The sequence below is a fragment of the Neotabrizicola sp. VNH66 genome, assembly GCF_049445895.1.
Lineage (GTDB): Bacteria > Pseudomonadota > Alphaproteobacteria > Rhodobacterales > Rhodobacteraceae > Pseudogemmobacter.
This window is the reverse complement of record NZ_JBMSDW010000005.1, coordinates 55383-105650: the sequence shown is the minus strand read 5'-3', so window position 1 is coordinate 105650 and position 50268 is coordinate 55383. Positions and strand designations below refer to the sequence as shown.

The window sequence follows — 50268 nt, the reverse complement described above, 5'->3', positions numbered from 1 at the left end:
GGGCTTATATGGGGCGATCACCCACCCCAATCCTTATTGGGACCGATCATGCAGGACGCCTTGCCGAACCATATTCTTCCCGGACATCCCGAGCCCGAAGCCTTTACCTCTGCCGAAGCCGCCGTGGACCGGCTGGATCAGCTTTACACCGAAGCGGTGTCCCATCTGACCGCGGCCTTCAACACCGCCCTGCGCGACGGCCGCCCGCAGGCACGGGTCCGGGCCTATTACCCGGAAATCCGCCTGACGGTCAGCAGCTTCGGCAAGATCGACAGCCGGCTGTCCTTCGGCCATGTGGCGCAGCCCGGCAGCTATTCGACCACGGTGACCCGGCCGGATCTGTTCCGCAACTATCTGGTTCAGCAACTGGGCCTGCTGCTGGAAAACCACGGTGTGCCGATCATGGTCGGTCCGTCCTCCACGCCGATGCCGGTGCATTTCGCGGTGGCCGGCAATCCCGCCATCTCGATCCCGCAAGAGGGGGCGCTGGATTTCCCGCTGCGCGACGTGTTCGACGTGCCGGATCTGGCCACCACCAACGATGACATCGTGAATGGCACGCTGGCCCATTTCGCCGACGGGTCGATGCCGCTGGCCCCCTTTACCGCGCAGCGGGTGGATTATTCGCTGGCCCGGCTGTCGCATTACACCGCGACCGATGCCAGCCATTTCCAGAACCACGTCCTGTTCACCAACTATCAGTTCTATGTCGATGAGTTCGAAGCCTATGCCCGCGCGGCACTGGGCGATCCGGCCTCGGGCTATACCGCCTTTGTCGCCACCGGAAACCAGACGATCACCACGGCGGACGGGCTGATCCAGCCCAGCCCGAAAATGCCGCAGATGCCGACCTATCACCTGAAGCGCGCTGACGGACAGGGCATCACACTGGTGAACATCGGCGTCGGCCCGTCGAATGCGAAGACGGCAACCGACCATATCGCCGTCCTGCGTCCGCATGCCTGGCTGATGGTGGGGCATTGCGCGGGGCTGCGGAACACGCAGGCGCTTGGCGATTTCGTCCTCGCCCATGCCTATCTGCGCGAAGACCATGTGCTGGACGATGACCTGCCGGTCTGGGTGCCGATCCCGGCGCTGGCGGAAATCCAGATCGCGCTGGAAGATGCGGTCGAGGCTGTGACCCAGCTGGAAGGCTATGAGCTGAAGCGGATCATGCGCACCGGTACCGTCGCCACCATTGACAACAGGAACTGGGAGTTGCGTGACCAGTCCGGCCCGGTGCGCCGCCTGTCACAATCCCGCGCCGTGGCGCTGGATATGGAATCGGCAACCATCGCGGCCAACGGATTCCGCTTTCGGGTGCCTTATGGCACGCTCCTCTGCGTCAGTGACAAGCCGCTGCATGGCGAGCTGAAGCTGCCCGGTATGGCGTCCGATTTCTACAAGACTCAGGTCAGCCGCCATCTGCAGATCGGCATTCGCGCGATGGAGCTTCTGCGCGAAATGCCCGTGGCCCGAATCCACAGCCGCAAGCTGCGCAGCTTTGAGGAGACGGCTTTCCTCTAGGTCAGCCATTCTGACCTGCATTCGCAGGCGATTTCCGACCCAATTCCGGCGTTCCGTCTCTTCCGGGGCTTGATTTCGCGGCGGAAACACGGTGTCTGTCCCGCAGCCTCGCCCGCCGGGAGTTGAGGAGAGCGGGTCAGGAACCACATCAGACAAGAACAGGAGACATCAATGTCCAAACCGATCACCAAGACCCAGCTGGTTGCTGCCGTTGCAGAAGCCATGGGCGCCGACAAGAAGACCGCCACCGCCGCGCTGGACGCGATCGCTTCGGTCGTCGCCAAGGAAGTCGCCTCGGGCGGCGCCGTCACGCTGCCGGGTCTGGGCAAGGTTGCCTGCAAGGCCCGCCCCGAGCGTCAGGTCCGCAACCCCGCCACCGGCGAAACCATGACCAAACCGGCCGACAAGCAGGTGAAATTCGCCATCGCCAAGTCGCTGAAAGACGTGGTGAACGCCTGATTTCAGGCTTTCTGTGGACTTGATCGGTTTGGGCCGCCCCCTTGGGACGGCCCTTTTTCTTTGCGCTTACGCCGCGGGAGAGACTGCCTTGTCCTGATCCCGCACCTGCGCGCTGGCCTTGCGCGCCACGCAGCGCGCCACCCAGTCTTCAAAGACCGGATCGGCGGGCGTGATATTGCCGAACCAGGCATAGGGCGAATGGACCAGCAGATCGGCGGCCGAATAGCGGTCCCCCATCAGCCAAGGCCCATGGTCCAGCGCCGCGCGGATGCGGGCATTGGCCTCGTCCACGCCACGGAAGGTGGCGGTCAGGATCGGATGCGACAGGCCCGCGGCCTGAAAGATCAGCACCGGCTCCAGCACGCCCTGATACCAGTGCATCCAGGTGGCAAAGCGACCCCATTCCGGCGTGCCCGGCAGGGGCGCCAGCCCCGCCTCGGGGAACAGCGCGCAAAGGTGCATGATGATCGCCCCGCGTTCTGTGATCAGTTGGCCGTCATGCAGCAGCGCGGGCACCTTGCGTTCGGGATGCGGGTTCGACGGATCGGGTGCGCCGGTGCCGTCCACCCGCGGGATCGTGACGATCCGGGTCTCGATCCGGTCCTCGGCCCCCAGTTCCCGGATCAATTCGGCAATGGCATTGGACCGGCTGTTCGGCGCGTGGAAAAACGTCAGCATCTTGGCCTCCTTCTGGCTTGCTATGCCTTGGGTATAGGCGCACCCTCCTGCCAGAAAATGACAGGAAGAACATGGCCCGCGCTGACCGTCTGTTCCGCTTGCTGCAGGCCCTGCGCAGCCTGCCCCGCCCCGTGACGGCTGAGCGGCTGGCCGAGGAGACAGGCGTGTCGCTGCGCACCGTCTATCGTGACATCGACGGGCTGCGGGCCGGTGGCGCGCTGATCGACGGGGCGGCGGGCTATGGCTATACCCTGACCGAAGACCCCGCCTTGCCGCCGCAGATGTTGACCCGGCTGGAGGTCGAGGCTCTGGCCCTTGGCCTGGCAGAGATCCGGCTGGCGGGCGATCCGGCGCTGGCCCGGGCCGCGGATTCGGCCCTGTCCAAGATTATCGCCACCCTGCCCGACCGGATGCAGGCGCAGGCGCTGCACAATGCGCATCAGATTTACCGCTATGAAAAGCGCCCGCCGGTGCCCGCCCATATGCCCCTGATCCGGCAGGCGATCTGGGAGGAGCGGGCGCTGGACCTGTCCTATACCGACCAGTCCGGCGGCCAGACCCGGCGGCGCATCCGGCCTTTGTCAGTGGTGTTTCTGGACCGCAGCCTGATGTGTCTGGCCTTCTGCACCCTGCGACAGGATTTCCGCCGTTTCCATCTGGTGCAGATGTCCGAGGTGGCGCTGACGGACGAATCCTTTCGCCCGCACCGCGCCGCCCTTCTGCGGCAGATGATCGAGATCATGCGGAAACGGACGCGGCCCGCTTAGGCGCGGCTTCAGATTCGGCGGATCGTGTCGCCCGGCTGCAAGGTCGGCTGCAGTTCGATCACCTCGCCCCCGATCACGCCGGAGGGGCGCTTGCCCGCGATGATCTCGGCCGCGCAGCGCCCGATCTCCAGCCGGCAGGCGTCCATCGTGGCCAGACGGCGCGGCAGCCCATCCAGAAGTTCCACCCCGTTGAACCCGGCAAGACCGATGCGCCCCGGCACATCCAGCCCCTGCTCAAGGCACCAGAGCAACCCGCCCGCCCCGATCATATCATTGGAGTAATACAGGAAATCCACATCCGGGGTACGACGCAGCACGGCCTCGGTCATCTCGCGCCCCTTGGCCAGCGCCGACCCGCCTGAGTAATATTCGCGGTCGGCGATGGTCAGCCCGGCCTGGGCCAGCGCCTCCTCGAACCCTTCCAGCCGCTTCCGCGCGCGGTGGTCGTTCGTGGGCATGTGGGTGCCCAGAAAGGCGATGCGCCGGTAACCGGCCGCCACAATTGCCTGTGCCATCTTACGCCCGGCCCGGCGGTGCGAAATGCCGACGGCGCTGTCGACCGGCGTGCCGTCGATGTCCATGATCTCGACAATCGGGATACCGGCCTGCTGCAGCATGGCATGCGAGGCTTCGGAATGTTCCAGCCCGGCCAAGATCATGCCCGAAGGCCGCCAGGACAGCATTTCGTAGATCACCTGCTCTTCACGGTCGGGCTGATAATTCGACACGCCGACCACGGGTTGCAGCCCGGTATCCTCCAGCACCTCGGAGATGCCGGTCATCACCTCGGGGAAGACCATGTTCGACAGCGACGGGATGATCACGCCCACAAGGTTGACCCGCTGGCTGGCCAGCGCGCCCGCAATCTTGTTCGGAACATAGCCAAGGCGCCGCGCCGCCTCCAGCACCCGTTCGCGGGTGGAATCGGACACATCGCCGCGGTTCCGCAGCACGCGGCTGACGGTCATCTCGCTGACGCCCGATGCTTCGGAGACATCACGCAGCGTCAGGGTCCGGCGGGGATCGGGATGTGTCGGTTTCGTCACGGTGGGCCTGCAGGATGTTTCCCTGATTGTTAGCGGCAAAGGTCCGGCTTGTCCAAGCCGCAATCGCAGGCTATGTTACCGCTAACGGTCCTGATCGCAAGGTCACAGGCCGACAGCGTCCTGCAAGCGGTCCGCCGCGGCGCGAGGGAACCGGGGGGAGTGGTGGGCCAAAAAGCGCTCCCCCCGCTACCGCCCGAAAACCCGGATTTTCAGCCCCGCCGCGCAGTTCCGGTTGCCTTGGACCAGAGCATTGTGCATTGAAAGGCAACGGCCCCGTAGCTCAACGGATAGAGCGTTCCCCTCCTAAGGGAAAGGTTGCAGGTTCAAGTCCTGCCGGGGTCGCCAATAAAATCAATGTATTAAAATGCGGCAAAAGGTGATCTCCTTGGTTCATCGAACCTTGGACACCGCTTGCAGCTTCACATTAGCACACAGCCGCCCGGGTGCGCGACCAGATCGGCATGGGGAATCATCCACACCCCGCATCCATCAGCCCGATCAGCCGCGCGCCGGTCACGACCGCGCGGTCATCGGCCCCCAGATCGTTGGCCCGCCCTAATAGACAGGCCAACATCCAGGCGATCACGTCGCCCCGCCCTTGGCCTTGGCCACGCGCGACCAGACGATGGTGCCGACATAGACCACCAGACCGGCCAGCAGGTCGGCCAGCGTGTTGACGGTCTGGGCCTCAGCCCCGGCGGCGAGGATGCCGCGGGCAACCAGCGCACCAGCGAGGGGGTAGAGCAGATAGCGGATCATCAGGGCGATTTGTCCGGTCATGGTTGGTCTCTCCTTTGGTCAGGTTACGTTGAGGTTGGTCCAGTCCGCATCGATCACGCGGAATCCGGGGCAGAGCTTGGCGGCCACCTCGTTGTGGCCGGATAGGCGGGTGATGGGCGTCAGCGCGGCGATGCGGGCGATCTGCGAGCGGGCGGCGGCCAGCGTCTCGGGGGTGTAGTAGTCCTCGGGCAGGCCCATCCGCTCGATCGTCACCACCGGCACCATGCAGATGTGGATCCAGCCGCGATTGTGATCGACCGCGCCCGCGCCGATTTCGGTCAGCGGGCGGCCCTCCAGCACCTCGCCATCGGGGAAAGCGACCCGGTGATATCCGATGTCGCGCCAACCCCGGCCGCCTTGCGCCTCGGGCGTGGTGTGCCAGCTGCGGATCTCCTCCAGCATCTGCGCATTGGTCTTGCCGCGCCACCAGGTGGTGGAGGTGGCCGAGGTGTGCAGCATGACGGACTGCACCAGATAGCGCGCGGCGCCCTGATAGAGCCGCGGGCCGCCAGCGGTGACCGGCAACGCAACAGCGGTATCCGCCGGCGGCGGCCCCACCTCGACCTGAGAGGCGGCAGGTGCGCCGCCCGCGGTGATCAGCCGGTGCAGCGCCGCCCGGGTCTGCGCGCCATAGACGCCATCGACCCGGCCCGGCCGATGGCCCAGATCGGCCAGCCCGGATTGCAGCTGTGTGACCGCCCAGACCGTCTGGGCAGCCGGCCCGCCACGATAGAGACGCTGCGCCGCGGTGGCGGTGCGCAGACCCCACCAGCCATCAATGACGCCGGGATCATGCCCGAGCGAGCGCAGCCCCAGCTGCACCGCGCGGATTGCGGGATGGATCGACATGGCAGGCTCCATGAAAAAGCCCGCCATGATGGCGGGCGGGGGTTGAGACGGGGTGTGGGATGCGCGCGGTCAGGGCTTGGTGCTGAGCTTTTCCAGCTGAGCCTCGATACGGCTGATCCCCGACTGGATGGCGCGCAGATCGCTGGACTGCGCGGCCTGTGCGATTTCCACCGCCCTGATCCGGGCCTCGTGCCCCGCCATCTGCTGATCACGGGTCGCGGCGCTGCCCGCAATGGCCGCTTCGATCAGCGCCACCTTTTCCGTCAGCTGCGTCTGGCGGTTGACCACCGTATTCCAGGCGGTCACTGCCCCGATCAGGACCACAGCAATGGTGACGATATTGCCCAAGCTGATTTTGGGGTCGAATTCGAGTTTGGGCATTGCGTCTCCTGCGCATGAAAAAGCCCGCGCGCGGCGGGGTGTGGGTCGTGGTCTGGGGCGAGCTGGCAGATCTGCGGCCGTTAGACCGCGACGGCTCAGCCGTAGTGCTGGGCGAGCCCCTCGAACAGACGAGTACGATAGCCTGCCATGCTGTCGCGGCCGAGGTCAGTGGCGAGAATTCCGGTCAGACCGAGATCAGCGTTGATGCCCCGGAAAAACCGCCACTGGCCCCGTAACATGCCGCGCGTCAACGGCTCTTTTGCCGCAGCGCTATAGGCCTCCCGCACCCCATCGACAAAGATCGCCAGCCCGTTCTGTACCGAGAACGTGAAAAGCAATGCCGCCTCCCGGCCCATAAAGCCGCTGGCGGGCGTGTATGCGAGCCGGCGGTTTGCATCGACGGCGCTGCCGCGAGACCAGATGACCGCAGCCGTGCCGGTAGGGGTGAACCCCATTCGCGGCCCGGTCTCTCCGGCGCTCACCGTATAGTCCGGAGCTGCTGCGATCAGCTCCTGCGTGTCCGCGCTCACAGCGGACAGCCGGATGTATGCAAATACACTCCATTCTTCCGCGGTCAGATCGACGTCAGGCATCAGGCTGCGGCGCGAGGCCTCAGCGAGCTGGATGGACGGCTGACCATTCGCGAACACCCCTCCCCCTGCGAATGGCGCATCGGGATAGGCCGGGGCCGCCGCCGGGGTCGTATTGCGCGGCATTTTCATGGTGCCATCCACCCGGTTCAGCACCGCGCCATCGGCCGCAATCTGCCCGGGGTCCATCAGAAACGCAAATCCGGGGATCGGACCGAGGGCGCGGTCAATCACAGACAGATCAATGGGCGGGCGCGCTGTTCCAGTCCGCAGGCCACTGAGACGCAGATATTGCCGCATTTTTTACTCCATTTTCGAGATGTGATGATTCAGAACTGCAACGACAGACCGCAGCACCATGGCCTCTGCCAGCCTATGCAGCGCGATGATCGACCCGCCGAGCGCAGGATGCGTGGCCAGCGCGGGTTCCTCGACAAAAAAGCTGGGCAGGCCGGTCAGCCCGGCCTCACCCACGAGGTTCCCAGCTACGGCTTTCGAGAGCCAGATGGTCTGTTCGTCGGGCGACATTTCCGGCGCGATGCCGAGCCGGTAAACATCCTCGCGCAGGGCCGCTGCGAGTTGATTGATCACCGGCTGATATGCGGGCGTGCCGCAGGCGATCCAGATCAGCTGCGGTTCCGCGTGATTGTGGTGATCGATCCATGCTATTGCATCGGGGTGGAGCGCGGGCAGACCTGTCAGGATTTGCGTTTCCAGCTCGGACTTCACCGAAGGACCGATATAGGTGTCTGCCGGTGGCGTCGGTGACCCGGCCTCACCCCAGCGGAAATTGGCGTTTCTGTTGACATCCACGCCATTATGGTTCGGTCTGGTTCCCAGATTCACCCCCGACGGCACCGCCGCTGGCACTATCACCAGCTGCGCGGCAAAGCGCAGACGGCGATAGTCAGGGTCATCCCTCCACGCCTTGCACAGGCGCGTGGCAAAAATCAGCGTGCCATGCTGCGCGGTGCGCTCCGAGCCATGCACCCCTGAGGTCACAATGATCTTCGGCAGCGCCGCATCCTGCGGATCGAGCTGGGAGCCGGGCGCAGGCGGCCCGACACGCGGGGCGCGCGGCGTGAAAACATATTGGTAGATATGATTGCCGATCCCATCCTGCCCCAGACTCGACCGCGTGACATAGGCCGGATACTCCGCGACCAGCGCGTCATAGCGCGCGTAGAGCGTGGCCAGATTGGTAAACCACACAGCACGCGGCTGTGTGTAAAGTGCATCCAGCGGGCCTCTCACAGCCAAATGCGCGCAATCCCGCCACAGGGCAGTGTCTCCCGGCACATCGGCCGGCATGTGACGCGGCAGATCCTGAAAGTCCGGGTCCTGCTGTGAGCCGCCGCCCAGATCGACCGGGCGCCCCTCATCATCCACCAGCAGGATATCGCCAGCAGGCAGCTCATCCCCCAGACGCTCAAAAACGGGTGACCAAGAAAATTCAGGATTTCCGAGGCCGTCAAAGCCAGCGATTCGCCGCTCATCCGCATCGACGAGGGTAAGGCCGGGCGGGCTGCCTTCACCGACACGATGAAACATGGACATCGAAGCAAATTCAGGATTGCCGAGGTCGTCAAACTCGGCAGCCGCGCTGCCGGACTCGTCGATGATTGCAAAACCATTCCGGCCATCTTCCAGACGAGCAAATTTCCGCCCGCCGACAACCCCGGACGCCGCCGCAGCAAGAGAGCGCTGTTCTGCGCTAACCACATCCGACTGCCGGGCCGGATTGAGCTGATCCCGCTGCCAGGACGCCCCCGACCAGAACCAAAGCCCCAGATTGGCCTCATTGCCGTCGGCATAGACATAGGCCCGCGCCCCGGATGCCGGGCTGGCGGGCAGATCGGCGCGCAGCGGATAGGCGGTGGCCCCGAGCGTCAGCGCGGCATGTTCGGCCGCCGCCCGGTCCTGCGCGGCCTGTTGAGCAGAGGTGAGTGCTGACGCGGCCTGTGTCGCAGCCGATCCCGCCTGCTCGGCCGCCAGCGCGACCTGCGCAGCACCAGCCTCAGTCGCCGCCTGCACCGCCTCATCAATAGTCCCGGTATCGCCGCCCTGTGCCAGCACAGTCCAGGCATCTGCCACCACGCCCGGCTCCTCGCCCTGCGTCGGGCGCAAAGCCCGCCAGCTGGTGCCGCGGTGCAGGACGGCCGTTCGTTCGGCAAAAAGGTGATCGGGATCCCATTCCGGGTGGTCGGGGTCAAAGTCGATCCCCGGCTTGCCCACGGTATAGTCGGCAAATTCGGCAGGGCTCAGCTCGGGCATCCCAAGGCTTTGGCGATAGGCATTGACCTCCTCGCGCGAGGATGCCCCCCGACGGCCGCCGCCATAGATCGTGTCAGTCACGGGTCACCTCCGGGATGATGGACAGGTAAAAGGTCTCGGTTGCGAAAACCTCGCCGCCCGGCTGGGCCGCCCGCACATCGCAGGTCAGTAGACCGAGCGGCCATTGCGCCGTGGCATCGGCAGTCGCGGAGATCTCCGCCCAACCTGGGGTGTCGTCCAGCAACCTGACGGCGAGGTCATCCGCAAAGGTCCGGCGCCGCACCGTGGCAGCCACAACGGCGCCGGACAGTCCGGCAGGGTCAGGGGTAAGCCTCAGCCGCCACCGGAAGGTGGTGCCGCGCTTGACAGTCATCGTTGGCATGCGCAGTCCATAAAAAAGCCCGCAAGAGGCGGGGTGTGGGTCGGTCAGGATTTCAGGGGTCGATCAGGGCCAGACGATTTCCGGCAGCGCGGCGATCAGTTCGGCGATGGTCGGCGGTACCGCGGGCGGATCAGCCCAGAGCGCATAGACCTGCGCCCAGACGGTGTCGCGCCATGCCACAAAGGCGGCTGCCTCCGCCGCCCAGACGGCATTCGTGCTGCTGACATAGGACGCGAGGGAGGTGCCGTCGCTGTAGAGCCGGGACCGTGCCGCGGCGTCGATATGGGATTGCACCGCTCGCCGGTAATCTTCGACCGTGGGCGGCGAAGGCAGCACTGGCGGCTCATCCGGGATCTGGACCACTGACTGCGCGCCGGTGCGAGTGTTGATGACGATCATATCCATCACAGGGCCTCCCCGATGTAGCGCAGCAGGACGCGGGCAACTGGCCCGCCAGCACCGGTCGTCACAGCCCGGAATCGGATGCTGTCCACATCCTCAATGCCAAATGAAAACGCCCCAATGGCCAGCGTGGACCCGACAGATGTTCCGGCTGCCAGGTCAACCTGCACCGTGCCTGATATCCGGCCATTTTCTCCCCCGATGAGCTCCAGTGATAGCCAGCTGGACCATGACGTGCCGCCGTCATTGGACACCGACAGTTGCAGGGCCAAGCTGGCACTTTCCGTCGTGGTACTTGCAAAGCAATCCACCAGCAGAACGGCCTGCGGGTCCAGATCGACGAAAGCCACGGGCGTCGGGCTGCCCGCGCCCGTGGGCAGATCGGCACGGCCAGCGTAAGTTGCGAGGCTGCGCGGCTGGTTGCGGGGGGCGCCACCGGCACCTTGGGCCTGTGCGACGACATTCCGAAACCAGCGCTCGAAGTGCCCGGACGTTGCAGGGGCCCCAACCTCGTATTCGTCCTCGGTCCAGTCACCCCAGTCAGTCGGTGGAAATGGCATCAGATCGCCTCATAAGGTGGATCGCCGTTCGGCATTTTCTTGGTGATGGGGTCCGCGGCGAACATGCCCGGGTCGCGCTGCGCAGCGCTTGCCGTCAGATAGTCCGGGCTGTCGTTCGGGGTTGCATAGGCAAAACGGCCTGAGAACTGGTAGGATTGCGCGATGATCCTGATGCGCTCGCCCGGCTTTGGCTCGCTGCGGCTGATCACCTGATAAAGCGCGGTTTCCTCAAGGCCAGTTTCATCCTGAAGCCCGGATGTGGTCAGCTCGATCACATCCGTCAGCCGGATCGCAGAGAAGGTATCCGCATCCAGTTCCAGTTCCGCCCGCCTCGGCGTCGTGACGAACCGGCGCAGCAGGCGCTTGGCTGCCACCCGCACGATGCTGTCAGCCCCGGTTTCCAGCCAAGGGCAGAGGTAGCTCTTGATCGCCCCAGAACCGTAGCGCCACGCCTCCAGCGCGGACGGATCGCCCGCGGCCCATGTGCGGGAATAGTTGTCGGAGCTGGTCGCCGACCCGGTCGGGGTTTTCTGGACCGTCCAGAACAGTACCGTCGAGGCCCGCTGCTTGTCGTCCTCGGTGATCGACACGTCCAGAATGCTGTTTCGGTCGCTGATTTTCCAGACCACATCCCCGTCAACCGGCCGGTTGGCTTTGAGCCGGATTTCCTGATCCGCGCTTTCCCACCAGTGGCTGAGACCAAGGGGGACGATGGTGGAAATCAGCGTCTTTACCCCGGTCGGCTCGGTAATGTCGCGTGTCAGTCGTGTCCCGGACAGCCATCGATCAACCTCCGCCTCCCAATCTGCCAGCGGCAGGAAAGCAGCATCAATGCCAGCCTCCCCCAGTAGATCGGCCACCACATCATCAACGCGGGCACTGACGTAGCTTTTGACCCGCTGAAAGGTGTCAAGCGCCCGGTGGCCGGTGGCGCTGGTGCGGTTCACCCCGCGCGCGGTCAGGGTGAAAACATCACCGCTGCGCGTGTAGTCAACCAGCTCTGACCCGATCCGCGCCCGGCCGGATGCCTCATATTCCAGATCGCCGATGCCCGCCGGGGTCAGGGTCAGCGCGGTTTCGTCGGCCGTGATATCTGCCGCCAGCTTGCCGTTCGATGCCTTCGGCACCCGGGTCCGCTTGTCGTCCGCCAGATCAAGCACGTCGCTGCCGCTGATCGTGACCTTGCCGCTTTCGTCGGGCCCGGAGATGTTGGTGATGATGTAGTGCCGGGTTGATACATCGACCGGCGCACCGCCTTCCAGATAGCCGAATTTCACCCGCAGAGGGCGCCCGGCATAGTATGGCCAGCGCTTCTTCAGCTTCCCGAAGTGCGTCCCGCGCGAGAAAGGGTCATAGCCGACACCATCGGCCTGGGCCGCACCGCTGACCCGCTCTGCCTGGTAGGGGTCCATCAGCCGTTCATGGTCCGGGAAGTCGGTCAGCGTCACCGATACGGTTGCCCGCCGCCCGAAGGCAGAAAGATCACTGTCTGACCCGGCAATGTTCACCGTGGCCGAAAACTCGCTCGGCTGGCCCTGCATGACCGGGAACCACGTCGCGCCCTTGGGCGTGCTGGAGCGGGGCTGGCAATAGCGCAGGGTGCGGAAGGTCTTCTGGTGCTGGAATGCCTGCTTCGCCCGGCAGGTATCATAGAGCCGGTAGCACTTGCGCTCGACTTCGCCGCCAAGGCTGGCCGGGCAGGCCCCTACCCCAAAATCCAGCGCGCAGCCGTCAACGTCTATCTCGACCCAGACGAAGGGTTCACGAGACATAGGCGCTCACCTGCATGGACATATCGGCCCACATTGCGCCCGGGCCGAAGCTGGCAGACAGCGTGTTTCCGGCGCGCCAGCAGTAATGGCCGTCCTCGGGCAGCATATCCGGGCAGCTCATCCAGACAAACGGCCGCCCGGCGTTGTAATGGGCAATGAAGGGCACAGCTTCGGTCTGCACCCACTCGCGCTCTTGCGCGGCCAGAGCAATGGGTGTCCCTGCCCCCATCTGCTTGACGTAGGCACCGACATATTGGCCGCGGATCGTGATCGACGGCGAAAGCTCCACATCAAGCGCCAGATTGAGGGGCTCATAGCCCGCCTGCGTTCCGCCCGGGATCAGCAGCCGCGGGCCGATCATTACAATCCCGATCGAGGCCACGGCGCCGATCACGCGGATGCGCCACTGTGCCGCCGAGACCGCACCGAAGATCATCACGATGTCGCGGTCATCGGGCGGAGTAACCGACTGCGCTGTGACCCAGATACCGCCGGTAAAGTGCTGCACCTCGACCGTCGCCCCCGCGCTGCCCAAGGTGTGGGCGATGATCGCCGCGCAGTCGCAGGTGACGGGCGCGCCGAGGGTCACAGAGAGCGTGGCGGGCACCGCGGACGGTGTCCAGGAGTCATAGGTCTGCGGGCCAAGCGCATTCGCGGCATAGCCGTCCGCGGTTTCGCTGGACCATGCCAGCGTGCCCTCGGACAGCACGTTGCGATACAGGACGGATGCCCGCTCCGTGTCTGTTGCGGTCGGGTCAATGTGGATCATACCGGCACCCAAACAATCCCGCGGTTTCCTGCCTCGGCCTGAATGGCATCAAACCACCTCTGCACGGCTTCTCCGGTATAGAGCTGGGATGAGTCGAAGGCGTCGGCGCTCACGCGGAGCGGGGGTTCAGGGGATGAGGCAGTCCCGCCCCCCGCTGCCCCGCCGCCGGTGGAACTGCCGCCACGGCCTCCGCCGCCAAGCCCCTGCGCTACCCCTGCGGCCGCAATCAGCGCCATCTGAACCTTGCCATAGGCCGCGATCTTTGCCGCAGCTGGCGGACCTGCAATCGGACCAAGCTCCGCAATTGCCCGCATGGATGCAGCCGCAGTGTTTTGGGCGGTCTCTGCCAGACGCAGTGCGGTGTTGATCCCGATCTGAGCTATGGCTGCGGCGCGGCTTTCCCCGGCGAACATGCCAAGCAGGCCAGCGAGTTCAGAATACATGCCTCGCTGCGCGGAAAGCTCCATTTGCCGGGCGCTGTCATTGATCTCCCACAGCCGCTGCTTGTGCTCGGCCTCCAGCCGCTCGATGGCGCCATGCCGGCCGCCAAGGGCTTCAAGTTCGAGTTCGGTGTAGCTATTGATGAGCTTCAGCTTATCGTCATACCAGGTCTTGAGCGCCTCGGTCTCTGTCTGCAACTCGGCAATCAGTCCCTCCAGCGCCGTCTTGCGTTCGTTGCCCCCGCCGCCCCCGCGAACACGGGGCGGCGCGGAACTGCCACGAGGATTCATGGGCAGCAGTTCGGAACTCGTGAAGCCGTTCAACCAATCCGAGCTGCCCGAGGTCATGCCGAGCGGTATTACGATGCTGGATGCAATATCACTGGCAGACTGGAGCGCGCCGGCCATTCGCAGGATTTCGCCAGCTGCTGTAGCCGCCTCATTCGCGACCCGCATCATTTCTGGCGGGATCTTTGCGCCCTCGGCGCGAGACTTTGCCAATTGCTCGTTAAAGTCGATGATTGCCATCGCCATCGCGTGCGGACCATCCGTCGTCGCCATAGCATCCACAGTGCGCAGCAATGCCTGTGCTTGCGGTAACGTCATGCCGAATTCGTCTTTGAGTCCCTCGATGCCGAGTTTTGAAATCTCAGATGCGCTGGCAATCCGTTCGAAATCGGGGGCCGCCGACGATATTTCGCGCGACCATACCTGTAGCCCCCTCGTGGCGGTGTCTACTTGGGCTTGAATACTTGAAAAGCCGTCAGAAATGGTGGCCTGCGCCGCTACCACAGTGTCAATCAGATCGAACTCGCGCAGTCTGGCCTGCGCCTCGTAAAGACGCTCCGCCGCCTCTGCCTGCGACCCGAAATCCGCGATCAGTTGCAGCCTGGATTGCTGCGCGTTCTCAATAGCGGTCTGGTAGTCGGATGCCGCCGTCGCCAGGTTGCCCAGCGTTTCGACCAGTTCGTCAGCCTTCCCAGAGGCATCGCCTGCCGACATGGCCCACTGCACCAGCGCGGCGCCACCTGCGATAATCCCGATGGTTGCAAGATTGATCGGATTCAGCATCATCATGAACGACGATCCGATGATGCTGCCGATGTTCTTCAGGTTGCCGCCCATCGTGGCCCAGACCTGATTGAGCTGCATACCTTGCTGCATCGCCAACATCATGGGCGACTGCCCTGACACCGCCATCAGCACGATATCGTTCGCCTGTGCGAAGACATTGGCGGTGTGCATCGTCTTTCCGGACAGGTCCACCTGCGCCTGCCCCTGCGTCATCGCGGCCTTTTCAGCCAGCAGCGCAGCGTTGGCGGCGTCCCGGTGTGCCGCAGCAAGATCGCGCGCGGCCTGCGCGGCCTTGATGTCAGCCGCAGAGGCGGTGCCGCTCGATTTCGCCGCAGACAGCGCGGCTTGCGCCCGTGCAGCCTGCGCACGTGCTTCAGCTGCCGCAGCAACGGTGGACATTTGCAGGCCGTTCGCCAGCTTCACCGTGTCGGCAGCAGCCTTGGATGCCGCGGCAGCAGCCTTCCCTTCCGCCGCAGCTGCTTTGTCTGCACCCTTGGCCAGTCCTTCGGCGGCGGCCTGAGCCTGCTTCGCGGCATCCCGAACCTTTTCCAGCACCGGGATTGCGACTTGCAGCCCCTTGCTGTCAGCCGTCAGGCCAAGGGCGGGTCCAACTTCAACTGCCATTGGGCTTCTTTCCTAACTTGCGGAAGGCGGCGCGGCGCCGGTCCTTGTCTGTCGGGGCGTCAGGCGGTTGCGGAAGGCCATGCTTTTCCTCGCCGTCCTTGGCTGGGACTATCGCATCGAGGAATGCTGCATCCATGGCGCGAATGCAGGTTCGGAAGGCCTCTACCTCATCCTCGGGCCAGCCCGCGGTGTGACGCGCAATGCTGGCGGCGGGAATGGGTCCGGGTCCGTGGTCGGTGATCTGCCGATCAGTCGATAGCTCGTGGAAAGAGTCCAGCCATTCGCCGCCTCCGGCCGGAACCGGCGGTGGGAAATAGTGCTTCGGGATTGGCTGCTTTCTGGCCGTCAGGACCGGGATCATCGCCCCCACCGCCGCGCCGTGCAGGGCGATCCACCTGACCACGGCGCTTAGTTTCCCGCGAGGGTTTCCGTCTTGGCAGCAATGCGGCTGGCAACGATGGATGAGGCGTAGTCTGTGCCCTTGCGGAACTTCTCACCGATCCCATGAGGATCATCTGCGGTCAGCAGGGCCTTGGCCTGATCCGCCGTGAACTCGGCGTCCTTGCCGCCAGACTTGACGCCTTTCCAGCCCAGTAGCAGGTGCTCAGCCATCATGCCGCCCGTGATCTTCCAGAACACATCCAGCCCGTCATCGGTCATCGTGTCCGGCGCGGCCTCACGCAGGGCACGGTCACGGGCGCGGGTGTATGGCTTGAAGTTGGCGCTGCGCACCAGCAGCTCCACACCCGGAAGCGCGGGAATGTCCTTGACCCACTGCCCTTCGGTGAGGTCGACCTTGTCGTTGATGCCTGCGATATCCATAGCTGTCCCTCGGTTCTGGTTCATGGCGGGGCCAGCCGGTGAACCACGCCAGCTGGCCCCTTATCCGTCGCCCATGATGGCGGGCGGCGAATGCTCAGACGCTCACCGCCTGCGCGATGGGCTGAATGTTCATCGGCTTGGTCTGCACGTCGGAGGCCGCGCCACCAGCCTTCCCGGAAGGCATCGGAAGCCCGAAGAACAGGTCCGTCTCACCGATGGGCTGCGCCGTCGCGGTGTGGACGCCGGACTGCGTGCCGGAGGTGACGATTGCAGTCCCGCCCGGGGTGGCTGCGATCTGGAACGAGTTGGTCGCCAAGCCGCTGGACAGGACGTAGTAAGTCGTCCCCGCGACAATTCCCGTGGGAAGCGCGCCCGTGGTCGCGAAGGTAACCGCCGTGCCAGCAGTGAGACCGTGCCCGTTCCAGGTGATCACGCCCGGCGATGCGATGGTCATCGTCACGACCGACGAGCTTTCGCAATCCGTGCTCCATTCGACCTTGAAAGCATACGGGTTGCAGGTGGCTGCGGCGGTGGTGAATGCGATCTGCCCGGCGTCGGCCTTGTCCGGCAGAACCGCGTTTTCCATCATCGGGAACGACTTCACGGTCTTCCGATACTGCGTGATGGCCTGATTGATCACCTCTTGGGTGGCCATGCCTTGCTCGACGCTGACACCGGCCAGAGCGGTAAGCGGGCCGATCTCGGTCCAGATCTGACCCGAAAAGTCGGCAACCGTGACCTTGCTCTTATAGGCCACCTGGCCGCCGATGAAGAGCTTGGACCCGGCAATGACATTGATCGACATTGCATTTCTCCATGCGAAAAGGCCCGCTGGTTGCGGGCAAAAACCGGCCGGGCCGGGATTGCTTCAGGCGAAGGACCGCCACGGGATGTTGACCGGCGTGCGCCAATACCCGCCATCTAGATAGCCATCCACGATGTGGGGGCGACTGCTGACCCGCACCGTTACGCCGCGGTACGGCAGGCAGAGGTCTTCAGGGAACCACGCGGCAATCTGGCCTGCGGTCTCCAGGTATTTCTCATACGGCCATCCAGCGACGGCGGCATGGACGATGGTCAGCACCCCTACCCGATCATGAGCCGCGCGCCTGAGCGCCAACCTTCTCGGGGCCGCGGAGACATTGGTCACGGTCAAAAACGGTGACACCAAGCGGGTATCCGGGTCGGTAGGCGGCCGAAACACCATCCCCGGCCAAGCAACAGGGAGTGGCGGCGAAAGGTCCAGCGCCTCGACGCGACGCTTCAACGCCATCCAGATCAGCGTTTCGGTTGATGGCATGGCATTCCATCCTCATATTATCATGGCTGCCAGTTGCGGCCGTGGATTCTCTGCCAGCCAAAAGGACCTTGAATGCGCCTCACCCTTGCAGCCTTCGCATTGGCCGGACTTTCCGCCTGCGTTGACCCTCTCGCAATCGACCCGACCACAGGCATTGAGCTGATGAAGGGCATGGGGAGCGCTTCCGTATCCGCTGATGGCTCCCGCTCGTTCCGCTATGTTCTGCCGCCGCAAGCTGGGACCGACAAGGCCCACCATCAGGCAATGATCGCCCAATGGGCTGCCAGCGCAGATGGTTGCCCCAAAGGCTACACCATCGCGAAGGTTGAGGTGGTCCAAGGTGCCACCGTTTACTCCGGCCCGTGCCGATAACCACCTTGCCCCGCACCCTCACCAACGCCGACATCCGCGAAATCGGGCGCAAGCTGGATGAGATGATCCGCGATCCCGAGACCGGCCAGCCCTACCACGCCGAGACCACCGAGGGCGGAACCGCAATCGGGGTCTTCGTGAAGCTGTCGCTGATGACCCGCCTTTTCATGGCTGGAGGGATGCAGGCCAAGCTGCCGGAAGACCTTCCACGAGATGACGCGGATCCGCCTAAGCGCTTCTCGCCATGACCTTGTTGCGGATTTCCTCTGCCGCAAGCGCAACGATGGTCGGCCAGACGCTGGCGGCGTATTCCACAAATCCGGCGCCCGGTTCTGACCATGTGGAACCGTCCTTGCGGGTTCCGACAAAGCCATAATTTCGGCGGCGGGCATACACGGCCTGAAAGCCTAGGCTGATGGACTGGCCCATCAGCACGGAAGCGACCACCACCCCCACATCTGACCCGGCGTATTTCTGATCCGGCGCACCTTGGCTTGGCATAGCCCCCACGGCAGCAAGCAGACTACGCATCAAATTTCCGGTCAAATGCGGCAAGCGGCCCCCGTTGGCGCGGGTCGTGGTCAGTTCGTCGGCCAGCAGTTCGACGGCGCGCCTGAACACGGCCAGCAGGCGCGCCTCACTCTCCCTCGTCCAGTCGTCCACCCAATCCGCGAAGGTCTGCGCCATCCGGCTTCTCCTTCAGCCCGATCATCTCGGCCGCGCCCAGAACGACATGCCCGAGGGCTTCTGCGATCTTCCACTCAAGGAAGGCATCGCGGGCAGCCTTCTGCCGGGCTTCGCAGGCTTCACACATCAGGTCAGCCCCCATGAGTGATCCAGCCGGAACGTCGTGTCGCAGGAACAGTTGGCGCACTCAGATGCGCCACCGGCCGGGTCCAGCGCGTGCTGCATCCGCGCGCCATTGGCGAGGATAAATGCCACCTCCAGGCCTTGCACCTGCATGCCATTGGCTTGGATATGCCACCACCGCGGCTCCCGAACGCCGCCGCCGTGCCGCCATGCTTTCGTTACTGCGTCGAGGGGGTATCCCAGCTTCTCGCAGGCCTGCCGCCACTCTTCCTTCCTTGCCGACATGACCGCCTGACCGGTTTCTGTGCGGGCGATGGTCTCGGCGCGCAGGGCCAGCAGCTGGTCTGAGTAACGCTGTACAAGCTTGTCTATGTCCGCCTTGGCCAACCTCTCTCCCGCGATGGCGCGATGGATCAGGCGGTCATACCGCCGGTCCCGTCTGCTCATCTCCAGCACCTTGCGCAGCTCAGCGGCATCGCCGCTTTCAAGCCGGGCACGCATCGCGAGGACATATTCAGTTTGAGGCCCTGAGAGGCCCAACACGCCGCCCTGACGCCGCCCGCCGACCATCCTGCCACCCAGATCGAGCGCAATGCTGTTTGGGTGCCGTCCAGCCTGATAGCCGGCCAGAATGGCAGACCGCGAAGCCTCGATAGCCTCTTCTGCCAGTCGCGTGATGCGCTGGCCCACGTTCAGCGCGATCCACGCTTCAGCCCGCGGGTTCGACATGTCGAAACGGAACGTCACGGTGCTGCCCGGCGGACCGTTAACGGTGGTAGCCGCCAGCATTCCGCCCTGCGAATAGGCCGCGGTGACGGCTTGGCGATACAGCTCGAAGGCTGCGGGTTCGATATTCAGCGCAGCGATGGCCGCTGGCGTGTCTTGCCGGGAAAGGGCATCTCGAAGGGCACCCCAGTCAATCCCTGCCCGGATCTCATCCCATGCCATCATAATGGCGCGTCGGATTTCCGGATCCAGCTTTGCGATTAAAGCCCGAAACAGGCGCGTCTGCTCGTTCGGCCTCGTCATCACCCCCTCGCGATGATTTCGATGGCTGCGGGCGTTCCGGCGGCAGGAATGCCGCGGGTCCGGATCACCTGAAGCGGTCGGCCATCAATCCGCACTGCCAGCACGGCGCCGGGGTGCATCAGGTCTGGCGCCATGTCCTCACCCATTCGCCATTCCATCGCTGGTACGGCGGCCGTAATCCGAAGGTCGGACTGGAGGATCATCTGGCCATCTGCGTACTTCTCTGCCCCCGTGACGGCGGCGCGCAGGGTTTCCAGGATCACGTCTGGCCGGTCTGCAATCCATGGGTCAGAAGCATTCTGGGTGCCTGGAATGGTCCGGATCAGCTCAACGACGCCTTGCCCCAACCCGCCCTCGGCCTCGGGGGCTAGGAGGTTCTGCACCATGTTGGCCAAGCCAGAATACAGACCCATGACTCAGCCTCCCACGGTCCAAATGCCCAGACCATGGGTCGAGGAAACAGGGCAGAGCCACCCCGCCAAGGCACCGTCAATGAGCGGATCAACCCGGAACCCCGGCGCAGCATTTCCCTGAACCGCGCCCTTGCCTGCCTCGAAAAACTCCTGCTCGATCTCGCCAGCCTTCTCCCGCTTGGTGAGCCGCGACGGGTCAAGGCCACTCGTGGCCCACCCCGGGGTGACAGCGGTCAGATAGGCGGCGCGGAAGCTGGCATCCACCCATGGCGGCGGAACCAGATCTTCCGGCACCACCTGCCGGTCTACCGTGTGTCCCGTGCGAGGCCACGCCCGCTCCTGGGCAAACCCGCCCGCCCTATGGCTGCACGACAGACGATACTCATAGGCGCCATCGACATAGGTACTGCCGATCTGGCGCAAGACGGCAGGTGCCGGAGCCGAGGCGGGCAGCGTCAGACCATGCGCAGCAAGCCATGCCGCAAAGTCGTCATCGCTGCCATAACCAGCCATTGCTCAGGCCTTCCCCTTGGCTGTCTTGATCGCCGCAAGCAGATCTTCATCCGAGGTGTCGTCACCGAAGGTGATCGACAGAGCCGCTGCCTGCTTTTCCAGCCCAATCCGCTTGTTCGATTTCGCCGGATTCGTGACCGCCTTTGCGTCTGCGGCGGCCTTGGCTTTGACGATGCGCACCTTGCTCGCCCAGCCATCCGGAACCGCGGCAACCTCAAGCTCCGTGCCAATGGGGTACTCACCGTTGGCGCCATAGATGCCACCGGAGATGATCTCAATCTTCTGCTTCATGGCTCACTCCATGGGCTATTGGCCGGGCCACAACAGCCCGGCCGGTGCGAAGGGTCAGGCCGTCACGGAATAGAAGACGCCGGACTTGCCGTTATAGTCGGCCCGGATCTCCACACCCATCGCGCCCATGACGAGGAAGTTGTAGTCATCGACCGGGTTCACCCGGACCGCCGCCGTCGTGTTGACCGCCATCCCCACCAGCGGGCGGATGTAGTTGGCGTTCGGAACGAAGCCGAAGAAGGCGTTGCCGGTCAGCTTGTAGGTAACCGCGATCTTGGCGATACGGCGGTTGCGCTGGACGAATTCCCAGATCGTGCCCGGCTTGAACCCTTCGGCCGTCGACATCTGACGGTCAAAGTTCCGGCCGATTTCAGGCGAGACATAGAGATTGACCGGCTGCGTGATCAGGTTGGCGTCCAGCATCGCGCCGAACGCGCCCGACAGGAAGGCATCGATGTCGTCAGCATCCGCCGTCGTCAGGTCGATGTTGGCCCCGCCAGCGCCGATGTTGATCGACTTGGACAGGGGGTGATTGCGGATGCCATAACCCACGGTCCCGTTGAAAACGATGTTGGCGTCACCATTCAGGGCATAGTCCGCCATGTCCTCACGGATCGCGGCGGTATGGGCCTCCTGATCGTCGGACAGCGCGTCGAAGTTCTCACTCATGAGCGAGTTCCATTCACGCCAGCTGCGCCCGTAGCCGGTGTTGAAGATCGGGACCAGGGTGTTGCGATAGTCGTACTCGACCTTGCCCAGCACCTCTGGCACCTGACCGCTGACCGAACGGCGAACGGTGCCGGCGTCGGAGGCAACCCGGGTCCCTGCGACGATCTTGCCGATGTGGATCGGACGGGCCAGCGCCATCAGGTCGGCCATGTAGGCCTGCCCTTCGTCATCGCGCATGACGCGACGGGTGATGGTGTCCATCTCCAGCCACGCATCGCGCGGCAGTACTGCCGAGGAGTTTGCCAGAACCGTGGAACCGAGAGCCGCAGCCATGGCCTGCCGGTGATTTGCGATCAGCGCATCTTCAGCAAGGTGAAAGGACTGGCGCTGCATGCCAACCTCACCCCACCACGCAGCATGCGGGCGGGAGTTGGCCACCAGTTGGGTATCGAAATAGCGCATCTGGATGGCCTCCTTACGATGCGGCCGACAGGTAGCTGGCCGATGCCGCCGGGCGGACTCGGATCAGCTGCGAACTGCCGGTGTTGTTGTTGTAGATCTCGTCGGCATAGGCGACGATGAGATCCGAGGTCGATGCGATGGCCAGCGTGCCGTTTGCTCCCGGGGTCAACGCCGTACCGACGGCGGTGATGTTCACGCCGTTCGCGATGCGGGCCGCATAGTGCGTGTCGTCCTGCATTTCGAGACCGAGCACGGTATCGCCGCGCACCACGGGCGGGCCAGCAGCATAGGCGGCATAGGCTGCATCCACGCCCTTCAGGGCGAGATAGTTCTCCTGTGCCAGCCAGACCTTGCCGATGGTGGTCGCCCCGGCATTCACGAAACGTCCCGACGAAAGCACGATCAGCGTGCCGGGCAGGATCGCGGCGCCCGCTTCGGCTTCGCGCACCTGCGGGTCATTCTTCCGGGCCGGGCCCAGATGGATTCGGGAATAGCGTCCCATCATTTCGACTCCGCGGGGGGCAGCTTGAAGCCGCCGGTTTCGGTCTTGTCGCCCAGACCGTTGTGGATCCCGGCGGCCTTGCCGGGTTGCGCCTGCTTGGCCAGATCGCGGGCGGCGTTCAGGGTCAGCTCGCCAGCGACGGCTTCGCTCATGATGTTCGCCTTGATGATCTTGCTCCGCAGATCGGCGAGTTCGGCCTCATCCTTCGCCTTCTGGGCGTTGGTCATGGCCTCGTTCGCTTCAACCAGCGGCTTGACCGCATCCTTGACCGCATTGGCGATGGTTTCGCCGATGCCTTTCACACCATCCGAGAGGGTCTTCACCTCGTCGGAAAGTGCCTTGAACTGCTCGTCGGTGACGGGCATGGCAGTCTCCTGTTTGTTGAGAGAGGTTTCCCGCTCGGTTCCCCGGATCACGTCCAGGATGGCGGTCTTGATGCGTTCAAGCATGGGCACCCGTGCCAGCTTTTCCGCCGCGCGAGCGGCATAGTCTGCCGCCCAGTCGAGTTCACGCTCAGCATCATCCAGAGCCGAGTTGATGACCTCGATTTCCTTGCCATCGGCGCCGATGGCCTTGTTGACCAGCATTCCGACGCCCTGCGCCGGGGTCGCGGCCCCGTCCTCGCCGATCAAAATTGCATCGTGGTCAAACACGAGCTCCGACGCCTCGAAATCGGCGTCAGCATCGTTCTCCAGCGGCTTCATCAGCGCATAAAGCCCGGTCGACGTGTGGATCGGCTCACCCTTGGAAATCGCCTCCAGCACCGACTTTCCGCCGGTGAGCTGGGTCGCGAATTCGACATCGATGACTTTGTCGATCAGCACCCGGCCGTTTTCCCGCCGGACGTTCTCGTTCCAAGCACCGACGAAACCACGCACCATTCCGCGCGGGTCGGAGGCGGAGATGAACTGTCCCTCAATGCTGGGATGTCCAAGGGGTGCCGGGGTGCCTTCCAGTGACCCGAACCCCTTTTCGATGGCCGCGGCGGGATAACGCACGCGGTTCATCACCACATCATCCGGCAGCGTCGCGCTTGGCACGACAATTACGTCACGCCCCGCTCGGCGCTCCCTGCGGATTTTCGACGTGTTGACGGCGGTACGGATGTTGATCCGGGCCTGCTTACTCATCGGTCTGATCCTCATCTTCCGGCAGCAGATCGTCCTCACCGTCATCATCGCCCGTGACGGACATAGCGTCGTAGCCAGCCGCCTCCCGGATTTCGTCCGGGGTGAAGGCGGGCTCGTCTCCGGGCTGCGTCTGCGCATTGATCGCGCTCAGGTCTTTGGCCCGCTGCATCTTTTCGCCCGCGGTTGCCTCGGTCAGGTCTGCCCAGTCGATGTGCCAGTCTCTCTCCGGCAGGACACCAACACGCTCCAGCCGGTTGACCAGTTCGCGCATGAGCGGCAGGCACCGGTTCACCCGGCGCGAGTTGCAGGTTTGATTCCACTCGTTGGCGTCTTCAGTGCTGGCCCGCTCCCCTGTCTGACTGCCGAGCAAGATTTTCGCCGGGATCAGGATCGAGGCTGCGAAGCATTGCACCGGACCGGCGAAGAAGTGCTCCGGGCTGGGAAGCGTGATCTGCAACGGCTTTGCGGTCATGCCGCCCAGCATCAGGCCCTTGTCGAACCCTGCCTGGAAGCTCTCCAGCTGGTTGTTGATCTCGTCCAGCACCTCGCTGACCGACACGCCCATATTCTTGGCCACGTCACCAGGGGTGAGCCCCTCCGCAGCCTCGATCACCGGCGCGCCCCGGCTGGTCTTCCAGAAGCCCTCTGCCCCGCCGCCTTTGACCTTTTCGGCGTCCAGCAGGTCGTTGTATCCCGCCTCCAGCGCTGATCGGCAATTGACCGATCCGTCATCCGACCAGATCAAAACCCGATCCGGATGCACCATGAATTGTCGAGGATTCGTGCTCTCGTTCCCGAGGGCGGACTCGCTGAACCGAAACATCTTCGGCTGTCCGTATTCCTCGCCGTGGGGGTCATTGTGCCATTCCGCAACCGTCAGCTGGCTTTCCCATGCCGGGATAAGGCCAGCGAGGCCTTTCAGCCCGCCACCCACGCGGGCGACCGGCTGGTCAAAGGATCGGCTGTCGCGAAACCTCAGGATCACGCCGGCGTACTTGCCAACCATCGACCTCTTGTCGGCTTCGGCCAGCATCTGCCAGACCCGCAGATCATCGAAACACTGCCGGATCTCGCTCTCCAGCGCGCTCTCCGATGGCTCTTCGCTTTCCCAAAGATTCGGCGCGTCTTGCCATGTCTTGGCGATGGTCTTGTCAACACCCGACGCAGCGAGGCCATTGCGCGTATACATGCGGAAAAGCTGTTCGAATGTCAGTGTGTCGGGCCAGCCGAAGTCCTTGTAATGGTCGTGCTTGGTCGAGGTCGCAAAGAAGCCCGGGAACATGCGGTCGAGGCGCCGGGTCACATTGGCGATCATGTTCATCGGGAATTCCTTGTCAGCATCCAGGCTTGCGGCTTCGCCTCTACCAGCGCATTGAACGCCCGGCTGGTGCTGTCCGCGTCATCGTCGTGCGCTGCCTCGGGGAAGCCCTCCAGCGCGGAAAACCAGCCCTCGTTCCACGCCCCCCGCAAAACCTTCACATTCCCGGCTTCGGCCTGCGCCGAGAACGGCGAGAACCGCGTGGGCTTGTCGCCCGTCTCCGGCGAGAAACGGACGTTGAACCCGTTCAGGTGCTTGGCGAGGCTTTCCTTCTGGTCCTTGCCCGCCTGCCCCGGGTCCTGCGGCAGGCTGATCAGGGTGTCGCGTCCGTCCTGCGTCGCCGTGTTCCGGATCAGCGTCCGGACCCCGTTCGGCGACAGCCAGTCCTTCACGTGATCGCCGACCACAAAGCTGCCGTCCGGCGCCTGCCCGATCTTCGTCCCGCTGGTGCCGTCCGGGTCCGGGTTCGCGTCCGTCTTCGGCGTGGCAGCAAGGTCCCACCCCCGGGTCCACCGGACACCCGCCGGCACGGTGTCGATCACCTCGCACCATTGCCGCTTGAACAGCAGCCCGGCGGCGGGCCTGATCTTCCAGTTGCCCCCCAGCAGACGCTCCCGCTCAACCGAGGACAGGGCCATCAGGTTGGCCATATAGCCGGGGTCCGCGGCCATCAGGGCCTTGTTGTCGGTCAGCTTTGCCGGGATGAACGTCACCGATTTCGGCGGCACGGGCACCCGGTTGCCGCCCTCGTCCAGCATCGTGTGCCCGGCCAGATCCTGCGGCCGGTCGGCCCAATGGATCGCATCGCCGATCCGGACGAAGTAGCGCAGCACCCCTGCCCGCTCGTTGATCGGCAATCCCGTGTCTTGGTCGATCCACCACGCGATGAACCGCGCCACCCAGCTGTCCGCATCCGGGTTGCAGGTCGCGCGCACATAGGGCCGGACGCCGCACATCGAACGGTTGCGGCTGAGCATGTAGAAGAACTGCTTCTCGCTGAAATGCGTCAGTTCATCGAACAGCAGGAGGGCGATCTGCGAGCCCTGCCAGTTGGCGACGGTCTTCTCGTGCTCCAGATGCGCCATCGACAGCGACGCGCCGGAAGGGAACTTCCATTCCAGCGTGACCTCTTTTGGCGCCGCCCCAAGGAGCGGATAAAGCTTGACGCTCTCGTCCCAAAGACCGCCCTCGTTGCGGATCTGCACCGTCGTCCGGCGGAAGAACACCGCGCCGAAGTCCGCATTGCCAGCGTGGCGCAGCGGCTCCATCAGCAGCGCCCAGGTCTTCCCTCCGCCAGCCCCGCCCCCGTAGATCGCGATATCTGCCGGGCTGGCGAGGAACGCGGTCTGCGGCCCCTCCTGCGGCCTGATCGTGTTACCCGCGCCCATTGTCCGGCAGGGCGAAGATCGTGACCTGCTGGGCGGGCAGCGGGTTCTCCGGATCGTTCCCAAGCTGCTTCTTGTCGATCAGCCCCAGTTCGCGTGCAATGATGCCCGGGTTCAGCAGATCAGCCGATGCACCTTCGAACTTCTGCGTCCAGATCACCGCCTCAGCCTTTGCAATGGCCTCTACGAGATCGGGCCGGTAACGGGCATGCCCCTCGGTGCGCCACCCGCGCCAGCACTCATCCGAGATGTCGAGGAACAGGCACAGGCCCGTGATCGTCATGGCCCGCATCTTGGCAACCGGCTCATGCGTGGCGCTACCCTGAAAGGTCACCAGCTGGTCGGCGTAGAGCGGGTTGTCATGCGCCCATTCGAAGTATTCGAGGCAGGCGGCATAGAGCTCGTCGCCATTCGCAAACTTGGGGGCCGGGCCGAACGAGCTGCGCTGTGCCCAGAACTTGTTGCCAGGCGCGAATTGGCCGGTGATGGGGTCACGCTCACTCATGTCACAGATCCTTGTCCCGCCTCCCCCGAATTCCACCCTATAAAATGAGCGCCTGAGCACCCCGGCCAGCGGATGGTTGACGCCGGGCACCCCGCTGTCCTCGGGCTGTCCGGCGCATTGGGGAGATTGCCAGCGGGCGGGAGGGCGCCGGGCGAAAGGTGCTGGCCGGAAGATGGAGTGAAATGCAAAAACGCCCGCAGGTTTCCCCCGGGCGCCATTCGATCCGATGATGCCAAAATGGCAAATTCTGGACTCACCGTCAAGCACCTTCAGCGCCGCGGGAATTTTTTGCCCCTCATCCCCCACACGACATTGCGCAGCGTTTCGATGAGTCCAGCCGGATCGGTGCAGATCACGTCATCCCAGACAACCCTCTTGGTCATGCCGGCGGCGAACTTGTCGCCCTCCCCCAGCCACCTTTCCAGATCCGAGAGCGCAGCCGTCGCCTGACGCTGCTTGGTGGCGGGATCGCGCTCGTCCGGTGCGGGCGTGCTGGCGTCGGCGTGCAGCACCTCGGATGGCGCGAGGAGGCGCAGGCAGACGGCATGGCGGCGCGGCGCACCAATCGCGGCGTCAAACACCGTGACGACCTTCCGCATGTGGGTGATGGCGGCCCAAAGCTCCTGGCGCTCGTGTTCGGCGATCATCGCATCCCCGATCACCCGCCCGGCATAGCACCCCCACCACGGCGCGCGTTGGTCGCGCAGGTTGGCATTCGTGATCGGCTTGCCCATGTGTCTGCACCTCGTCTTGAGCGTTTCGGTTGCCGGGTCTCGGTGTTCGCGCGGCCGATAGGCCCGGCCGGACTTTTCCCGAGGCGGGATCTTGGCAAGGGCAAACTGGTCAGCACCGGCCTTGCCATTGTCCCGCTTTCTTTTTCGCTTGCTGCTCATTCGTCCTCCTGCCCAATCGCATGTCCGAGCCCATACCGGCCCCTGGTCATCCGTTCCGCCACAGCCGCCTGATCCGCGGCAACGGTGGCGCCAAGCCCCTCGCGCGGAAGGATACCAACACCAGCGGATTGCGGGATGCTGTCCAGCTCGCGCTGGCTGTGCGGGGCGGACAGGGCGTCGTGGTCAAAGCGGGTCATGCTGCGCCCTTCGCTGCTTTGGGCTTTGCGGCCAGCGCCGCCTGCACAAGAGGGTTCGAGGCGCGGGATGCCCGCAGCGCCTGCCACTCCGGCCCGTCAGGATCGGCCGTTTCCGTCCAGTGGCGAAAATCCGTTTCGGTCTGGCGTTGCTCGGCTTCCGCAAAGCTGCCGGCCATCGGTGCTTGCCGCATGGCCTCGATGCGCTGTGGCGTAAAACCGGCACGGGCGCAGATCTCCGCGGCGGCCTCCGGCGTCACCCTGCAAAACGCGGCCTGGGCGCGCTCTTCTTCCTGCCGCTCATGATCGCGGCGACGTCGTGCCAGCTCGTCTCCGATCGGCTTGATCTCGCGCTCAGCCAGAATGACGATTTCGCCCGGCGATGGGCGGCGCGTCATCGACTTCTCCCATTGGTCAAAGCCGCGGTGCACAGCCCACATCGGCAGATGCCGAAGGGCCCGGACGAAACTTTCTCGAACGCCGGCCTTCGTCTCAGGGTCGAGGTCGGGATCGTAATAGCTGGCCAGACAGACATTCGCGCGCTTCAGGATCTCACCCTCATCCCCGCCTTGCGAACGGATCGCGGCTTGCAGTGTCGAGGTGGATTGTTCCCGCAGAGAGGCCGTCGGCAACGGCGTTGATGGTCTGATCGAAGGAACGGCGTTCGGAGTGTCGGTCATGATGCGGTCCATTCTGGTGGGGGCGGATGGTGATCTGGTCTGGAGTCAACGGCGGGGCGGACTTCGCAGCGGCAAAGGCCTGCATGTGGCGGGTCAGGATTTTCGGGCCCTGCGCCGGGGCACCGAACTGGATCGAGTTCTGCCGGGCCACCTCGCAAATCTCAGCCTCGGTCAGGCCAAGATCGGTGCGCCAACGGGCAACGATCAGAGGGGCATCGGCCCCCATCCAGTATCTCGGGATGGTCTGGCCCCGGTCGAACCCGAGGGCATGGAGGATCGTCCAGATGAGGTCCTCGGATTGGTCGGCCTCGCGTGCGTGTGTGCGCCCGTCCGCCGCCTCCGTGACGGTTCCTATGGTGGTTCCTGACGGTTCGGGTGCATCTGGTGCGGGGTTTGGGCGAACGTCGTGCGGGGTTTGGGGTGAATCTGATGCGGGGGTGCATTTCGTGCGGGGTGCATCTGGTGCGGGGTTTGGGGCCTCAAAAGGCGCACCACATGCGGGGTTTGCGCTGACAAAATAGAGGTTCGCGTTGCCCTTCCCGCCGCCCGCGACGACCCGGATATACCCCTGCTCGACCAGCTTTCGGGTGTTGATCTGGACCGCTCTTTCGCTCAGGCCGGTGCGCTGGCTCAGGCGCTGGATCGAGGGGTAGCAGCGCCCTTCATCATCGGCATGGTCCGCCAGCGCGAGCATGATCAGCCGCTCGGTGGGGCCGAGGGTGGTGCTCTCGAAAATGGCGGACATGAGACGGATGCTCACAACAGCACCGCCTCATAGTCCGCGGCCCGCTCCAGCCGCTTGCGGCACGGCGGGATCCACGCGAAGCGGGTGTCGTGCTCTCCGGGCGTCCAGACGATCCAGCAGTAGGCCGTGGCGGTACTGCCGGTCGCCGACAGCCTGCCCTTGTGCATGACCACGCGCTCAGTGAACTGCAGCACGAACCGCGGCGGATGCGGCTGGAAGAGCCGCCGGTGACGACCGACGCCCTCCAGAAAAGCGCTCCGCACGATGACCGCGACGCCGTGCCGGCTGGTGCGCAGAGCCCTTTGGATAAACTGCTCCGCCAGCCTGAAAGGCGGGTTGGTAATCGTCCAATCGACAGGATCGGGATCCGGGCCAAACAGATAATCCGCCTGCGGGAATCCTGCCCCGTAATCGAAGATGTCGGCCGCCTCGACTGAAGTGAATACCTCGCGCAGCGGGCGGACCATATGGCCCCGGTTTGCCGCGGGCTCCCGGCATGTCGCAAAGCCATGCAAGGACGCCCAGAACGGCAGATCGAGGCATTCCAGCAGCGCGCGGGTGGCCCAAGGCGGTGTCGGGAAATCGTCGAGGCTGTCGTGCGGCTCGGAGCGCTGCTGCATGACGGCGCTCGAAATGTTCTGTGTCATGTGCCACCTCCTGGCTGCCCATCGTGCCAGATGGACGCCATAGGCGCGGAGGCGCAGGGAGGCGCAGGAAGAGCGATGCTCACGCCGCCCTCCAATGCTCAGCCACGGCCGCCCGCTCCAGCGCAGCGGTCTGGGCCATGCGATGCGCAAGGATGGCCTCTTCGGCATCCCGGGGCCGCACCGGCGCCGGGGTTCGGATCGGACGCATGCCAATGCTGTTCTTGCGAAGCGTGTGCCGAACGGTTGCTATGGTGCAGCCCATGCGGCGCGCAATCTGGTTCGCAGACAGGCCGATCCCGAACAGTTCGAGGATTTCCGCCTCGGAATGCACGCGCTGCCACGGGCGCACGTCGGGCCGGGGCGGCAATCCGCGCGCAGCTGCACGCTGGCTGACTGCGGCAATACCGATGCCCAGGCGGCGCCCGATCTCAGCCTTGGAGATCGTCATATCCTCCCAGAGCCGCCGAAATTCGGCGTTGGAGATTTGCTTTCCGCGATGCGCGCCGCTCATACCAGCGCCTCCACCTGCACCACGACAGCACCACCCCTGACCGGATCAGCGAAGGTCTCGGGCCAAGCGCAGCGGAAGTGCTTGTCATCGCATCCCATGGCATCGGCGATGCCGTCGATCAGCGCCTTGCAGCGGCCCGGGACGTTGTGCGGATCACCGGCGCGCCGCGGCGGATGGAAGGTGAAGACGAGGCGCGCTGTTGGGCACCGAGGGATGCGCGCTGCCCGTGCCAAGAGAAAGGCATCGTTGCGATACCGCTTCGTGGCCCTGACCTTGCCCCAACGTCCGCCTTTGGCGTGCGGCGTCAGGGCAGCTGGCGGCCATGGGAAGGTGATGGTGGTCATGTCTCACCGCCCCAGACGAAGGTCTGCGACGGCTCGTCCGCGAACAGACCATCGCCCACCGGCACGAGGTCCGGCACCAGCTTTGCGAAGGTGGCCGAGGTCAGCCCCCCCCCGGCGCCGATCAGATGAAACCGGCGGATATCGCCTGCCTTCGACGGATCAGGGTTCGTGACCATGATCCGGTCGCCGGATTTCAGCGCGGCGACTGCGCTTGCGTAGGAGAAGCGCGCCATGTCACGCCATCCCGAGCGCGGACTTGTACATCTCCAGCACCGCCTCTTCCTCGGCGATATCGTCGGGCTTCTGCTTGCGCAGGGCCACGATCTTCTTCATCACCTTGGTGTCGTAGCCACGGCCTTTGGCCTCGGCCATCAGCTCTTTCTGCTGTTCGGCGATGTCTTTCTTTTCCGATTCCAGTTGCTCGAACCGTTCGATGAACTGCAGCAGCTCATCCGCCGCGATCCCGTAGCTGTCGCTCGAATCCTTCATGCCGGAGCCTCCTGAAAACTGCCGCTGGTCGCCGCGGCCGCGTCGTCATGTCGAAAGCGATTGCGTGGTCACGCGCCGAAGCTCGGCCTCAATCAAAGAGACTTGCCTGTGCCCCTTCCGGGCGTGGCGCAGATCCGCGATCAGCAGCTCGCGCCGGATGAGCAGCTGGAGCCGCATATGTGCGCCGATGCCATTCCTCGGCTTCGACCCGGTGCTCGCCGCAGTAGCTGACGGTCCCGCGGTCTGGGTGCCGATAGGGTGGCCCCAGTGCCTCGGCGCAGGGCTGGCCGCAGCGGCCGCATTTCCTGGGTCGGGCATGGGTCACGCTGCCTCCCCATAGGGCGCGCAGGCGAACGTCACCGTGAGCCCCGGGTTGGCGGCCGTCAGATCGGCCACCAGCAGGCGCCCGGTGACGGCGCAGAACTCCGGCCCGTTCATCAGCCCCGCGACGATCTGCACCTGCGGCTGGTCGGGATAGGCCATCGTCAGGGTCAGCACGACCGGCGGATCGGCGAATGCGGGCAACGCCGCAAGGGCTGCGGCACAAAGGACGGCACCGATGATGCAGAGGCGGGTCATGCAAACCCTCCCCCATCCATCACGCCGGTCTCGATCTCCTGCACCCACCCGCCGACGCGCCGGACGCGGGGCCCGGCACTGCGGTTGCGGATCAGGGGCTGTCGGGGCCGGGTTTCCTCGCGCGGATCGGGCGGGACGTGGTCCGGCTCCCACGGCTCACGCGGCAGGCTGACCAGATCGGGGGCGCCCTGTGCGCCGGGGGTGTGGACGATGGCGGTGCGGCGGTCGGCCCGGTTCACTCCTGCCTCCCTTGGGCGCTAGCAAAGGAGGGATCGACCGACACCGTCTTGCGGCACGAATCCTTGCCCTTGCCGACTTCCATGGTCAGGCTGAAACCTCGGTCAGTTTGGTCAGCCAGACGGGCTGCATCCTGAATGAGGCTTGCGAAGGGGGTAACGGTCTTGCTGTCCATTTCAGACATTCTGAAAGTCCTTGATCAGGTGCCGGTCTGGAAAACGCTCAAAGCCCTCCCTGCGCGGATCGAGGCGCTGGAGAGACGCATTGCAGATCTTGAAGGGGCGAATGCCGATCCCAAGCCGCTTCCCGGTCAGCCTTGCCCTGCCTGTGGGCAGCACGCGCTTCGGAGAACCTCGCGGGTCCAGACACCGGGATGGGAGGGTATGGGTGTGCACGATGAGGTCTGGACCTGCGGAAGCTGCGGTCAGACCGAAGAACGAAGCCACGTTCGGTAGGGTCATGAGCGATCCCCTTGATTTGATGGGATCGCGTGGTCATGTGCAGGGGGATGATCCCACGATTGCACAGGAACGGCGCCGAAAGTGGCGCGCTCGATCTTCACGGCAAGCTCTCGGCCGGGAGATTTATCTCCGCTGACGAGCTCGCTCATATACCCCTTGGATATGCCGAGCGCGCCAGCCAAAGCGGCCTGCCTGATGCCGGTTTTGTCGATGTAGGAACGAAGCTGGGTCATGCCGCAGAAGTTGGCACAGAGCGAACATTTGTGCAAGCAGAAGTTCGCTCTGTGCGATTAGGCAATGTTCGCAAAAGGTGGCACCATGCGAACATGGGACTTCGGATCAGATACCTCCGGAAGAAGCGCGGCATCACCGGCGAGCAGCTCGGTGAGATGGTTGGCGTATCGAAGGGCTATATCTCTGAACTTGAAACCGGGAAGAAGACCCCGGGCGCTGGCTTGGTGCTCCGGTTGGCCGACGCTCTCAAGGTCGAGGTTTTTGAGCTTTACGAGGGCACGCTGACGGAACAAAAAGCGGCAGCTTTGCACGCACACATGGAAGTTATGTCGCAGCTGGAGGACGCTGATCGGCTTGCGATCCAGAAAGCCGCCCTTGGCTTGCTCGCCAAGCAGTCCTGATCTGGCGCAAGACATCCTCCTGCTGTTCTTGGGTCAGCCGCTTCATTACTTCCAAGAATAGCTGATCATCCATCCTCTTCCCCCATCACTGTCACCGCTGGCAGGCGGCTGTCTCAATTCTTAGGCAGGGGCTTCGAGGCGCGGGGCCGAGCTTCCGATCAGTGCCTGGCAGCTCACATTTACCACGAACGAAACGTGAACACTAGCCGCATAGGTTGAGGCGACGGGGCGCGGCGGTCCGAAGCCTCGGACGGTGGGCCAGATGTTGTGGTGAATCGGGATGCGCTGGCCAGAGCGGGGTGCGCGCGGTGGTTGCAGAATCGCGGTCAGGTGGGGAACAATCTGGCATGAGCGCCCCGCCCCACATCACCACTGAAGCCGCCCTCGATGCCGCGGCCCGCATGATCGCGGAGCTGGTGCAGGGGTTGGTCAAGACGCCCGAGGGGCGGGAAGAGGTGGTGTTGGAGATGATCGCGCAGCTGTCCCGGTCGAAAGCGAAGGATGAGGCCGAGGTGGAGATCCTGCGGCGCGTGGTGGAGAGGATGAGGGTGCAGGGATGACGATGGGGCTTAGTTTCGTTCGGGACGATCTGATCGTTAGGAAGCAGATCGTGCGAGATACCGGATGGAAAGCTGAAGACTTACCCCCTCGATACAGCGCCTACCCCAACACTCGACCCGCCGCCGCGAGGTGGGAGTGGCGATGCTTTGTCCTCTCTTGTGAGGACGGAAGAAAGTTCAGGCTCCTGATCGAAGCCTCTCCAGCCTACGGGAGGTGGAAAGCGTTTCTTATCAAGGTGCCAGCGTCAGGGCTGCCGGTAGCCATTATGCGCTTCGAGGACCAGCCAGGAAAGAACGGCGGGGGCGTTCACATCCATGCGCACTGCGATCAACTTTCTGATCAATGCGGTGCAGATTCCTTAAAAATGCCCTATACTCTGCCAGACCATAGGCGATATCGACGTCGGAGATCTGGCTGGACCAAAGCTCTGTTCTGCAAGGCCGCCGGTTCCTTTTTCCGCACCGATCCGATTATTGACCAAGAGGAGATGGCGCTGTGAGCGCGATCCAAGGGCTGAATGCTGCACTCAAAAGTGTGATGTGCGGCTCTCTGGAAATAACACCCGTGCCGATCGGTTACGCCGTCAGCACGGGCTTTGTCATGCCTGATGGAGACCTCCTCTCTTTCTACCTGGTTGACCAAGGAAACGGAACTTTCACGCTGGAAGACGACGGGATGACGTTGCCGGCGGCAATTGCAAGCGGGCTGGATCTGAAGTCTCCCGTTCGGGAGGGGCTCCTCAGGGGGATGCTGACCGACGAGGGCGTCCGCTACGATGAGGACCTGACGATCAGGTCAGAGCCTGTCGCTGAAGGTGAGATTGGGTCGGCCGCTCTTCACTTTATTTCCGCAATGATCAGAACACGTGACCTGGCTCTGCTCAGTAGGGAGAATGTCGCGGCGTCTTTTGCTGACGATGTGAGGCGCGAACTCTGTGCTAAGCTCCCTCCGGGCCTCGCAATCACTGACGACGGCAGACCAGCAGACCTGAGTGGCCCCGACATTGTCATCCGCGACACTCAGACCGGGATCAAGGTTGCGAGAATTTTTGCAGCCGGTGGAGATTTGCGTCTCATGGATGCCCTGGTTGATTATCAGGCGTCCGACGAAAGCGACTCCCCAATCATCGCGGTTGTGGATCGACGCAAAGGAAGGGTGACGGATCGTCGCCTAAACACCGCAACCAATCGCGGACTTCCGATGGCCGTCCTGGATGGGGCAAGTGACGAGTGGACAGGCCGCGTCCTCGGGCTGATAGGAAAATCGTCTGCCGATATAAACGCCCGCACCCACTGAACTTTACGCAGATGGGACGCCTAGCCAGCCCGCCCCCCCCCCGGCGGGCTCTCCCACACCGGCTCGGCACCATGCACCACCGCCCCACTGGGTCGGAACAGACAGCACCGACCGTGCGCGCCGGAGGCTGGACTCAACCCCCGGCGCCGCCCCATCATCTGGCCGCCACAACCGAAGATGATGGGGATTCGAATGTCAGATCAGGAAGATATTGCCGATCTAAAAGCCCGTATTGAGTCTCTGGAGCGCAGCCGGGACGACCAGAACGCTCTGTTTGATGCCCACTTGCGCCTCAGCTTCATATTCTTTGAGAGACTGCTCACCCTCACCGGACCAAGGGAAAAAATTGAAGAGGTGATTGCCAAGTTCCAAATCGACCGCGAGACCGCTGCTGAGCCCAGATTCGCGGATATCGCAAACGCCTTCTGCGACCACCTCCGCAAAGGTCTCAGCGCAAAAACGTGATGGCCTGACCGCGCTTCGCTCCCTCATTCAGCGCCTCGAACAGCCCTGCCGTTGCGCAGGGCTTTCCCATGCCCGCGGCCTCTGCCCCGGCAACAAAAGCCCTGCCCGTCTCGGTCAGCTGGTTGAACTCATCCAGGTAGCCCGCGTCCCGCAGCAATAGCAGGTGCGCGCCGAACCGCGGATCCGCCGCCTGCTGCGCAAGCCTGATCATCAACCCCATGTCTCGCTTCATCCCCGCCCCCTGACCCTTCAGGCCAGCCCATCGCTGGCCGAGTGATTCTGGCACGGCTGACGGGCGGGGGCAATAAAGTTCGCCATTTGCTAACTTTCCGTCTTGAAAAGATGTTCGCTATATGCCAACTTCATTCTCACAGAGCAGCGACGAAGCGAAAGCCAAGGCCTGCCGGATAGATGGAGAGCAACTTATGGCCCCCGATTTCATTGCCCACCCCTACGGCGCGGTGATCGCTGCGAAGATCCTTGAGGATTTCCGCTTCGGCCGCGCGAAACCGATCTCGCTTCAGGCGCCGCCCGCGCTGCCGTCGGTGATCGGTCCCTGCCACAACCGCACGGCCTATCCCCGCGGCCCCTTCGATCTGCCGGTGATCCGCGACTGCGAAGTGGATGCCGTGCAGCCCTACGTCGGGGCCTGCTGATGGACCCCATTCCCGTCGCCCTCGCCAATATCCGCGAAGGCTGGTCGCCCCGCCGGAACATCGAGACCCGCGCGGCCCTGATGCGCGGCCATGCCACCGCCGGAAACCACCAGCGCGCCGAGGAATACGCGGTCGAAATCGAGACGCTCCAGTGCGCGGAACGGGACCACCAAGACACCCTCTCCCCCATGAAATCTGACCGCCGCCACGAGGATTGGCCGGTCGGGCTGGCCCACGCCGACTGGGCCGACGCGATCCTGCGGGGTGCATGGCGCAGTCACCGCCGGGTCCACCCCGCGACTTTGCCGATGCCTGCCGCCATTGCGGCGGAATGAATAACCGCGCGGGCCGTCTGCCTGTCTCGCCCGCGCTTCACCTGCCCCCGGTTCGCCGTTCGCAACTGCCACCACTCACGGGCGGCGGCCGGGGGCTTTTTCTCAGGACAAAGCCAATGTGCGACGAATGCTCCTTTTGCTACCGCGCCGGCTGGCAGGCTGAACTGCGCCTGACGCCGGAAAACCAGCTGACCTGTTGCGACTGCTGGGATGCGCCCGACTGGGACGAGCTGCAAACGCCGGACGATGCCTTTGAGGTGCACTGTTCCAAGACAGGCCGCAGCTGGCCCTGCGCGAGTGAGGGTCAGGCCCGGCAGATGGCGCGCAATCTGGGCGTGACGGATTACACCTTCTGCCCGCCCGGCACCGCGCCCGCCACGATCCGCGAGACGACCGCAGCCATGCGCGCGCTGCGGGAGGAGGCCCCCATGACTGACCGTCCGATCATCTTCTCCGCGCAGATGGTGCGGGCCTTGCTGGATGGGCGCCGACATGCGGTATGACGTTGCGAAGCACAACGCAGAGCGCGTGATCGCTCTCCCAGATGCAGAGATCGCGGCGCGGTATCTCTCAGGTGAGACGTTGGCCGAACTGGCCGTCTCATATGGCGTGAGCCGCCCGACACTGGCAAAGGCTTTGGATCGAGAAGGCGTCCAGCGCCGCGCCGCCAGGCAGAGGAAAGGCCGCCTTTCAGGAGAGGCAAACCCGGCATGGAACGGCGGCCGGCGGCGCAGAAAAGACGGCTATTGGCTCGTTTGGACACCCGAGGGTGAACGATTGGAACATCGCATGGTTATGGAGCGGCATTTGGGTCGCAAGCTGCGCGACGACGAGATTGTTCATCACCGGGACGAGGACAAAGGCAACAACGATCCCTCCAACCTTGAGCTTATGAGCCAGACCGATCACGCGCGACTTCACTCTCCGGCAATGCATGCAGCGAGGTATGGTCATGGCCGATAAACCCATCATCTTCTCGGCGGCCATGGTTCGGGCTCTTTTGTCCGGCCAAAAGTCGCAGACGCGGCGGGTGCTGAAGCCCGCACCTTATGAATGCAGCGGCGCGTGGTGGATCACCGACCGTGTGAGCGGAGACTGCCTACTAGACGATTGGGCGAATGACCGGATCGGCCTCGGCCCGCGCTACGCCCCCGGCGACCGGCTATGGGTGCGGGAGACATTCTTCGGCGGTCACCCCGGATGCGCCAACATCATCTACCGCGCCGACGGTGAAAGCGTGATCCGTTGGCGCAGCCCAATCCACATGCCCCGCTGGGCCTCGCGCCTGACGCTGACCGTCACCGATGTGCGGGTGCAGCGGTTGCAGGAAATCAGCGAGGCGGACGCAGTGGCAGAGGGGATCGAGAGACAGGAGCCGACCGACGCCGACCACGAGTGGGCACTACGGTATGCTGAAGAAAATGGCTGCTCGCCTGACATCGGCGGCGTCTGGATCGCGCCGGGGACGCGGAAGGGCTGGGGTTTGACGCAGGAGGAGCGCGACCAGCCCCAATGGGGGCCGACCGCCGCCTTTGCTTATCGCTGCGTCTGGAACAGCCTGTACGGCCCCGAGGCATGGGACGCGAACCCGTGGGTGGCCGCAATCACCTTCACGGTCCACCGCTGCAACATCGACAGGATGGGCGAGGACGCAGCCATCCTCGCCCGCGCAATGAATGCCGAACTGCCCGCAGATCAGCAGGCGGTCATGAAGCTCAAGGGGATGATGTGATGAGCGACGATCTGATCAGCCGGGCTGAAGCCGCAGCAGCGAAATATGCGCACCGGATGGACGAGGACAACATCACTGTTTCGGCAGGACTCTTCCGGGCAATAACCGCAGCTCTATTGCCCGCCCCCGCCGTTGATGCGAGCGGAACCCCCATCGGCTCACATCAAGCCGGTTTGCCGTCATCGGCCGCGCAGCAAGCCCCCACCGTGGAGGCAGAGCCGGTGGCATGTCGGTATCGCTTTGATGGCGGGAAATGGAACGTTCAGAAACGCCCGCCTTCATGGTTCGACCCTGAACGCGATATAGACGTAGAATTTCAGTATCTCTACACCCACCCCTCCGACGCGGAGAGCCTGCGGGGGGAGGTGGCAGAGGTCAGACGGCAGAATGAGGTAGCCGTTGCAGCAATGGTGCGCAGCCATCAGCGCGCCGAGAAAGCCGAGGCCGAGCGTGACGCCGCGCTGGCCCGTGTCGCGGAGGTTGAGGCGGAGCGTGATGACGCAATGGCGCTATTCCATGCGTCCGATAGGAAAACGCGAGATCTGGCAGCGCAGGTCCAAACGGAACGGGAAGAAAACCGCTGGGCCTATATCCAAGCGGCGATGGAGGACTACGCCACGCCGCCGGATGCGGAACTGGATGAGCGCGATCTGCGGAAAATGGTCGCAGATGTTGGCGCTTATATCCGAGAAGGCGCGTCCGTCCCGGACATCTACAGTGGCGGCTGGAAACACCCGTTCAGCGTGACGTTCGATAGCGACCAGTTGCGGGCCTTCATCACCGCCCTGCGCGCCCGGAAAGGCGGTGCGGAATGAAGCGCATCATCACCGCCCTGTCCGCAGCACTCTTCCTTGCTGCCTGCGAGACCGAGGAAGAGCAGCGAGACCGCATCAATCGGACGATGCCGGATGGCTGCGTCATGAGCGATCTCGGTGAATACAAGGAGATCGACCGGCTCATCGTGATACAGTGCGACGGTCGAAAGACCACAACTACCGTCGGCACCGACATTCATCACTCGGGGAAATTCACGTACCGCGACAGCTTCGTTGCGGTCAGGATAGGGGGTGCATCATGACCGACCTGAGCAACGAGGCGCTGGATGCGCTGCAAGCCGATCTGATGAAAGACCACGCGGCCATGTGTCGATTGGCGCGGGCAAACCCGGATGAAATGCAATCCGCGGCTAGCAAGGCCGCAGACGTGCTCACCGCCCTCCGCCAGCAACTCGCAGCGGCAGAGACGGCGGCGCTGGAACGGGCGGCGGATATATTCCACGACGAGCAAATTGAAATCTGGTCCGATGAAATACTCATGGATATGGCCCTAGCTGATCATATCCGCATAGAGACATTCGAGGACAAGGTTGCTGCCAAAGACTTGGTGCAAGGCAACCTAAAGACAATCGCTGACGCCATCCGCGCCCTGATCACCCCCGAAGGCGCGTCCGCTCCGGAAGCCGTCAAGGCAGAGGCGCGGCGGGAGGCGGTGAAGGTCAAGCCGCTGGTGTGGAAAGGTGAGGAAGCCAAGTCATACCGTCAATCGAACTGCATTCTCGGCCAATACCAAGTTTCTTGGCTAGGTGAATTCGAATGCTGGCAACTGTCACGCCCGCACAAGCAGGGGGTTGCGTGGAAAGATGGGTTCTCCCGACACGACAGCCGCACTCTTGCAATGGCCGCAGCCCAAGCCGACTACGAAGCCCGCATCCTCGCCGCGCTGGCCGAGAAAGGCGGTGAGTGATGAACCCGGCAGATGCTTACTACGCGACCGAATATCACCGCCGCAACATGCAGGTTGCAAGAGTATGCGGCGCACAGGCCGCAATTGATCAGGCCCTTGCTCGGGCCTTGTCTGTCAAAAGCACCCCTGCATGGCTGACCGCCTATCTGGAAAGCGCGGCGGCTCGATTGCCGGGATTGCAGCACGACTTGGCTGCTTGGCGCAACCTCGCCCCGGACGCTCCGGATAGCTTTAAGAAAGGCGGTGCGTGATGGACATGCCGGAACGCATTTGGATCGACAAGGGGCCGGGGGCAACATGGCAGAGGACGCCATGCTTCAAGAACATGACCGAATACCGCCGCGCCGATCTGCCACCCACGCTGGAACAGGCGCTGGCCCTGCCGGAAATCGCGGCGCTGGTGGAGGTGGCGAAGGAGCGTGACGGTGGCGGGCACGACGAGGACTGCCGTATCCACCGAAAATATCGGGAACCTGTTCATTGCAACTGCGGGCACGACGCCCTGCAAGCAGCCCTCACCGCCATCGCACAGGAGAAGCAGGGATGACGGCACTGCGCGTCCTGATCGGCTGCGAGCCCAGCGGAGTCATGCGCCGGAGGGGCCAATGACATGGTGCTACCTCCCCGAAATGGACTCTCTCTCTGCGCAGGGGGCGGAGGCCTTGATCTTGGTGTCCAGCTGGCCGAACCAGATTTTCACACCAGATGTTTTGTTGAATGGGATGAATATCCCCGTTCCGTCCTCATCGCCGCCCAGCGCGCCGGATACTTCGCACCGGCCCCCATCTGGGATGATCTCACCAGCTTTGATGCAACACCCCTTGCCGGGACAATCGACACCCTTCTCGCCGGATACCCGTGTCAGCCTTTCAGCAGCGCCGGGAAACGAGAGGGTGAAAATGATGAACGACACCTATGGCCTGAGGTCGCACGGGTCGCCCGAGAACTCGGCCAACACCTCAGATTCATCTTCCTCGAAAATGTCTCGGGACATGTCAGCCTTGGCGGTGAAACCGTGCTGCGAACCCTATGGGACATGGGTTTCACGCCTGCGGCTGGCCTCTTCACGGCGGCTGAAACAAGCGCGCCGCATGAACGCGAACGACTCTTCATCTTGGCCTACCGCCAAGGCGATGACCGGGGGCGCGAACTCGAATCGGGAAGCCCGAGGGGCGGGCTGCCCGGACCTTCAGGAAGCGGCCCAAAGCTCGGCAACACCTCTGGCCCACGATGTGAACCCGAGGGGATCGGGACAGGTGGCAACAGCGGCGGCGGGCAACCGCTGTCTGGGCTGGGAAGCGGCGACATGGACCACGCCAAGCGCCTCGGACAGCAACCGGGGCGGCACAGGGATAACCGAGGGCATGTCGGGGTCGTCGCTCACCCAGAAGGTGGCGCAATGGCCGATGAAATGCGCGTTTCTGGAGGACGGCACCCCGAGGCTGGGGGAGGTCTGGCCGACAGCGACCGCAACAGATTTCGACCGGGATGCGTCCACGGTGGCAAAGGTGATGAGAGGCCGGAAGGAAAAGGCCGGACAGACCACGACCCCGATGTATCTAGGCGATGCTGCCAAGAACTGGCCCACCCCGGCGGCGCGGGACCACAAGGGCGAGAACAGCCCCGACCATCTGACGAACGGGACGGGCCGCCTGCACATGGACCAACTGCCGAACGCGGTCGCCCATGGATTCACCCCCCCCGCCCCGATGATGCCGCCGCCTGGGCCTTCACTCTTTCCACCGCGCGAGACTTGGCGCCAGCTGCGTCGGTTCGTGATCTCTACCTATGGGCGCGCGATCTGGAAGCGATGGGCGGCCAGCGGTGGCAAGAGGCGCTTGAACCCGCGTTTCGTGGAATGGCTGATGGGCTGGCCGCCAGGTCACGCGCTTTGCGGTTGCTCGGAAACGGCGTTCATCCGCTGGTCGCAGGATATGCGTGGCGCACTCTCGCAGCTGCCCATGGCCTCGGCCGCATGGATCTGGAAGCCGCCGGCCAAGGCGCCGGCGGCAGAGCAGCTGAGCCTATTTGGAGAATGAGATGACCGAGACCCGACAACCCGTCGCCCGCGCTTGCTGTGGCTGGACCGGCAAGCGGATGACAGGCCAGCCCGTGACGTGCCCGAAGTGCGGCGCGTGGGCTGTTTTCGTGTGGCCATCCAGCAAGGAAAAGACAAATGACCGATAACACGATGCCTGACCGAATCACCGCATGGGCTTGGGAGGTCAACCCGAACATGGGCCAGTGGGAGACGGCGCAATCCATCGTTGGCGAGGGAGCGGAATACCTCGCCCTGCACGGTGAGACGCTGGGAGAGGTGCGGGCGGCGCTTGCCCTGCTGACAGACCGCTCACGCACCCTTGTGTTCGCGCATCATCACGGGAACGGGCTTGAGGGATGGCACAACACCGTGGACGGCGTGGACCGGGCAATCACCGTCGCCCGCGCCGCGCTGGCGAAAATCGGGGGCACCAATGGCTGACAACACCCCGCGCTTCGGCCGCCGCAAGGTGCCCGGCATGCTGGCCGACTGGAACGCACTCCGCTCCGCTTGCCGGGCAGAAGGCACCGAGGCGATCCAGACCGCCCTTGACCGGATCGAGGAGCATATCGACGCCGCTTATCAATGGACGACGGAACGGGAAACCGCTGCGGAGCGCATTGCCGAACTGGAACTGCTGCTGGCCCGAAATCTCGTGATGGACATGGGAAGCGGCGAGGAAGGCGCAGATGCGCTTGGCGGCATCGGGCAAGTTATTGCCATGGTGACAGCCTATCGGGAGGCAAACCCGCTGCCAGAGGGGGAGCTTGACGATGTGTTCTGACGCGCTGGCAAAGATGGGATGGTGAAGGGATGATCGACTACAATCTCAGCCTGAAGAATGCCACCGATACAGATATTGAGGCCGCCCTTCGGGCCGCCCTGAAAAAATACGACAAGCCTAAGTCTTACTGGCCCCGCTCATTCTGGGCCGGGATGATCTGGGGCGCCGTGCTGATCGCCGCCATGGACTACGGCGATGTGTGGCTCTGCGCGGGACAATGCCAAGCGATGATCGAAGCCGCCCGCACCGCAGGAAAGGGGGAGTGACATGGGCAAACCGTGGACGCCAGACCAGCTGGCCGAGCGATGGGGTTGCTCCGGGGAGACTGTGCGGGCAATGATCCGCAGCGGACGACTCCCTGCCTTCGTCGTGGGTAAGGCATATCGCGTGACAGATCAGAGCCGGGAGGCTTACGAGTGCGGCAGTATCGGCTTGGACGCCTCAACGGACGACACGTCGTCACATGGACGGACGACACAGGCAAGCGCAGGCGTTATCGTCTTGACGCACTCACGGCCAAGGACGCGGAGCGTGAAGCCCGAGATTTAATCCTGCGCGAGACTGCGCCGCCGGTCGGAATGACGGTGGCGCAGCTGTGGGGTGCATATCAGGCAGAAATGGGGGAGCGGCGGCAGGCAGGCAAGCTGCAAGCGAGCGGCAAGAACGTCTTGCCTGTCTTGGGCCATCTTGCCGCCGAGCAGATCACCGCAGAGGACTGCCGGGCATACATGGCCCGCAGACGCACACTAGGCCGTAAGGAAGCCACGATCAGAACTGAACTGGCCTGCCTGCGCGCCGCACTGAAATGGGCGCAGACCGCCCGCCTGATACCAATTGCACCGAAGGTCGAACTGCCACAAATGCCACCACCTCGCGACCGATACCTGACCCGCGAGGATGTTGCGAAGCTGCTGGACGCCGCGCAAGACCCGCATATCAGGCTTGCCATGCTATTAATGCTGACCACTGCCGGGAGGATCGGCGCCATACTTGAGCTGACATGGCGGCAGGTAGACTTGCAGCGTCGGATAATCAATCTTTCCACCAGCGATATTGGCCCCAAGAAAGGCCGCGCCACCGTGCCCGTGAACGATACGCTGCTTGTTGCCCTGTCCGAGGCAAAGCGCATGGCGCTGTCGGATTATGTGGTGGAGTATGCCGGTAGACAGGTCGGGTCGATCAAAACCGGCTTCAATGCCGCCGTCATTCGATCAGGCATTGACCACTGCACCCCGCACGATCTGCGCCGGACCGCTGGCCGCCTTATGGCAGAGGCAGGGGTTCCTATCGAGGAAATCGCGTCCTACCTTGGGCACACAAACCCGAACGTGACACGCAGCACCTATGCGAAGTTCAGCCCGGCTTATCTGCGGAAGGCCGCGGGCGCGCTGGAATTTTGAGGGAATGCTCTTTGGTTCAGCGGACCTGCGCAACCGGACATATGTGGAACATTTCTGCATTCAGCCTGTGCAGGGTATGCTCTTTCGGCACATTTCGCCAATTTCTGCGGTCAGTGCCAGCCCCTCCTAAGGGAAAGGTTGCAGGTTCAAGTCCTGCCGGGGTCGCCACGGCCTCCGCTGAAACTTCCGGCTGAAAGCCGCGCCTTTTCCGCGATGTGGAACGGCGGGGCTTTACCCCCACAAATATTTGATTAAGTTCGGCCTGCCTACCGCAGCCTGTTGCGCGGAGTCTGCAGGGCAGTATTTCCAGACATTCCTGACCAAGAAGGCGGACATGCCGCATCGGCAACTCATCGGTCCCGGCGGGACCTCGGATCTGGGCGGCTGGCTGCAATGGCTGGCCCGGCTGCTGCTGAAACCGCGCAGCCGCGGCTTTCGCGTCGTCTTTGCCGCCGCGGCGGTGCTGATCGCCTCCGGCCTGCGCCATGTACTGGACGGCAGTCTGCCCCCCGGGTTTCCCTTCCTGACCTTTTTTCCCGCGGTCCTGCTGACCACCGTTTTCGCAGGCACTGCGGCGGGAACAGTGGCGGCTGTGCTCTGCGGGCTGGCGGCATGGTTCTGGTTCATCCCGCCGGCCGGGGCGTTTTCCGTGGCGCCGGGCGCGCTGGTCGCAATGGCCTTTTACGCCGCCATCACCACGACCGAGATCGTCTTCATCTCGGCCACCAACCTTACGCTGCGGGCACTGGTCCGGGCCGAAGGGCGGGCGCGCGAACAGGCCCGGCAGCGGGAACTGATGTTCTCTGAACTGCAGCACCGGGTGTCGAACAACCTGTCCACCGTGGCCGCGCTTTTGCGGATGCAGGCCGGACGCACCCGTGATCCGGAGGCGAAGGCCGCGCTGCAGGATGCACAGCAGCGCATTGCCACCGTGGCGCGGCTGCAACGGCTGTTGCATGCGCCGGACAGCCAGACCGTGGATGCGGTGGATTTCCTGCGCAGCCTGTCCCGTGAAACGGTCGAGGCGGCCGGGGCCGGGCAGCCGGTGGATGTCCGGCTGGAGGCCGATCCTGTGACGCTGAGCGAGGCCGCCGCCGTGCCCTTCGGCCTGATCGCCAGCGAGCTTCTGATGAACGCCATCGAACACGGGGCCGTCTCGGGCGCGGCGCCGCAAATCGACATCAGGCTGCGCGTCTCGCAAGAGGCGCAGCCGCTGGCCAGTCTGGACATCGGCGACAACGGGCCCGGCCTGCCGCAAGGCTTTTCGGTCGAGACCTCGCGCAGCCTTGGCCTGTCCATCGCCCGCCAGTTTGCCGAGCAGCTGGGCGGCACGCTGGCGCTGACCAACCGCGCGGGTGGCGGCACGCTGTCGCGGCTGACCTTCCCGATGGGCACCCCGGTCTGATCCGGACCAGCGGTCCTGGCGGGTTAACGCAGCGCCGCCTCGATGTTGCCGCCGTCCACCGTCATGACATGGGCCGTGGTGCGTTCGGCCCGGGCCAGCATCACGAAAGCCTCGGCCACATGGCGGGCTTCGACCTCGGCGCCCAGAAGGTTGCCGGCCATATAGGTCGCCTCATCCACGCCCCGCGCAGTGGATCGCGCCGCAATCATCTCGGGCGTCAGCAGGCCCGAACGGATGCGGTCGGCGTTGATGCCGTTCACGCGGATGCCCTCGGGGCCGAGTTCCAGCGCCAGTTGCCGCAACAGGAAGAAGGTGGTCGCCTTGGGCAGGCCATAGGCGGCAAAGCCCTTGCCCGGGTTCACCGCCTGTTTCGAGACGTTGAACAGGATCTGTCCCGGCTCTGCGCCGCGCGTGCCGCGGGCGGCGGTCTGTTCCCGGAAGACGGCAATCGCCGCCTGCGCAAAGGCCAGATGGGCGAAGAAGTTCAGCTCGAAGCTTTGCCGCAGCAGATCGTCCGGCAGGGTGGCCACCGCGCCGGTCAGCGCGGCGCCCGCGTTGGACACCAGAATATCCAGCCCGCCGAACCGCGCGACGCAGGCCGCCACCGCCTCGGCCGGGGCGCCGGGGGCGGTGATGTCACAGCCGTGTGCGCCATGATCGCGGCCCAGTGTCGCCAGCGCTGTATCCAGCGCGGTGCCGGGCCGGTCTACCAGAAACACCGCCGCCCCCTGCGCCGAAAAGGCCCGCGCGGTGGCCAGACCGATGGCCCCGGCCCCGCCGGTGACCAGCACGACACGGCCCTGCAACGCGGGCGGTTTGCCCTTGCCCAGCTTCGCCTGTTCCAGCGACCAGTATTCCATATCGAACAGGTCCGCGGCGCCGATGGGGAAGAAGCCGCCCGCGACCTCTCCATCCGCGCGGACACGGGCGGATTGGGTGCCCAGATCGGCGGCGATGCGGGCGGCGGCGGCATTGGCGCCCACCCCCACGATCCCCGCCCCCTCCAGCCAGACCAGTCCCGGCATGGGCGAGAGCATTGTCTTCTTCTCGGCCGCATTGGGGGCATGAGTGTCGAAATAGGCGCGGTAGCGGTCGGCATAGCGGGCCACGGCGCCCCGCATCGCCTCGGGCGACTGGCCGCCGCGGCGCAGGACCAGAACCTCGCCCTTGGTGCGGATCACATGGTCGGGAGTGGCGACGCCGCGGGTCGCCAGCCGTTCCAGATCATCCCGCGCCACAAAGGCCCGCTCCGCCTCGTCGCCGCGCAGGTCCAGCACCGGCAGCGGATCCCCCGCGCCCTGAACCGAGGCGAGCGCCCCCCGCAATCCGGCAAGCACCGGCGCCAGATCGGCCACGGGAAGGGCCGCGGCAGGCACCAGCGGCGCGGGCCGCCGGTCGGCCAGCCAGGCCTCCACCAGATTGGTATGTTCGATGATCTTGTCGTAGCTGGCCTTCGCGTCAGGACCCCATGCGAAATGGCCGTGGTTCACCAGCAGCAGCCCCTCTGCCGCCGGGTTGCGGTCAAATGCCTCGGCTGCCGCTTTGGCCAAAGCAAAACCCGGCATGACATAGGGCACCAGCGTCAGCCGGTCGCCGAACAGCTCACGCGTCACCGCCGCCACCTCGGGCAGGTTCGCCAGCACAAGGAAGGCGGTGGCATGGGTGTGGTCCACATAGCGGTGCGGGATCCATGCATGCAGCAGGGTTTCGACCGAGGGGTTGGGCGCCGCAGAATCGATCAGGTTCAGGCGCTGGACATTCACCATCGCCTCATCCGACAGCGCGGACAGCGCGCGCAGCCGCAACAGCGGCTCCATCCGCACCGCGGGCATGCCCTTCGCCTCGATCGTGTCCAGATCCCAGCCCGAGCCTTTGATGTGCAGGACCGGCACCTCCTCACCAAAGGTATCGCGCGCCGTGGATTTCAGCGAGGTGTTGCCGCCGCCGTGCTGCACCAGATCGGGGTCCCGCCCGATCAGCCGCGAGGAATAGACCCGCAGCGCCAGTTCGCGCGCCAGCGGATCGTCCCCCGCCGCCTGTTGCAGCATCAGCGCCTCGGCTTCGGTCCAGCGGTTGGCGATCATGGCGCACTCCTGCTATGGGGATGGATCGCCGCGGGGGCGGCTTGGCTTTTTTACTTTTGTCAGTTATATCTGTCAAACGGCGAAATCGGGTGATCACGCATGAGCGGAACGGCACGGCGGCGCAATCTGGCGCAGGTCAGCGGCGAGAATTCGGTCATTCAGGTGGCGTGGATGTATTACCACGACGGCCGCAACCAGCAGGAGATTGCCGAGGCGCTTGGCATCTCGCGCGCGACGGTGGTGAACTATCTGCAGGAGGCGCGCGAAAAAGGCCTGATCCGCATCACCCTTGCCGCGCCCGCCTTCACCACGCACCGGCTGGCGGTGGAACTGTCGGACCGCTTCGGTCTGGCCGGGGCCTTCGTGGTCCCCGATGAAGGGGCCGAACCGGAAGAGGCGTTCCTGCGGGTGGTCCGCGGCGCGGCTTTGTGGCTGCCCGACCTGCTGGCCCCCGGCGACCGGCTGGGCGTGGCCTGGGGCCGCACCGTCTATGAGCTGGCCGAGGTAGTGGAGGCGCGGCCGATCCCCGATCTGGCCGTTCTGCAACTTGTGGGTTCGATGGCCACGCCCTATGGCTTCACGGCTGAGGCCTGCTCGACCCGGCTGGCGCAGCGGCTGAATGCGCGCTGCCTCAACCTGCATGCCCCCGCCATCCTGTCGCGCGCCGCTTTGGCCGAGGATCTGCGGCAGGAACCGATCCTGAAGGCGCAGCTGGACCAGCTGGAGACGGTGAACAAGCTGTTGTTCTCGGTCGGCACCGCCACATCGGACAGCCATATCGTCCTCAGCGGGCTGGCCACGCGGGCGGATCTGGACTGGCATGTGGATCGCGGCGCCGTGGGGGTGATCTGCGGCCGGTTCATCGACGCCGAAGGGCGGCAGATGGACGGCCCGATGGAGGAACGGATGATCGGCATTCCCCTGCCCCGGCTGGTGGGGCTGGAGATGGGCATCCTCATCACCCCCGGGCTGGACAAAGTCGCGGCGACCAAGGCCGCCATCCGTGGCGGCTATGTCACCCATCTGGTCACCGGCACCAGCGTGGCCGAGGCGCTGCTGGCCGGGGACTAAGACCCTCCCGCCCCCCACCCCATCCCTCCCCCACAGAGGGGGGAGGGAGGCGCCCGGCGGGGCGCGGTTGCGGCAGGCCCATGGCCAAGAGTCGGCAAGCGGCATGGCAAGGGCCGGGGCCGCCCAGCACCCCCCTTCACCCAAAAGTCAGCGCACCCGCCACGTGCCGGACTTGCCAGACCAGAATTTGGCTCGTCCCGCAGGGATCGCCAACGGCCTCCCTGCCGTCACCGTCACTCCGCGGTCCGTGGTCAGCCACGCGACGACCACCTCAGGCGCCTCCCCTCCCCCTTGTGGGGAGGGGATGGGGGTGGGGGTCGCGCGGTCAGCCCAGCATCGCCCGTTTCAGATCGCCGAACATCGCCTCCATCCCGGCTTCGGTCGCGGGGCACAGACCACGTTCGGTCAGAAGGCCGGTCACCAGCTCGGCCGGGGTCACGTCGAAGGCCGGGTTGCGGGCGGTGGTGCCGTCAGGCGAGATCTGCACGCTCTGGATCGTGCCATCCGCGGCGCGGCCCTGCACCAGAGTGACCTCGGCGCCGTTGCGCTCCTCGATGGGGATTTCCCGCACCCCGTCCTTCACCCGGAAGTCGATGGTGGGCGAGGGCAGTGCCACATAGAACGGCACCCCATTCGCCCGCGCCGCCAAAGCCTTCAGATAGGTGCCGATCTTGTTGCACACATCGCCCCGCGCCGTGGTGCGGTCGGTGCCGACGATGACCATATCCACCTCGCCGTGCTGCATCAGATGGCCGCCCGCGTTGTCCACGATCAGCGAATGTGGAATGCCGTGGCTGTTCAGCTCCCACGCGGTCAGCTGCGCGCCCTGATTGCGGGGGCGCGTCTCGTCCACGAAGACATGCACGGGGATTCCCGCCTCATGCGCGTGATAGATGGGCGAGGTTGCGGTGCCCCAATCCACCGTGGCCAGCCAGCCCGCATTGCAATGGGTCAGGATGTTCACCGGCTGTCCCGGTTTCCTCGCCGCGATCTGCCGGATGATCTCCAGACCGTGCAACCCGATCTGGCGGTTGATCTCCACATCCTCGTCGCAGATCTCGGCGGCGCGTTTCGCGGCGGCGGCGGCACGTTCGGCAGGCGGCAGCGGGGCCAGCACGCGCCGCATCTCGTCCAGTGCCCAACGCAGATTGATCGCCGTAGGCCGGGTTTCGTGCAGCACATCCCATGTCTCGGCCAAGGAGGCATCCGAAGGGTCGTCCGCCATCTGCATCGCCACGCCCCAGGCCGCCGTGGCCCCGATCAACGGGGCCCCGCGCACCCACATGTCCCGGATCGCCACGGCGAAATCATTGCGGCTGTGCAGCGGCACGATCCGCAACTCATGCGGCAGCCAGCGCTGGTCGATCACCTGCACCACGCCCGCA

The 50268-nt window shown here is 64.4% G+C and carries 72 protein-coding genes, 1 tRNA gene and 1 pseudogene (1 of these 74 cut by a window edge); 28 read left to right on the top strand and 46 right to left on the bottom strand.

Annotation, left to right across the window (positions count from 1 at the left end; genetic code table 11):
* The first annotated feature begins 48 nt into the window (after nucleotides 1-48).
* Nucleotides 49-1527, top strand: coding sequence for an AMP nucleosidase (locus ACO2Q5_RS09150; RefSeq protein ID WP_423290158.1), 1479 nt, complete (start codon nucleotides 49-51; stop codon nucleotides 1525-1527).
* 171 nt (nucleotides 1528-1698) lie between these two features.
* Entirely contained in the window at nucleotides 1699-1986 is a 288-nt protein-coding gene (locus tag ACO2Q5_RS09145; RefSeq protein WP_423290156.1) for an HU family DNA-binding protein, read from the top strand.
* A gap of 66 nt (nucleotides 1987-2052) precedes the next feature.
* On the opposite strand, the gene ACO2Q5_RS09140 is transcribed toward ACO2Q5_RS09145, so the two are convergent.
* Nucleotides 2053-2664, bottom strand: a complete 612-nt coding sequence (locus ACO2Q5_RS09140) for a glutathione S-transferase family protein (RefSeq protein WP_423290154.1) — start codon at nucleotides 2662-2664, stop codon at nucleotides 2053-2055.
* A 71-nt stretch (nucleotides 2665-2735) separates the two neighbouring features.
* Here ACO2Q5_RS09140 and ACO2Q5_RS09135 point away from each other — a divergent pair, with 71 nt between their 5' ends.
* Nucleotides 2736-3431, top strand: coding sequence for a helix-turn-helix transcriptional regulator (locus ACO2Q5_RS09135; RefSeq protein WP_423290152.1), 696 nt, complete (start codon nucleotides 2736-2738; stop codon nucleotides 3429-3431).
* An 8-nt stretch (nucleotides 3432-3439) separates the two neighbouring features.
* Here the strand turns inward: ACO2Q5_RS09135 and ACO2Q5_RS09130 are convergent, their stop codons facing one another.
* The gene (locus ACO2Q5_RS09130) at nucleotides 3440-4477 is read right to left on the bottom strand and encodes a LacI family DNA-binding transcriptional regulator (RefSeq protein WP_423290150.1); all 1038 of its coding nucleotides are present in this window, start codon (nucleotides 4475-4477) and stop codon (nucleotides 3440-3442) included.
* Between the two features lie 269 nt (nucleotides 4478-4746).
* Here ACO2Q5_RS09130 and ACO2Q5_RS09125 point away from each other — a divergent pair.
* Nucleotides 4747-4822 (top strand) — tRNA-Arg (locus ACO2Q5_RS09125).
* Nucleotides 4823-5059: 237 nt separating this feature from the next.
* On the opposite strand, the gene ACO2Q5_RS09120 is transcribed toward ACO2Q5_RS09125, so the two are convergent.
* The 15 genes from ACO2Q5_RS09120 to ACO2Q5_RS09050 form a co-directional block, all read right to left on the bottom strand.
* Nucleotides 5060-5257, bottom strand: coding sequence for a hypothetical protein (locus ACO2Q5_RS09120; protein WP_423290148.1), 198 nt, complete (start codon nucleotides 5255-5257; stop codon nucleotides 5060-5062).
* A gap of 18 nt (nucleotides 5258-5275) precedes the next feature.
* The gene (locus ACO2Q5_RS09115) at nucleotides 5276-6106 is read right to left on the bottom strand and encodes a peptidoglycan-binding protein (RefSeq protein WP_423290146.1); all 831 of its coding nucleotides are present in this window, start codon (nucleotides 6104-6106) and stop codon (nucleotides 5276-5278) included.
* Between the two features lie 69 nt (nucleotides 6107-6175).
* On the bottom strand, nucleotides 6176-6487 hold the full coding sequence (locus ACO2Q5_RS09110) for a hypothetical protein (protein ID WP_423290144.1): 312 nt from the start codon (nucleotides 6485-6487) through the stop codon (nucleotides 6176-6178).
* Between the two features lie 95 nt (nucleotides 6488-6582).
* Nucleotides 6583-7377 (bottom strand): hypothetical protein, encoded by a 795-nt coding sequence (locus ACO2Q5_RS09105; protein WP_423290142.1) that lies wholly within the window; start codon nucleotides 7375-7377, stop codon nucleotides 6583-6585.
* Nucleotides 7378-7380: 3 nt separating this feature from the next.
* On the bottom strand, nucleotides 7381-9351 hold the full coding sequence (locus ACO2Q5_RS09100) for a M14 family zinc carboxypeptidase (protein ID WP_423290140.1): 1971 nt from the start codon (nucleotides 9349-9351) through the stop codon (nucleotides 7381-7383).
* Nucleotides 9352-9424: 73 nt separating this feature from the next.
* Complete coding sequence (locus ACO2Q5_RS09095) at nucleotides 9425-9733, bottom strand: hypothetical protein (RefSeq protein ID WP_423290138.1); 309 nt, start codon at nucleotides 9731-9733, stop codon at nucleotides 9425-9427.
* Between the two features lie 63 nt (nucleotides 9734-9796).
* Nucleotides 9797-10138 (bottom strand): hypothetical protein, encoded by a 342-nt coding sequence (locus tag ACO2Q5_RS09090; RefSeq protein ID WP_423290136.1) that lies wholly within the window; start codon nucleotides 10136-10138, stop codon nucleotides 9797-9799.
* Entirely contained in the window at nucleotides 10138-10695 is a 558-nt protein-coding gene (locus ACO2Q5_RS09085) for a hypothetical protein (RefSeq protein WP_423290134.1), read from the bottom strand. The genes ACO2Q5_RS09090 and ACO2Q5_RS09085 overlap by 1 nt, the downstream gene beginning before the upstream one ends.
* Entirely contained in the window at nucleotides 10695-12467 is a 1773-nt protein-coding gene (locus tag ACO2Q5_RS09080) for a hypothetical protein (protein WP_423290132.1), read from the bottom strand. Before ACO2Q5_RS09080 ends, ACO2Q5_RS09085 begins: the two co-directional genes overlap by 1 nt.
* Nucleotides 12457-13236 carry a hypothetical protein gene (locus ACO2Q5_RS09075; protein ID WP_423290130.1) on the bottom strand — a complete coding sequence of 260 codons (780 nt, stop codon included), beginning with the start codon at nucleotides 13234-13236 and terminating at the stop codon, nucleotides 12457-12459. The genes ACO2Q5_RS09080 and ACO2Q5_RS09075 overlap by 11 nt, the downstream gene beginning before the upstream one ends.
* Nucleotides 13233-15374 (bottom strand): phage tail length tape measure family protein, encoded by a 2142-nt coding sequence (locus ACO2Q5_RS09070; protein ID WP_423290128.1) that lies wholly within the window; start codon nucleotides 15372-15374, stop codon nucleotides 13233-13235. Before ACO2Q5_RS09070 ends, ACO2Q5_RS09075 begins: the two co-directional genes overlap by 4 nt.
* Entirely contained in the window at nucleotides 15364-15735 is a 372-nt protein-coding gene (locus ACO2Q5_RS09065) for a phage tail assembly chaperone (protein WP_423290126.1), read from the bottom strand. Before ACO2Q5_RS09065 ends, ACO2Q5_RS09070 begins: the two co-directional genes overlap by 11 nt.
* A gap of 47 nt (nucleotides 15736-15782) precedes the next feature.
* Nucleotides 15783-16196 (bottom strand): hypothetical protein, encoded by a 414-nt coding sequence (locus ACO2Q5_RS09060; RefSeq protein WP_423290124.1) that lies wholly within the window; start codon nucleotides 16194-16196, stop codon nucleotides 15783-15785.
* A 94-nt stretch (nucleotides 16197-16290) separates the two neighbouring features.
* Nucleotides 16291-17001: a hypothetical protein gene (locus ACO2Q5_RS09055; protein ID WP_423290122.1), complete on the bottom strand. Its 711-nt coding sequence runs from the start codon at nucleotides 16999-17001 to the stop codon at nucleotides 16291-16293.
* Nucleotides 17002-17064: 63 nt separating this feature from the next.
* On the bottom strand, nucleotides 17065-17496 hold the full coding sequence (locus tag ACO2Q5_RS09050; protein ID WP_423290120.1) for a phage tail terminator-like protein: 432 nt from the start codon (nucleotides 17494-17496) through the stop codon (nucleotides 17065-17067).
* A gap of 72 nt (nucleotides 17497-17568) precedes the next feature.
* Between ACO2Q5_RS09050 and ACO2Q5_RS09045 the strand changes: the two genes are divergently transcribed.
* Nucleotides 17569-17868, top strand: a complete 300-nt coding sequence (locus ACO2Q5_RS09045) for a hypothetical protein (RefSeq protein ID WP_423290118.1) — start codon at nucleotides 17569-17571, stop codon at nucleotides 17866-17868.
* Between the two features lie 5 nt (nucleotides 17869-17873).
* Nucleotides 17874-18116: a hypothetical protein gene (locus ACO2Q5_RS09040; protein WP_423290116.1), complete on the top strand. Its 243-nt coding sequence runs from the start codon at nucleotides 17874-17876 to the stop codon at nucleotides 18114-18116.
* Here ACO2Q5_RS09040 and ACO2Q5_RS09035 read toward each other — a convergent pair.
* From ACO2Q5_RS09035 to ACO2Q5_RS08910, 26 genes are all read right to left on the bottom strand, one after another.
* A complete protein-coding gene (locus ACO2Q5_RS09035) occupies nucleotides 18097-18555 on the bottom strand; it encodes a hypothetical protein (protein WP_423290114.1) in 459 nt (152 codons plus the stop codon). The genes ACO2Q5_RS09040 and ACO2Q5_RS09035 overlap by 20 nt on opposite strands.
* Nucleotides 18506-18682, bottom strand: coding sequence for a hypothetical protein (locus ACO2Q5_RS09030; RefSeq protein ID WP_423290112.1), 177 nt, complete (start codon nucleotides 18680-18682; stop codon nucleotides 18506-18508). The genes ACO2Q5_RS09035 and ACO2Q5_RS09030 overlap by 50 nt, the downstream gene beginning before the upstream one ends.
* The gene (locus ACO2Q5_RS09025) at nucleotides 18682-19707 is read right to left on the bottom strand and encodes a hypothetical protein (protein ID WP_423290110.1); all 1026 of its coding nucleotides are present in this window, start codon (nucleotides 19705-19707) and stop codon (nucleotides 18682-18684) included. The genes ACO2Q5_RS09030 and ACO2Q5_RS09025 overlap by 1 nt, the downstream gene beginning before the upstream one ends.
* The gene (locus ACO2Q5_RS09020) at nucleotides 19707-20120 is read right to left on the bottom strand and encodes a hypothetical protein (protein ID WP_423290108.1); all 414 of its coding nucleotides are present in this window, start codon (nucleotides 20118-20120) and stop codon (nucleotides 19707-19709) included. Before ACO2Q5_RS09020 ends, ACO2Q5_RS09025 begins: the two co-directional genes overlap by 1 nt.
* 3 nt (nucleotides 20121-20123) lie before the next feature.
* Entirely contained in the window at nucleotides 20124-20633 is a 510-nt protein-coding gene (locus ACO2Q5_RS09015) for a DnaT-like ssDNA-binding protein (RefSeq protein ID WP_423290106.1), read from the bottom strand.
* A 3-nt stretch (nucleotides 20634-20636) separates the two neighbouring features.
* On the bottom strand, nucleotides 20637-20924 hold the full coding sequence (locus ACO2Q5_RS09010) for a hypothetical protein (RefSeq protein WP_423290104.1): 288 nt from the start codon (nucleotides 20922-20924) through the stop codon (nucleotides 20637-20639).
* A 54-nt stretch (nucleotides 20925-20978) separates the two neighbouring features.
* A complete protein-coding gene (locus tag ACO2Q5_RS09005) occupies nucleotides 20979-22055 on the bottom strand; it encodes a major capsid protein (protein ID WP_423290102.1) in 1077 nt (358 codons plus the stop codon).
* Nucleotides 22056-22068: 13 nt separating this feature from the next.
* Nucleotides 22069-22557: a hypothetical protein gene (locus ACO2Q5_RS09000; RefSeq protein ID WP_423290100.1), complete on the bottom strand. Its 489-nt coding sequence runs from the start codon at nucleotides 22555-22557 to the stop codon at nucleotides 22069-22071.
* A complete protein-coding gene (locus ACO2Q5_RS08995; RefSeq protein ID WP_423290098.1) occupies nucleotides 22557-23687 on the bottom strand; it encodes a hypothetical protein in 1131 nt (376 codons plus the stop codon). Before ACO2Q5_RS08995 ends, ACO2Q5_RS09000 begins: the two co-directional genes overlap by 1 nt.
* A complete protein-coding gene (locus tag ACO2Q5_RS08990) occupies nucleotides 23680-25008 on the bottom strand; it encodes an anti-CBASS protein Acb1 family protein (RefSeq protein WP_423290096.1) in 1329 nt (442 codons plus the stop codon). Before ACO2Q5_RS08990 ends, ACO2Q5_RS08995 begins: the two co-directional genes overlap by 8 nt.
* Nucleotides 25005-26393, bottom strand: coding sequence for a phage terminase large subunit (gene terL / locus ACO2Q5_RS08985; RefSeq protein WP_423290094.1), 1389 nt, complete (start codon nucleotides 26391-26393; stop codon nucleotides 25005-25007). The genes ACO2Q5_RS08990 and terL overlap by 4 nt, the downstream gene beginning before the upstream one ends.
* Nucleotides 26380-26895, bottom strand: a complete 516-nt coding sequence (locus ACO2Q5_RS08980; protein ID WP_423290092.1) for a terminase small subunit — start codon at nucleotides 26893-26895, stop codon at nucleotides 26380-26382. Before ACO2Q5_RS08980 ends, terL begins: the two co-directional genes overlap by 14 nt.
* A 269-nt stretch (nucleotides 26896-27164) precedes the next feature.
* Nucleotides 27165-27788: a hypothetical protein gene (locus ACO2Q5_RS08975; RefSeq protein ID WP_423290090.1), complete on the bottom strand. Its 624-nt coding sequence runs from the start codon at nucleotides 27786-27788 to the stop codon at nucleotides 27165-27167.
* The gene (locus ACO2Q5_RS08970) at nucleotides 27785-27985 is read right to left on the bottom strand and encodes a hypothetical protein (RefSeq protein WP_423290088.1); all 201 of its coding nucleotides are present in this window, start codon (nucleotides 27983-27985) and stop codon (nucleotides 27785-27787) included. The genes ACO2Q5_RS08975 and ACO2Q5_RS08970 overlap by 4 nt, the downstream gene beginning before the upstream one ends.
* The gene (locus ACO2Q5_RS08965; protein ID WP_423290086.1) at nucleotides 27982-28380 is read right to left on the bottom strand and encodes a hypothetical protein; all 399 of its coding nucleotides are present in this window, start codon (nucleotides 28378-28380) and stop codon (nucleotides 27982-27984) included. Before ACO2Q5_RS08965 ends, ACO2Q5_RS08970 begins: the two co-directional genes overlap by 4 nt.
* Nucleotides 28381-28540: 160 nt before the next feature.
* Nucleotides 28541-29407 (bottom strand): helix-turn-helix domain-containing protein, encoded by an 867-nt coding sequence (locus tag ACO2Q5_RS08960; RefSeq protein ID WP_423290084.1) that lies wholly within the window; start codon nucleotides 29405-29407, stop codon nucleotides 28541-28543.
* A gap of 11 nt (nucleotides 29408-29418) precedes the next feature.
* Nucleotides 29419-30054 carry a hypothetical protein gene (locus ACO2Q5_RS08955; protein WP_423290082.1) on the bottom strand — a complete coding sequence of 212 codons (636 nt, stop codon included), beginning with the start codon at nucleotides 30052-30054 and terminating at the stop codon, nucleotides 29419-29421.
* Between the two features lie 79 nt (nucleotides 30055-30133).
* On the bottom strand, nucleotides 30134-30565 hold the full coding sequence (locus ACO2Q5_RS08950; protein ID WP_423290080.1) for a winged helix-turn-helix domain-containing protein: 432 nt from the start codon (nucleotides 30563-30565) through the stop codon (nucleotides 30134-30136).
* Nucleotides 30562-30909: a hypothetical protein gene (locus ACO2Q5_RS08945; protein ID WP_423290078.1), complete on the bottom strand. Its 348-nt coding sequence runs from the start codon at nucleotides 30907-30909 to the stop codon at nucleotides 30562-30564. Before ACO2Q5_RS08945 ends, ACO2Q5_RS08950 begins: the two co-directional genes overlap by 4 nt.
* Complete coding sequence (locus ACO2Q5_RS08940; RefSeq protein ID WP_423290076.1) at nucleotides 30906-31142, bottom strand: hypothetical protein; 237 nt, start codon at nucleotides 31140-31142, stop codon at nucleotides 30906-30908. The genes ACO2Q5_RS08945 and ACO2Q5_RS08940 overlap by 4 nt, the downstream gene beginning before the upstream one ends.
* A 1-nt stretch (nucleotide 31143) precedes the next feature.
* On the bottom strand, nucleotides 31144-31398 hold the full coding sequence (locus ACO2Q5_RS08935; RefSeq protein WP_423290074.1) for a DUF2312 domain-containing protein: 255 nt from the start codon (nucleotides 31396-31398) through the stop codon (nucleotides 31144-31146).
* Nucleotides 31399-31719: 321 nt separating this feature from the next.
* The gene (locus ACO2Q5_RS08930; RefSeq protein WP_423290073.1) at nucleotides 31720-31977 is read right to left on the bottom strand and encodes a hypothetical protein; all 258 of its coding nucleotides are present in this window, start codon (nucleotides 31975-31977) and stop codon (nucleotides 31720-31722) included.
* Nucleotides 31974-32216, bottom strand: a complete 243-nt coding sequence (locus ACO2Q5_RS08925; protein ID WP_423290071.1) for a hypothetical protein — start codon at nucleotides 32214-32216, stop codon at nucleotides 31974-31976. Before ACO2Q5_RS08925 ends, ACO2Q5_RS08930 begins: the two co-directional genes overlap by 4 nt.
* On the bottom strand, nucleotides 32213-32389 hold the full coding sequence (locus ACO2Q5_RS08920; RefSeq protein ID WP_423290069.1) for a hypothetical protein: 177 nt from the start codon (nucleotides 32387-32389) through the stop codon (nucleotides 32213-32215). The genes ACO2Q5_RS08925 and ACO2Q5_RS08920 overlap by 4 nt, the downstream gene beginning before the upstream one ends.
* A gap of 1 nt (nucleotide 32390) precedes the next feature.
* Complete coding sequence (locus ACO2Q5_RS08915) at nucleotides 32391-32675, bottom strand: hypothetical protein (protein WP_423290067.1); 285 nt, start codon at nucleotides 32673-32675, stop codon at nucleotides 32391-32393.
* Entirely contained in the window at nucleotides 32672-32908 is a 237-nt protein-coding gene (locus ACO2Q5_RS08910) for a helix-turn-helix domain-containing protein (protein ID WP_423290065.1), read from the bottom strand. Before ACO2Q5_RS08910 ends, ACO2Q5_RS08915 begins: the two co-directional genes overlap by 4 nt.
* Nucleotides 32909-33001: 93 nt before the next feature.
* On the opposite strand from ACO2Q5_RS08910, the gene ACO2Q5_RS08905 reads away from it, so the two are divergent.
* From ACO2Q5_RS08905 to ACO2Q5_RS08890, 4 genes are all read left to right on the top strand, one after another.
* A complete protein-coding gene (locus tag ACO2Q5_RS08905) occupies nucleotides 33002-33310 on the top strand; it encodes a helix-turn-helix domain-containing protein (RefSeq protein WP_423290063.1) in 309 nt (102 codons plus the stop codon).
* Between the two features lie 347 nt (nucleotides 33311-33657).
* Nucleotides 33658-33870, top strand: coding sequence for a hypothetical protein (locus ACO2Q5_RS08900; RefSeq protein WP_423290061.1), 213 nt, complete (start codon nucleotides 33658-33660; stop codon nucleotides 33868-33870).
* 496 nt (nucleotides 33871-34366) lie between these two features.
* A complete protein-coding gene (locus ACO2Q5_RS08895) occupies nucleotides 34367-35167 on the top strand; it encodes a DUF1828 domain-containing protein (RefSeq protein WP_423290059.1) in 801 nt (266 codons plus the stop codon).
* Between the two features lie 192 nt (nucleotides 35168-35359).
* Nucleotides 35360-35632, top strand: a complete 273-nt coding sequence (locus tag ACO2Q5_RS08890) for a hypothetical protein (RefSeq protein WP_423290057.1) — start codon at nucleotides 35360-35362, stop codon at nucleotides 35630-35632.
* On the opposite strand, the gene ACO2Q5_RS08885 is transcribed toward ACO2Q5_RS08890, so the two are convergent.
* Nucleotides 35616-35864 carry a hypothetical protein gene (locus tag ACO2Q5_RS08885; protein ID WP_423290055.1) on the bottom strand — a complete coding sequence of 83 codons (249 nt, stop codon included), beginning with the start codon at nucleotides 35862-35864 and terminating at the stop codon, nucleotides 35616-35618. The two genes, ACO2Q5_RS08890 and ACO2Q5_RS08885, sit on opposite strands and share 17 nt — an antisense overlap.
* A gap of 193 nt (nucleotides 35865-36057) precedes the next feature.
* Here ACO2Q5_RS08885 and ACO2Q5_RS08880 point away from each other — a divergent pair, with 193 nt between their 5' ends.
* The 17 genes and pseudogenes from ACO2Q5_RS08880 (at nucleotide 36058) to ACO2Q5_RS08800 (ending at nucleotide 45728) form a co-directional block, all read left to right on the top strand.
* Nucleotides 36058-36288, top strand: coding sequence for a hypothetical protein (locus ACO2Q5_RS08880; RefSeq protein ID WP_423290053.1), 231 nt, complete (start codon nucleotides 36058-36060; stop codon nucleotides 36286-36288).
* Nucleotides 36288-36623, top strand: a complete 336-nt coding sequence (locus tag ACO2Q5_RS08875; RefSeq protein WP_423290051.1) for a hypothetical protein — start codon at nucleotides 36288-36290, stop codon at nucleotides 36621-36623. Before ACO2Q5_RS08880 ends, ACO2Q5_RS08875 begins: the two co-directional genes overlap by 1 nt.
* A gap of 116 nt (nucleotides 36624-36739) precedes the next feature.
* Nucleotides 36740-37126 (top strand): hypothetical protein, encoded by a 387-nt coding sequence (locus ACO2Q5_RS08870; RefSeq protein ID WP_423290049.1) that lies wholly within the window; start codon nucleotides 36740-36742, stop codon nucleotides 37124-37126.
* A complete protein-coding gene (locus tag ACO2Q5_RS08865) occupies nucleotides 37116-37586 on the top strand; it encodes an HNH endonuclease (RefSeq protein WP_423290047.1) in 471 nt (156 codons plus the stop codon). The genes ACO2Q5_RS08870 and ACO2Q5_RS08865 overlap by 11 nt, the downstream gene beginning before the upstream one ends.
* Nucleotides 37576-38355, top strand: a complete 780-nt coding sequence (locus ACO2Q5_RS08860) for a hypothetical protein (RefSeq protein WP_423290045.1) — start codon at nucleotides 37576-37578, stop codon at nucleotides 38353-38355. Before ACO2Q5_RS08865 ends, ACO2Q5_RS08860 begins: the two co-directional genes overlap by 11 nt.
* A complete protein-coding gene (locus ACO2Q5_RS08855; protein ID WP_423290043.1) occupies nucleotides 38355-39170 on the top strand; it encodes a hypothetical protein in 816 nt (271 codons plus the stop codon). Before ACO2Q5_RS08860 ends, ACO2Q5_RS08855 begins: the two co-directional genes overlap by 1 nt.
* Nucleotides 39167-39433 (top strand): lipoprotein, encoded by a 267-nt coding sequence (locus tag ACO2Q5_RS08850; protein WP_423290041.1) that lies wholly within the window; start codon nucleotides 39167-39169, stop codon nucleotides 39431-39433. Before ACO2Q5_RS08855 ends, ACO2Q5_RS08850 begins: the two co-directional genes overlap by 4 nt.
* Nucleotides 39430-40098, top strand: coding sequence for a hypothetical protein (locus ACO2Q5_RS08845; protein WP_423290039.1), 669 nt, complete (start codon nucleotides 39430-39432; stop codon nucleotides 40096-40098). The genes ACO2Q5_RS08850 and ACO2Q5_RS08845 overlap by 4 nt, the downstream gene beginning before the upstream one ends.
* Nucleotides 40098-40349, top strand: coding sequence for a hypothetical protein (locus ACO2Q5_RS08840; protein ID WP_423290037.1), 252 nt, complete (start codon nucleotides 40098-40100; stop codon nucleotides 40347-40349). The genes ACO2Q5_RS08845 and ACO2Q5_RS08840 overlap by 1 nt, the downstream gene beginning before the upstream one ends.
* Entirely contained in the window at nucleotides 40349-40645 is a 297-nt protein-coding gene (locus tag ACO2Q5_RS08835; RefSeq protein WP_423290035.1) for a hypothetical protein, read from the top strand. Before ACO2Q5_RS08840 ends, ACO2Q5_RS08835 begins: the two co-directional genes overlap by 1 nt.
* A 63-nt stretch (nucleotides 40646-40708) precedes the next feature.
* The gene (locus ACO2Q5_RS08830) at nucleotides 40709-42142 is read left to right on the top strand and encodes a DNA cytosine methyltransferase (protein ID WP_423290033.1); all 1434 of its coding nucleotides are present in this window, start codon (nucleotides 40709-40711) and stop codon (nucleotides 42140-42142) included.
* Nucleotides 42143-42274: 132 nt separating this feature from the next.
* Entirely contained in the window at nucleotides 42275-42580 is a 306-nt protein-coding gene (locus ACO2Q5_RS08825) for a hypothetical protein (protein ID WP_423290031.1), read from the top strand.
* A complete protein-coding gene (locus ACO2Q5_RS08820) occupies nucleotides 42573-42923 on the top strand; it encodes a hypothetical protein (protein ID WP_423290029.1) in 351 nt (116 codons plus the stop codon). Before ACO2Q5_RS08825 ends, ACO2Q5_RS08820 begins: the two co-directional genes overlap by 8 nt.
* Before the next feature lie 29 nt (nucleotides 42924-42952).
* The gene (locus ACO2Q5_RS08815) at nucleotides 42953-43189 is read left to right on the top strand and encodes a hypothetical protein (protein ID WP_423290027.1); all 237 of its coding nucleotides are present in this window, start codon (nucleotides 42953-42955) and stop codon (nucleotides 43187-43189) included.
* A gap of 1 nt (nucleotide 43190) precedes the next feature.
* A pseudogene (locus ACO2Q5_RS08810) lies at nucleotides 43191-43304 on the top strand (helix-turn-helix domain-containing protein); the annotation flags it as partial.
* Between the two features lie 35 nt (nucleotides 43305-43339).
* Nucleotides 43340-44323, top strand: a complete 984-nt coding sequence (locus tag ACO2Q5_RS08805; protein WP_423290025.1) for a tyrosine-type recombinase/integrase — start codon at nucleotides 43340-43342, stop codon at nucleotides 44321-44323.
* Between the two features lie 334 nt (nucleotides 44324-44657).
* Complete coding sequence (locus tag ACO2Q5_RS08800) at nucleotides 44658-45728, top strand: sensor histidine kinase (protein WP_423290023.1); 1071 nt, start codon at nucleotides 44658-44660, stop codon at nucleotides 45726-45728.
* A gap of 23 nt (nucleotides 45729-45751) precedes the next feature.
* Here the strand turns inward: ACO2Q5_RS08800 and ACO2Q5_RS08795 are convergent, their stop codons facing one another.
* On the bottom strand, nucleotides 45752-47812 hold the full coding sequence (locus tag ACO2Q5_RS08795; protein ID WP_423290021.1) for a bifunctional aldolase/short-chain dehydrogenase: 2061 nt from the start codon (nucleotides 47810-47812) through the stop codon (nucleotides 45752-45754).
* Between the two features lie 99 nt (nucleotides 47813-47911).
* On the opposite strand from ACO2Q5_RS08795, the gene ACO2Q5_RS08790 reads away from it, so the two are divergent.
* Nucleotides 47912-48883, top strand: a complete 972-nt coding sequence (locus ACO2Q5_RS08790; protein WP_423290019.1) for a sugar-binding transcriptional regulator — start codon at nucleotides 47912-47914, stop codon at nucleotides 48881-48883.
* Between the two features lie 325 nt (nucleotides 48884-49208).
* On the opposite strand, the gene mtnA is transcribed toward ACO2Q5_RS08790, so the two are convergent.
* A protein-coding gene (gene mtnA / locus ACO2Q5_RS08785) for an S-methyl-5-thioribose-1-phosphate isomerase (protein WP_423290017.1) crosses the window boundary here: on the bottom strand, nucleotides 49209-50268 show its 3' portion. 44 nt of this gene lie beyond the right edge of the window; the window shows 1060 of its 1104 coding nt (coding positions 45-1104); its start codon lies beyond the right edge, outside the window; the stop codon is at nucleotides 49209-49211.

What these genes read in the sequence shown, in the direction of transcription:
- ACO2Q5_RS09150 (WP_423290158.1), top strand. Translation starts at nt 49, where the DNA reads ATGCAGGACGCCTTGCCGAACCATATTCTTCCCGGACATCCCGAGCCC.
- ACO2Q5_RS09145 (WP_423290156.1), top strand. Translation starts at nt 1,699, where the DNA reads ATGTCCAAACCGATCACCAAGACCCAGCTGGTTGCTGCCGTTGCAGAA.
- ACO2Q5_RS09140 (WP_423290154.1), bottom strand. Translation starts at nt 2,664, where the DNA reads ATGCTGACGTTTTTCCACGCGCCGAACAGCCGGTCCAATGCCATTGCC.
- ACO2Q5_RS09135 (WP_423290152.1), top strand. Translation starts at nt 2,736, where the DNA reads ATGGCCCGCGCTGACCGTCTGTTCCGCTTGCTGCAGGCCCTGCGCAGC.
- ACO2Q5_RS09120 (WP_423290148.1), bottom strand. Translation starts at nt 5,257, where the DNA reads ATGACCGGACAAATCGCCCTGATGATCCGCTATCTGCTCTACCCCCTC.
- ACO2Q5_RS09115 (WP_423290146.1), bottom strand. Translation starts at nt 6,106, where the DNA reads ATGTCGATCCATCCCGCAATCCGCGCGGTGCAGCTGGGGCTGCGCTCG.
- ACO2Q5_RS09110 (WP_423290144.1), bottom strand. Translation starts at nt 6,487, where the DNA reads ATGCCCAAACTCGAATTCGACCCCAAAATCAGCTTGGGCAATATCGTC.
- ACO2Q5_RS09105 (WP_423290142.1), bottom strand. Translation starts at nt 7,377, where the DNA reads ATGCGGCAATATCTGCGTCTCAGTGGCCTGCGGACTGGAACAGCGCGC.
- ACO2Q5_RS09100 (WP_423290140.1), bottom strand. Translation starts at nt 9,351, where the DNA reads ATGCCCGAGCTGAGCCCTGCCGAATTTGCCGACTATACCGTGGGCAAG.
- ACO2Q5_RS09095 (WP_423290138.1), bottom strand. Translation starts at nt 9,733, where the DNA reads ATGCCAACGATGACTGTCAAGCGCGGCACCACCTTCCGGTGGCGGCTG.
- ACO2Q5_RS09090 (WP_423290136.1), bottom strand. Translation starts at nt 10,138, where the DNA reads ATGGATATGATCGTCATCAACACTCGCACCGGCGCGCAGTCAGTGGTC.
- ACO2Q5_RS09085 (WP_423290134.1), bottom strand. Translation starts at nt 10,695, where the DNA reads ATGCCATTTCCACCGACTGACTGGGGTGACTGGACCGAGGACGAATAC.
- ACO2Q5_RS09080 (WP_423290132.1), bottom strand. Translation starts at nt 12,467, where the DNA reads ATGTCTCGTGAACCCTTCGTCTGGGTCGAGATAGACGTTGACGGCTGC.
- ACO2Q5_RS09075 (WP_423290130.1), bottom strand. Translation starts at nt 13,236, where the DNA reads ATGATCCACATTGACCCGACCGCAACAGACACGGAGCGGGCATCCGTC.
- ACO2Q5_RS09070 (WP_423290128.1), bottom strand. Translation starts at nt 15,374, where the DNA reads ATGGCAGTTGAAGTTGGACCCGCCCTTGGCCTGACGGCTGACAGCAAG.
- ACO2Q5_RS09065 (WP_423290126.1), bottom strand. Translation starts at nt 15,735, where the DNA reads ATGATCCCGGTCCTGACGGCCAGAAAGCAGCCAATCCCGAAGCACTAT.
- ACO2Q5_RS09060 (WP_423290124.1), bottom strand. Translation starts at nt 16,196, where the DNA reads ATGGATATCGCAGGCATCAACGACAAGGTCGACCTCACCGAAGGGCAG.
- ACO2Q5_RS09055 (WP_423290122.1), bottom strand. Translation starts at nt 17,001, where the DNA reads ATGTCGATCAATGTCATTGCCGGGTCCAAGCTCTTCATCGGCGGCCAG.
- ACO2Q5_RS09050 (WP_423290120.1), bottom strand. Translation starts at nt 17,496, where the DNA reads ATGCCATCAACCGAAACGCTGATCTGGATGGCGTTGAAGCGTCGCGTC.
- ACO2Q5_RS09045 (WP_423290118.1), top strand. Translation starts at nt 17,569, where the DNA reads ATGCGCCTCACCCTTGCAGCCTTCGCATTGGCCGGACTTTCCGCCTGC.
- ACO2Q5_RS09035 (WP_423290114.1), bottom strand. Translation starts at nt 18,555, where the DNA reads ATGGCGCAGACCTTCGCGGATTGGGTGGACGACTGGACGAGGGAGAGT.
- ACO2Q5_RS09030 (WP_423290112.1), bottom strand. Translation starts at nt 18,682, where the DNA reads ATGTGTGAAGCCTGCGAAGCCCGGCAGAAGGCTGCCCGCGATGCCTTC.
- ACO2Q5_RS09025 (WP_423290110.1), bottom strand. Translation starts at nt 19,707, where the DNA reads ATGACGAGGCCGAACGAGCAGACGCGCCTGTTTCGGGCTTTAATCGCA.
- ACO2Q5_RS09020 (WP_423290108.1), bottom strand. Translation starts at nt 20,120, where the DNA reads ATGGGTCTGTATTCTGGCTTGGCCAACATGGTGCAGAACCTCCTAGCC.
- ACO2Q5_RS09015 (WP_423290106.1), bottom strand. Translation starts at nt 20,633, where the DNA reads ATGGCTGGTTATGGCAGCGATGACGACTTTGCGGCATGGCTTGCTGCG.
- ACO2Q5_RS09010 (WP_423290104.1), bottom strand. Translation starts at nt 20,924, where the DNA reads ATGAAGCAGAAGATTGAGATCATCTCCGGTGGCATCTATGGCGCCAAC.
- ACO2Q5_RS09005 (WP_423290102.1), bottom strand. Translation starts at nt 22,055, where the DNA reads ATGCGCTATTTCGATACCCAACTGGTGGCCAACTCCCGCCCGCATGCT.
- ACO2Q5_RS09000 (WP_423290100.1), bottom strand. Translation starts at nt 22,557, where the DNA reads ATGGGACGCTATTCCCGAATCCATCTGGGCCCGGCCCGGAAGAATGAC.
- ACO2Q5_RS08995 (WP_423290098.1), bottom strand. Translation starts at nt 23,687, where the DNA reads ATGAGTAAGCAGGCCCGGATCAACATCCGTACCGCCGTCAACACGTCG.
- ACO2Q5_RS08990 (WP_423290096.1), bottom strand. Translation starts at nt 25,008, where the DNA reads ATGAACATGATCGCCAATGTGACCCGGCGCCTCGACCGCATGTTCCCG.
- terL (WP_423290094.1), bottom strand. Translation starts at nt 26,393, where the DNA reads ATGGGCGCGGGTAACACGATCAGGCCGCAGGAGGGGCCGCAGACCGCG.
- ACO2Q5_RS08980 (WP_423290092.1), bottom strand. Translation starts at nt 26,895, where the DNA reads ATGAGTGAGCGTGACCCCATCACCGGCCAATTCGCGCCTGGCAACAAG.
- ACO2Q5_RS08975 (WP_423290090.1), bottom strand. Translation starts at nt 27,788, where the DNA reads ATGAGCAGCAAGCGAAAAAGAAAGCGGGACAATGGCAAGGCCGGTGCT.
- ACO2Q5_RS08970 (WP_423290088.1), bottom strand. Translation starts at nt 27,985, where the DNA reads ATGACCCGCTTTGACCACGACGCCCTGTCCGCCCCGCACAGCCAGCGC.
- ACO2Q5_RS08965 (WP_423290086.1), bottom strand. Translation starts at nt 28,380, where the DNA reads ATGACGCGCCGCCCATCGCCGGGCGAAATCGTCATTCTGGCTGAGCGC.
- ACO2Q5_RS08960 (WP_423290084.1), bottom strand. Translation starts at nt 29,407, where the DNA reads ATGTCCGCCATTTTCGAGAGCACCACCCTCGGCCCCACCGAGCGGCTG.
- ACO2Q5_RS08955 (WP_423290082.1), bottom strand. Translation starts at nt 30,054, where the DNA reads ATGACACAGAACATTTCGAGCGCCGTCATGCAGCAGCGCTCCGAGCCG.
- ACO2Q5_RS08950 (WP_423290080.1), bottom strand. Translation starts at nt 30,565, where the DNA reads ATGAGCGGCGCGCATCGCGGAAAGCAAATCTCCAACGCCGAATTTCGG.
- ACO2Q5_RS08945 (WP_423290078.1), bottom strand. Translation starts at nt 30,909, where the DNA reads ATGACCACCATCACCTTCCCATGGCCGCCAGCTGCCCTGACGCCGCAC.
- ACO2Q5_RS08940 (WP_423290076.1), bottom strand. Translation starts at nt 31,142, where the DNA reads ATGGCGCGCTTCTCCTACGCAAGCGCAGTCGCCGCGCTGAAATCCGGC.
- ACO2Q5_RS08935 (WP_423290074.1), bottom strand. Translation starts at nt 31,398, where the DNA reads ATGAAGGATTCGAGCGACAGCTACGGGATCGCGGCGGATGAGCTGCTG.
- ACO2Q5_RS08930 (WP_423290073.1), bottom strand. Translation starts at nt 31,977, where the DNA reads ATGACCCGCCTCTGCATCATCGGTGCCGTCCTTTGTGCCGCAGCCCTT.
- ACO2Q5_RS08920 (WP_423290069.1), bottom strand. Translation starts at nt 32,389, where the DNA reads ATGGACAGCAAGACCGTTACCCCCTTCGCAAGCCTCATTCAGGATGCA.
- ACO2Q5_RS08915 (WP_423290067.1), bottom strand. Translation starts at nt 32,675, where the DNA reads ATGACCCTACCGAACGTGGCTTCGTTCTTCGGTCTGACCGCAGCTTCC.
- ACO2Q5_RS08910 (WP_423290065.1), bottom strand. Translation starts at nt 32,908, where the DNA reads ATGACCCAGCTTCGTTCCTACATCGACAAAACCGGCATCAGGCAGGCC.
- ACO2Q5_RS08905 (WP_423290063.1), top strand. Translation starts at nt 33,002, where the DNA reads ATGGGACTTCGGATCAGATACCTCCGGAAGAAGCGCGGCATCACCGGC.
- ACO2Q5_RS08900 (WP_423290061.1), top strand. Translation starts at nt 33,658, where the DNA reads ATGAGCGCCCCGCCCCACATCACCACTGAAGCCGCCCTCGATGCCGCG.
- ACO2Q5_RS08890 (WP_423290057.1), top strand. Translation starts at nt 35,360, where the DNA reads ATGTCAGATCAGGAAGATATTGCCGATCTAAAAGCCCGTATTGAGTCT.
- ACO2Q5_RS08885 (WP_423290055.1), bottom strand. Translation starts at nt 35,864, where the DNA reads ATGAAGCGAGACATGGGGTTGATGATCAGGCTTGCGCAGCAGGCGGCG.
- ACO2Q5_RS08880 (WP_423290053.1), top strand. Translation starts at nt 36,058, where the DNA reads ATGGCCCCCGATTTCATTGCCCACCCCTACGGCGCGGTGATCGCTGCG.
- ACO2Q5_RS08875 (WP_423290051.1), top strand. Translation starts at nt 36,288, where the DNA reads ATGGACCCCATTCCCGTCGCCCTCGCCAATATCCGCGAAGGCTGGTCG.
- ACO2Q5_RS08870 (WP_423290049.1), top strand. Translation starts at nt 36,740, where the DNA reads ATGTGCGACGAATGCTCCTTTTGCTACCGCGCCGGCTGGCAGGCTGAA.
- ACO2Q5_RS08865 (WP_423290047.1), top strand. Translation starts at nt 37,116, where the DNA reads ATGCGGTATGACGTTGCGAAGCACAACGCAGAGCGCGTGATCGCTCTC.
- ACO2Q5_RS08860 (WP_423290045.1), top strand. Translation starts at nt 37,576, where the DNA reads ATGGCCGATAAACCCATCATCTTCTCGGCGGCCATGGTTCGGGCTCTT.
- ACO2Q5_RS08855 (WP_423290043.1), top strand. Translation starts at nt 38,355, where the DNA reads ATGAGCGACGATCTGATCAGCCGGGCTGAAGCCGCAGCAGCGAAATAT.
- ACO2Q5_RS08850 (WP_423290041.1), top strand. Translation starts at nt 39,167, where the DNA reads ATGAAGCGCATCATCACCGCCCTGTCCGCAGCACTCTTCCTTGCTGCC.
- ACO2Q5_RS08845 (WP_423290039.1), top strand. Translation starts at nt 39,430, where the DNA reads ATGACCGACCTGAGCAACGAGGCGCTGGATGCGCTGCAAGCCGATCTG.
- ACO2Q5_RS08840 (WP_423290037.1), top strand. Translation starts at nt 40,098, where the DNA reads ATGAACCCGGCAGATGCTTACTACGCGACCGAATATCACCGCCGCAAC.
- ACO2Q5_RS08835 (WP_423290035.1), top strand. Translation starts at nt 40,349, where the DNA reads ATGGACATGCCGGAACGCATTTGGATCGACAAGGGGCCGGGGGCAACA.
- ACO2Q5_RS08830 (WP_423290033.1), top strand. Translation starts at nt 40,709, where the DNA reads ATGGTGCTACCTCCCCGAAATGGACTCTCTCTCTGCGCAGGGGGCGGA.
- ACO2Q5_RS08825 (WP_423290031.1), top strand. Translation starts at nt 42,275, where the DNA reads ATGACCGATAACACGATGCCTGACCGAATCACCGCATGGGCTTGGGAG.
- ACO2Q5_RS08820 (WP_423290029.1), top strand. Translation starts at nt 42,573, where the DNA reads ATGGCTGACAACACCCCGCGCTTCGGCCGCCGCAAGGTGCCCGGCATG.
- ACO2Q5_RS08815 (WP_423290027.1), top strand. Translation starts at nt 42,953, where the DNA reads ATGATCGACTACAATCTCAGCCTGAAGAATGCCACCGATACAGATATT.
- ACO2Q5_RS08800 (WP_423290023.1), top strand. Translation starts at nt 44,658, where the DNA reads ATGCCGCATCGGCAACTCATCGGTCCCGGCGGGACCTCGGATCTGGGC.
- ACO2Q5_RS08795 (WP_423290021.1), bottom strand. Translation starts at nt 47,812, where the DNA reads ATGATCGCCAACCGCTGGACCGAAGCCGAGGCGCTGATGCTGCAACAG.
- ACO2Q5_RS08790 (WP_423290019.1), top strand. Translation starts at nt 47,912, where the DNA reads ATGAGCGGAACGGCACGGCGGCGCAATCTGGCGCAGGTCAGCGGCGAG.